The 48,350-nt window shown below is 66.5% G+C and carries 50 protein-coding genes, 1 tRNA gene and 2 pseudogenes; 26 read left to right on the forward strand and 27 right to left on the reverse strand.

Annotated features, from left to right (window positions below):
• Positions 1–329 precede the first annotated feature (329 nt).
• Both VEY12_11350 and VEY12_11355 read left to right on the forward strand, forming a co-directional pair.
• The gene (locus VEY12_11350; protein HYM40715.1) at positions 330–1,922 is read left to right on the forward strand and encodes an NAD(P)/FAD-dependent oxidoreductase; all 1,593 of its coding nucleotides are present in this window, start codon (positions 330–332) and stop codon (positions 1,920–1,922) included.
• Positions 1,919–3,499: an NAD(P)/FAD-dependent oxidoreductase gene (locus tag VEY12_11355; GenBank protein ID HYM40716.1), complete on the forward strand. Its 1,581-nt coding sequence runs from the start codon at positions 1,919–1,921 to the stop codon at positions 3,497–3,499. The genes VEY12_11350 and VEY12_11355 overlap by 4 nt, the downstream gene beginning before the upstream one ends.
• Before the next feature lie 5 nt (positions 3,500–3,504).
• Here VEY12_11355 and VEY12_11360 read toward each other — a convergent pair whose 3' ends face one another.
• Positions 3,505–4,017 (reverse strand): hypothetical protein, encoded by a 513-nt coding sequence (locus VEY12_11360; GenBank protein HYM40717.1) that lies wholly within the window; start codon positions 4,015–4,017, stop codon positions 3,505–3,507.
• Between the two features lie 61 nt (positions 4,018–4,078).
• Complete coding sequence (locus VEY12_11365) at positions 4,079–5,068, reverse strand: asparagine synthetase A (GenBank protein HYM40718.1); 990 nt, start codon at positions 5,066–5,068, stop codon at positions 4,079–4,081.
• Between the two features lie 174 nt (positions 5,069–5,242).
• Between VEY12_11365 and VEY12_11370 the strand changes: the two genes are divergently transcribed.
• The 7 genes and pseudogenes from VEY12_11370 (at position 5,243) to VEY12_11400 (ending at position 10,774) form a co-directional block, all read left to right on the forward strand.
• Positions 5,243–5,743: a peroxiredoxin gene (locus tag VEY12_11370; protein HYM40719.1), complete on the forward strand. Its 501-nt coding sequence runs from the start codon at positions 5,243–5,245 to the stop codon at positions 5,741–5,743.
• Position 5,744: 1 nt separating this feature from the next.
• On the forward strand, positions 5,745–6,233 hold the full coding sequence (locus VEY12_11375) for a hypothetical protein (GenBank protein ID HYM40720.1): 489 nt from the start codon (positions 5,745–5,747) through the stop codon (positions 6,231–6,233).
• Positions 6,234–6,286: 53 nt separating this feature from the next.
• Positions 6,287–6,895: a GNAT family protein gene (locus VEY12_11380; protein ID HYM40721.1), complete on the forward strand. Its 609-nt coding sequence runs from the start codon at positions 6,287–6,289 to the stop codon at positions 6,893–6,895.
• Entirely contained in the window at positions 6,861–8,099 is a 1,239-nt protein-coding gene (locus tag VEY12_11385) for a saccharopine dehydrogenase C-terminal domain-containing protein (GenBank protein ID HYM40722.1), read from the forward strand. Before VEY12_11380 ends, VEY12_11385 begins: the two co-directional genes overlap by 35 nt.
• Before the next feature lie 39 nt (positions 8,100–8,138).
• Positions 8,139–8,765, forward strand: a complete 627-nt coding sequence (locus VEY12_11390) for an isoprenylcysteine carboxylmethyltransferase family protein (GenBank protein HYM40723.1) — start codon at positions 8,139–8,141, stop codon at positions 8,763–8,765.
• Positions 8,713–9,441, forward strand: a pseudogene (locus tag VEY12_11395) (SDR family oxidoreductase). Before VEY12_11390 ends, VEY12_11395 begins: the two are co-directional and overlap by 53 nt.
• Positions 9,442–9,535: 94 nt before the next feature.
• Positions 9,536–10,774 (forward strand): PLP-dependent aminotransferase family protein, encoded by a 1,239-nt coding sequence (locus VEY12_11400; GenBank protein HYM40724.1) that lies wholly within the window; start codon positions 9,536–9,538, stop codon positions 10,772–10,774.
• Between the two features lie 9 nt (positions 10,775–10,783).
• On the opposite strand, the gene dinB is transcribed toward VEY12_11400, so the two are convergent.
• Both dinB and VEY12_11410 read right to left on the reverse strand, forming a co-directional pair.
• On the reverse strand, positions 10,784–12,427 hold the full coding sequence (gene dinB, locus VEY12_11405) for a DNA polymerase IV (GenBank protein ID HYM40725.1): 1,644 nt from the start codon (positions 12,425–12,427) through the stop codon (positions 10,784–10,786).
• A gap of 19 nt (positions 12,428–12,446) precedes the next feature.
• A complete protein-coding gene (locus VEY12_11410; protein HYM40726.1) occupies positions 12,447–13,262 on the reverse strand; it encodes a DUF72 domain-containing protein in 816 nt (271 codons plus the stop codon).
• A 360-nt stretch (positions 13,263–13,622) separates the two neighbouring features.
• On the opposite strand from VEY12_11410, the gene VEY12_11415 reads away from it, so the two are divergent.
• The 7 genes from VEY12_11415 to guaA all read left to right on the forward strand — a co-directional run bounded on the left by VEY12_11415 (position 13,623) and on the right by guaA (position 18,604).
• Positions 13,623–14,861: an adenosylhomocysteinase gene (locus VEY12_11415; GenBank protein ID HYM40727.1), complete on the forward strand. Its 1,239-nt coding sequence runs from the start codon at positions 13,623–13,625 to the stop codon at positions 14,859–14,861.
• 40 nt (positions 14,862–14,901) lie between these two features.
• Positions 14,902–15,525: an MtnX-like HAD-IB family phosphatase gene (locus VEY12_11420; GenBank protein HYM40728.1), complete on the forward strand. Its 624-nt coding sequence runs from the start codon at positions 14,902–14,904 to the stop codon at positions 15,523–15,525.
• The gene (locus VEY12_11425; GenBank protein ID HYM40729.1) at positions 15,516–16,439 is read left to right on the forward strand and encodes a carbohydrate kinase family protein; all 924 of its coding nucleotides are present in this window, start codon (positions 15,516–15,518) and stop codon (positions 16,437–16,439) included. Before VEY12_11420 ends, VEY12_11425 begins: the two co-directional genes overlap by 10 nt.
• 81 nt (positions 16,440–16,520) lie before the next feature.
• Positions 16,521–16,754 (forward strand): Lrp/AsnC ligand binding domain-containing protein, encoded by a 234-nt coding sequence (locus VEY12_11430; GenBank protein ID HYM40730.1) that lies wholly within the window; start codon positions 16,521–16,523, stop codon positions 16,752–16,754.
• Positions 16,755–16,764: 10 nt separating this feature from the next.
• A complete protein-coding gene (locus VEY12_11435) occupies positions 16,765–17,094 on the forward strand; it encodes a hypothetical protein (GenBank protein ID HYM40731.1) in 330 nt (109 codons plus the stop codon).
• Between the two features lie 92 nt (positions 17,095–17,186).
• Positions 17,187–17,660: a 5-(carboxyamino)imidazole ribonucleotide mutase gene (purE, locus tag VEY12_11440; protein HYM40732.1), complete on the forward strand. Its 474-nt coding sequence runs from the start codon at positions 17,187–17,189 to the stop codon at positions 17,658–17,660.
• On the forward strand, positions 17,660–18,604 hold the full coding sequence (guaA, locus tag VEY12_11445; protein HYM40733.1) for a glutamine-hydrolyzing GMP synthase: 945 nt from the start codon (positions 17,660–17,662) through the stop codon (positions 18,602–18,604). The genes purE and guaA overlap by 1 nt, the downstream gene beginning before the upstream one ends.
• Positions 18,605–18,608: 4 nt before the next feature.
• Here guaA and VEY12_11450 read toward each other — a convergent pair whose 3' ends face one another.
• Complete coding sequence (locus VEY12_11450) at positions 18,609–19,361, reverse strand: hypothetical protein (protein HYM40734.1); 753 nt, start codon at positions 19,359–19,361, stop codon at positions 18,609–18,611.
• Positions 19,362–19,455: 94 nt separating this feature from the next.
• Between VEY12_11450 and VEY12_11455 the strand changes: the two genes are divergently transcribed.
• The gene (locus tag VEY12_11455; protein ID HYM40735.1) at positions 19,456–20,022 is read left to right on the forward strand and encodes a GMP synthase subunit A; all 567 of its coding nucleotides are present in this window, start codon (positions 19,456–19,458) and stop codon (positions 20,020–20,022) included.
• Between the two features lie 34 nt (positions 20,023–20,056).
• Positions 20,057–20,269, forward strand: coding sequence for a hypothetical protein (locus tag VEY12_11460; protein ID HYM40736.1), 213 nt, complete (start codon positions 20,057–20,059; stop codon positions 20,267–20,269).
• On the opposite strand, the gene VEY12_11465 is transcribed toward VEY12_11460, so the two are convergent.
• Genes VEY12_11465 through carA form a run of 4 tightly spaced genes read right to left on the reverse strand, consistent with a single transcriptional unit; the run spans position 20,260 to position 26,007 of the window.
• Positions 20,260–21,204: a hydroxyacid dehydrogenase gene (locus VEY12_11465; GenBank protein ID HYM40737.1), complete on the reverse strand. Its 945-nt coding sequence runs from the start codon at positions 21,202–21,204 to the stop codon at positions 20,260–20,262. The genes VEY12_11460 and VEY12_11465 overlap by 10 nt on opposite strands.
• Before the next feature lie 37 nt (positions 21,205–21,241).
• A complete protein-coding gene (locus tag VEY12_11470; protein HYM40738.1) occupies positions 21,242–21,667 on the reverse strand; it encodes a DUF131 domain-containing protein in 426 nt (141 codons plus the stop codon).
• A 12-nt stretch (positions 21,668–21,679) separates the two neighbouring features.
• The gene (carB, locus tag VEY12_11475) at positions 21,680–24,913 is read right to left on the reverse strand and encodes a carbamoyl-phosphate synthase large subunit (GenBank protein HYM40739.1); all 3,234 of its coding nucleotides are present in this window, start codon (positions 24,911–24,913) and stop codon (positions 21,680–21,682) included.
• Positions 24,914–24,924: 11 nt separating this feature from the next.
• Positions 24,925–26,007 (reverse strand): glutamine-hydrolyzing carbamoyl-phosphate synthase small subunit, encoded by a 1,083-nt coding sequence (gene carA, locus VEY12_11480; protein HYM40740.1) that lies wholly within the window; start codon positions 26,005–26,007, stop codon positions 24,925–24,927.
• Between the two features lie 128 nt (positions 26,008–26,135).
• Here carA and VEY12_11485 point away from each other — a divergent pair, with 128 nt between their 5' ends.
• On the forward strand, positions 26,136–26,363 hold the full coding sequence (locus tag VEY12_11485) for a hypothetical protein (GenBank protein ID HYM40741.1): 228 nt from the start codon (positions 26,136–26,138) through the stop codon (positions 26,361–26,363).
• A gap of 13 nt (positions 26,364–26,376) precedes the next feature.
• Here the strand turns inward: VEY12_11485 and VEY12_11490 are convergent, their stop codons facing one another.
• Both VEY12_11490 and VEY12_11495 read right to left on the reverse strand, forming a co-directional pair.
• On the reverse strand, positions 26,377–26,832 hold the full coding sequence (locus VEY12_11490) for a Mut7-C RNAse domain-containing protein (GenBank protein ID HYM40742.1): 456 nt from the start codon (positions 26,830–26,832) through the stop codon (positions 26,377–26,379).
• Entirely contained in the window at positions 26,829–27,464 is a 636-nt protein-coding gene (locus VEY12_11495) for a 2,5-diamino-6-(ribosylamino)-4(3H)-pyrimidinone 5'-phosphate reductase (protein HYM40743.1), read from the reverse strand. The genes VEY12_11490 and VEY12_11495 overlap by 4 nt, the downstream gene beginning before the upstream one ends.
• Positions 27,465–27,558: 94 nt before the next feature.
• Between VEY12_11495 and VEY12_11500 the strand changes: the two genes are divergently transcribed.
• Positions 27,559–27,978: an OsmC family protein gene (locus tag VEY12_11500; GenBank protein ID HYM40744.1), complete on the forward strand. Its 420-nt coding sequence runs from the start codon at positions 27,559–27,561 to the stop codon at positions 27,976–27,978.
• A 67-nt stretch (positions 27,979–28,045) separates the two neighbouring features.
• Positions 28,046–28,813, forward strand: coding sequence for a PAC2 family protein (locus VEY12_11505; protein ID HYM40745.1), 768 nt, complete (start codon positions 28,046–28,048; stop codon positions 28,811–28,813).
• Here VEY12_11505 and rtcA read toward each other — a convergent pair.
• Together rtcA and VEY12_11515 are read right to left on the reverse strand one after the other, a co-directional pair.
• Positions 28,810–29,847 carry an RNA 3'-terminal phosphate cyclase gene (rtcA, locus tag VEY12_11510; protein ID HYM40746.1) on the reverse strand — a complete coding sequence of 346 codons (1,038 nt, stop codon included), beginning with the start codon at positions 29,845–29,847 and terminating at the stop codon, positions 28,810–28,812. The two genes, VEY12_11505 and rtcA, sit on opposite strands and share 4 nt — an antisense overlap.
• Positions 29,844–32,669 carry a calcium-translocating P-type ATPase, SERCA-type gene (locus VEY12_11515; GenBank protein HYM40747.1) on the reverse strand — a complete coding sequence of 942 codons (2,826 nt, stop codon included), beginning with the start codon at positions 32,667–32,669 and terminating at the stop codon, positions 29,844–29,846. Before VEY12_11515 ends, rtcA begins: the two co-directional genes overlap by 4 nt.
• Positions 32,670–32,869: 200 nt before the next feature.
• On the opposite strand from VEY12_11515, the gene VEY12_11520 reads away from it, so the two are divergent.
• A complete protein-coding gene (locus VEY12_11520; GenBank protein HYM40748.1) occupies positions 32,870–34,642 on the forward strand; it encodes a cation:proton antiporter in 1,773 nt (590 codons plus the stop codon).
• Here VEY12_11520 and VEY12_11525 read toward each other — a convergent pair whose 3' ends face one another.
• Positions 34,643–35,275, reverse strand: a complete 633-nt coding sequence (locus VEY12_11525; protein ID HYM40749.1) for an MBL fold metallo-hydrolase — start codon at positions 35,273–35,275, stop codon at positions 34,643–34,645.
• Positions 35,276–35,388: 113 nt separating this feature from the next.
• On the opposite strand from VEY12_11525, the gene VEY12_11530 reads away from it, so the two are divergent.
• A complete protein-coding gene (locus VEY12_11530; GenBank protein ID HYM40750.1) occupies positions 35,389–35,547 on the forward strand; it encodes a hypothetical protein in 159 nt (52 codons plus the stop codon).
• Positions 35,502–36,185: pseudogene (locus VEY12_11535) on the forward strand (LON peptidase substrate-binding domain-containing protein). Before VEY12_11530 ends, VEY12_11535 begins: the two are co-directional and overlap by 46 nt.
• Here VEY12_11535 and pcp read toward each other — a convergent pair.
• From pcp to folP, 10 genes are all read right to left on the reverse strand, one after another.
• Positions 36,142–36,798, reverse strand: a complete 657-nt coding sequence (pcp, locus tag VEY12_11540; GenBank protein HYM40751.1) for a pyroglutamyl-peptidase I — start codon at positions 36,796–36,798, stop codon at positions 36,142–36,144. The pseudogene VEY12_11535 and the gene pcp sit on opposite strands and share 44 nt — an antisense overlap.
• Positions 36,799–36,856: 58 nt before the next feature.
• Positions 36,857–36,927, reverse strand: a tRNA-Gly gene (locus tag VEY12_11545).
• A gap of 49 nt (positions 36,928–36,976) precedes the next feature.
• The gene (locus VEY12_11550; protein HYM40752.1) at positions 36,977–37,672 is read right to left on the reverse strand and encodes a hypothetical protein; all 696 of its coding nucleotides are present in this window, start codon (positions 37,670–37,672) and stop codon (positions 36,977–36,979) included.
• Between the two features lie 22 nt (positions 37,673–37,694).
• The gene (locus tag VEY12_11555) at positions 37,695–37,955 is read right to left on the reverse strand and encodes a UPF0147 family protein (protein HYM40753.1); all 261 of its coding nucleotides are present in this window, start codon (positions 37,953–37,955) and stop codon (positions 37,695–37,697) included.
• Positions 37,956–37,985: 30 nt separating this feature from the next.
• Positions 37,986–38,306 carry an Lrp/AsnC ligand binding domain-containing protein gene (locus VEY12_11560; GenBank protein ID HYM40754.1) on the reverse strand — a complete coding sequence of 107 codons (321 nt, stop codon included), beginning with the start codon at positions 38,304–38,306 and terminating at the stop codon, positions 37,986–37,988.
• On the reverse strand, positions 38,273–38,716 hold the full coding sequence (locus VEY12_11565) for a hypothetical protein (GenBank protein ID HYM40755.1): 444 nt from the start codon (positions 38,714–38,716) through the stop codon (positions 38,273–38,275). Before VEY12_11565 ends, VEY12_11560 begins: the two co-directional genes overlap by 34 nt.
• A gap of 96 nt (positions 38,717–38,812) precedes the next feature.
• Complete coding sequence (locus tag VEY12_11570) at positions 38,813–39,688, reverse strand: zinc ribbon domain-containing protein (protein HYM40756.1); 876 nt, start codon at positions 39,686–39,688, stop codon at positions 38,813–38,815.
• Positions 39,689–39,786: 98 nt separating this feature from the next.
• A complete protein-coding gene (locus tag VEY12_11575; protein HYM40757.1) occupies positions 39,787–40,851 on the reverse strand; it encodes a formate--phosphoribosylaminoimidazolecarboxamide ligase in 1,065 nt (354 codons plus the stop codon).
• Between the two features lie 90 nt (positions 40,852–40,941).
• Complete coding sequence (locus VEY12_11580) at positions 40,942–42,411, reverse strand: MFS transporter (protein HYM40758.1); 1,470 nt, start codon at positions 42,409–42,411, stop codon at positions 40,942–40,944.
• Between the two features lie 28 nt (positions 42,412–42,439).
• Positions 42,440–43,315 (reverse strand): dihydropteroate synthase, encoded by an 876-nt coding sequence (gene folP / locus VEY12_11585; protein HYM40759.1) that lies wholly within the window; start codon positions 43,313–43,315, stop codon positions 42,440–42,442.
• 85 nt (positions 43,316–43,400) lie between these two features.
• On the opposite strand from folP, the gene VEY12_11590 reads away from it, so the two are divergent.
• Together VEY12_11590 and VEY12_11595 are read left to right on the forward strand one after the other, a co-directional pair.
• Positions 43,401–45,308: a threonine--tRNA ligase gene (locus VEY12_11590; GenBank protein HYM40760.1), complete on the forward strand. Its 1,908-nt coding sequence runs from the start codon at positions 43,401–43,403 to the stop codon at positions 45,306–45,308.
• Between the two features lie 74 nt (positions 45,309–45,382).
• Complete coding sequence (locus VEY12_11595) at positions 45,383–46,096, forward strand: PKD domain-containing protein (GenBank protein ID HYM40761.1); 714 nt, start codon at positions 45,383–45,385, stop codon at positions 46,094–46,096.
• A 69-nt stretch (positions 46,097–46,165) separates the two neighbouring features.
• On the opposite strand, the gene ftsZ is transcribed toward VEY12_11595, so the two are convergent.
• The 3 genes from ftsZ to VEY12_11610 form a co-directional block, all read right to left on the reverse strand.
• A complete protein-coding gene (ftsZ, locus tag VEY12_11600) occupies positions 46,166–47,251 on the reverse strand; it encodes a cell division protein FtsZ (GenBank protein ID HYM40762.1) in 1,086 nt (361 codons plus the stop codon).
• 70 nt (positions 47,252–47,321) lie between these two features.
• Positions 47,322–47,639: a CopG family transcriptional regulator gene (locus VEY12_11605; protein HYM40763.1), complete on the reverse strand. Its 318-nt coding sequence runs from the start codon at positions 47,637–47,639 to the stop codon at positions 47,322–47,324.
• Positions 47,640–47,820: 181 nt separating this feature from the next.
• A partial coding sequence (locus VEY12_11610) for a DDE-type integrase/transposase/recombinase (GenBank protein ID HYM40764.1) occupies positions 47,821–48,350 on the reverse strand: 530 nt, incomplete at its 5' end.

Here is a 48,350-nt window from a genome sequence, read left to right on the forward strand (position 1 = left end):
CGCGGTACTTGAACAAGGGGGACACGTCGATGAGGCCCGCGGCACCGCGGATCGCGTGGTACTCCATCTCGGGGACGAGCTGGTACGACGTGGCGCACACGTAGCCCGACCAGTTCCGCCATCCGAAGCTTTCGCAGAGCACGGACGTCCTCGCATGGAACGGCGTCCCCCGCGGCACGCGTCTCCTCCCGCCGAATCGACGAGGGCAAGCCTCGACTCGGGTTAAACCTTTAGGGGTGGCGAAATTCGAACGCCCCGGAAACGAATCGTTAAATGGAACACGTTCATTCCGAGCCCTCCGGGTCCGCGGGACGGGAGGAGACGGCGCGATGGCCACCGCCTACGATGCGATCGTCATCGGCGGGGGGCATAACGGCCTGGTCACCGCGGCGTACCTGGGACGCGCGGGAAAGAAGGTCCTGGTCCTCGAGCGCCGGCACCTCGTCGGCGGCGCGGCCGTCACCGAGGAGGTGGTCCCCGGGTTCAAGTTCACGGTCTGCGCCTACGTCTGCAGCCTCCTGCGGCCCGAGATCATCCGCGATCTGAGCCTGCCGATGAACGGCTACCAGATCATTCCGGTGGAATCGACGCTCACGCCGTTGGAGGACGGGCGCTATCTGTTCCGAGGCGCGGACCCGGACGAGAACCGGAGAGAGATCTCCAAGTTCTCCAGGCGGGACGCCGAGGCGTACCCCAAGTTCGGGCGGCTCATGGTCAAGATTGCGAGGTTCGTGAAGCCGCAGATCGGCATGACGCCGCCGGACCTCGGCTCCATGAGCCCCGCGAACCTACGGCGGATGTTCGAGCTGCGGGGTCAGTTCAAATCCGCGGACCAGGAGACGCTCTACACGTTCGCACGCCTCATGACCATGTCGAGCGCGGACTACCTGGACGAATGGTTTGAGACGGACGCCCTCAAGGGGACGATGTGCGCCAGCGGGATCATCGGCACGTTCCTCGGTCCGAGGTCTCCGGGTACCGCGTACGTGCTGATCCACCACTACACGGGCGAGGTCGACGGCGCCTTCCGGGCGTGGGGGTTCGTGAAGGGCGGGATGGGGATGGTCAGCGAATCCATCGCATCCGCCGCCCGTTCGTACGGGGTCGATATCCGCGTGAACGCGGACGTGCGGCAGATCCTCGTCCAGGACGGGCGGGCGATCGGCGTCGAGCTCGCGACCGGGGAGCGGATCTCCGCGAGGGTTGTCGCCTCGGGTGTGGACCCCAAGCGGACGTTCCTCCAGATGGTCGAGCGGGATGCGCTGCCGCCGGACTTCGTCCGCGGCATCGAGGCGTACAACATGGAGGGCTCAAGCGCGAAGGTGAACCTCGCCCTCAAGGACCCGCCGAACTTCACCTGCATGCCCGGCGAGGGCGCCCACCTCCAGGGAGCCATCTCGATCAGCCCCAGCGTGGAATACATGGAACGCGCGTACGACGACGCGAAGTACGGGGACTATTCGAGGCACCCGTACATGGACGTCATGGTGCCCTCCGCGATCGACCCGGGCATGGCACCTCCCGGGAAGCACATCATGTCCATCTTCGTCCAGTACGCGCCGTACCATCTCCGGAGCGGGACGTGGGACGAGAAGCGCGAGGCCTTGGGCGACACGGTCGTGCAGACCCTCGCCGAGTTCGCGCCGAACCTCCCCAGGGCGATCATAGGCCGCCAGGTCCTCACCCCGCTCGACCTCGAGCGGACCATCGGCCTGACGGGAGGCAACATCTTCCACGGCGAGCTCACGCCTAACCAGCTGTTCTTCCTCCGACCCGTGCCGGGCTGGGCGCAATACCGCAGTCCGATTCGCGGGCTCTACCTATGCGGCTCGGGGGCCCACCCGGGTGGCGGGGTCATGGGCGCGCCGGGATACAACGCGGCCCGAGAAATCCTGAACGACTGGCCCCCGTGGAGGTCGTGATTCTGGCGGATGCCTACGATGTGATCGTGATCGGGGCCGGACACAACGGCCTCGTGGCCGCGGCCTACCTCGCCCGCGCGGGACTCCACGTCCTCGTCCTGGAACGCCGGAGCGTCGTCGGCGGCGCGGCCACCACGGAGGAATTCCATCCCGGGTTTCGTGGCCTTCCGGGCGCCACCCTATGTGGGAACTTGCGCCCCGAGGTCGTCCGGGACCTCGGCCTAGGCGGGCACGGCCTTCAGCTCCTCCCGCTCGACCCCGAGGTCGTCAGCCTGGGCGATGGAAGGGTGTTACGCCTTTGGCGGGATTCCCACCACGCCGCTCAGGAGATCGCGGCGTTCTCGAAGCGGGATGCCGCGGCGTTCCCGGCGTTCCAGTCCCTCCTGGCCAGGGTCGCGGAAGCCGTGGATCCGCTCCTCATGAAGCCGCCACCCGAAATCTCGGAGTGGAAGTGGTCCGACCAGCTCCTCCTTGCGCGGCGAGCCCTCGCGTTGCGCCGCGGGGGCAAGGATGTCCTGAACCAGGCCGTCCGGATGATCCCGATGAGCCTCCGAGGGGTGCTCGACGAGTGGTTCGAGGATGACACGCTGAAGGGAACCCTCGCGGCGGACGCCCTCATCGGCACCTTCCGCGGACCTTACTCGCCCGAGACGGCGTTCGGCCTCCTCCACCACGCCCTCCCGGCGGTCCATGGACTCGCCTGGAGCATGGTCCGCGGCGGCATGGGGCAACTCACGCGTCTCCTCGCCCTGGCCGCCCAAGGGTCCGGTGCCTCGATCCGCACGGACGCCGAGGTCCGGCACATCCTCACGAAGGACGGGCACACGACGGGCGTGCAGCTCGCGTCGGGCGAGATCCTCCTGGCCCGCGTGGTCCTCTCCAACGCCGACCCGAAGCGGACCTTCCTTCATCTCGCGGACCCTGCCGAGCTGCCGCGCGATTTCCTCGATTCGATCCGCCACTTCCAGACGGAGGGCATCGTCGCCCGAGTGAACCTTGCCCTCGACGGGCCGCCGACGATCCCGGGAACCGAGGGCGCGGTGGCCCATCTCCGAGTCGCGCCTTCGATGGAGTACCTGGAGCGGGCCTACGATGACGCGAAGTACGGGGCCGTGTCCCGGAAGCCGTTCCTCGACGCCGTGATCCCCACGCTGCTCGACCCGAGCCTTGCGCCGACGGGCAAGCACGTCATGTCCGTCACGGTGCAGTACGCGCCGTACCACCGGAAGACGGGCAATTGGGATCGCGAGCGGGAGCGGCTGGGCGACACGGTGGTTGAGGTGCTCGACGAGCACCTGCCGGGTTTGGGCAAGCTCGTGCTCGAACACGAAGTCCTGACCCCGGTCGACCTCGAGCGGCGCTTCGGCCTCACGGACGGGCATATCTACCATGGGGAGATGACCCTGAACCAGCAGCTCGTGTTGCGTCCCGCGCCGGGCTGGAGCCGCTACCGCACGCCGATCGAAGGCCTGTACCTGTGCGGCGCCGGTGCCCACCCGGGAGGCGGCGTCACGGGAGCGCCGGGTCACAACGCCGCCCAAGCCGTCCTCACCGACCGTCGAACTCGAGGCGCGTGACCCGTTCAGAGCCGCAGCTTCCGGACGAGATCGCTCATCGCGCTGCCGAGGTCCTGGGACTGGAGGAATCTCGGCTCGACGAACTCGAGTCGCTGCCACCACGGTGGCAGGACCTTCGGCGAGGCTCCCCTCACCTCGTACACGAAGCAGAGGTCGAAGTGGCGGCGCCCCGGGTACCAGGAACTCGGATCGTAGAAGGAATGGATCTCCGGCGCCGCGAGACGTTTCGGGGACATCTGGAGTTGATCCTCCATGACGCGCCGGGCCGTGTCCGCGGGATGCTCGCCCTCATACAGGAAGGCCGCAGGGAGGCGCCACGAGCGGAACTCGGCCTCCTGGTCCGCACGCGTGTACGTGCTGATGTTCGGCTGCCACTGCGTCCTCCACTTCCGCTGATCCCGGGGGATGCCGGCGAGGACCTTCGAACCTTGACGGACGATCACGAAGGTGGAGGCGCAGAATCCGGCGTCGGGCATACCGTACCGAGGGGCAGGCCCGTACCGGACGAACTTGGCCACGGGAGGGCGAATCGTTCCTTCTACTTGAACCGTGAGGGGCCGGGGCTCGATTGAGGAGTACCTAAGGGGAGAAGACCCCCGCGACCTTGGGGTATGGCCTGGCTTCCCACACGGCCTGGAGGCCGCAGATGTACCGCGTGAGCCGCTCCACGCCGATTCCGAAGCCGGCGGACGGGGGGATGCCCTCCCGCAGCATGTCGAGATACCACCCGTACTTCGCGGGATCCGCTCCCGTCTCCCGCAACCGGCGGACTACCAAGTCGTACTCGAACTGCCTCTCCGCGCCGCTGATCGCCTCCCCGAACCCCTCCGGATAGAGGAGGTCGAAGTCCCGGAGTATCCCAGGTCGCTCCGGATCCTCACGGTCGTAGAATCCGCGCGACTCCCTCGGGTAGTCATACACGAAGAACGGCTCGGGAAACAGGGAGGAGAGGAACTCCTCCCGGTCCCAGGGCAACTCGACGCCGTAGGGGACCGATCGGCCGCGTTCTTCGAGGATCTTGAGCGCCTCGTCGTAGCGCAGTCGACGGAAGGGCACGTGAGCCCCGTTCAGGGAACGGCCCAGCGCCGCCAGCTCGCCCGCGTGACGGTCTTTCATGCGGTCGTGCACGTGACTCACGAGGTCCTCCGCCCGACGCATCGCGGCGAGATAGTCCGCACCCGCCTCCTCGATGTCGACTTGGACGAACTCGACGAGATGACGACGCGTCGCGGCGGTCTCGAGCGGTTCAAGCCGGACGTTCGGCGAGAAGAAGTACACCCGGCCCAGGGATGCGGCCATCATCTGTTTGTAGAGGATGGCGCTGGACATCACGGTGTACGGCCGCCCGTAGAAGTCGATGACCGCCTGCGTTGCCCCGCGAATCCCCGGATCCGAGGCGGGGCCAATGATCGGAGGGAGGAGTTCCGTGAATCCATGGTCGTTGAGATACTCTCGAATCGCGTCGCCCAGGGCCGCCTGGATTCGCAGAACGCGTTGCATCTTGGGCTCACGCACAGTCCGGTACGAGGTTCCGAGTTGGTCAAGGTGGATACCCGATCCATCTGGCATAGGAGGATGACAAGAGACGCTGGGCTAGTTAAGCGTTATCATCGATTTTATATCAATTTGTCATCCTAGTGTATGAATATGGACGTGTAAATAATCCGTTAGATAAAGCCCGTTCGGGGCTCCGAAATTAGGCAAGGCTTCATGAATGACCGGGGACTCGAATCGAGCGAGACGATGTCCGACATTCTCGAACCGGGATCCAAGGCGCCCGACTTTGCAGCGGTCGACCAGGACGGCAACGCGGTTCGCCTCCGCGATTTCTCCGGCCGGCCCGTGGTCCTCTACTTCTACCCCGCCGACATGACCACGGGGTGTACCATGGAGGCGTGTGCCTTCCGTGACGAACGGGACAAGTTTCAGTCCTTGGGCGCCGTCGTGCTCGGAGTCAGCGTCCAAGACGCGGCGTCCCACCGCGAGTTCCGAGCGAAGCACCATCTCAACTTCCCCTTGCTTGCAGATCCCGAGAAGTCCATCTGTAGGGCGTACAACGCCTTGGGGCTGCTGGGCATGGCCAAGCGCGTGACCTACGTGATCGGGCCCGACGGGACCATCGTGGACTCCTTCAAGTCCATCAACCCCAAACCCCATGTGGAACGGGCGCTTCGGGTGGTGGCCGAACAGGGGTCGAGCCATGCCGTCCAAGGTCCCGCTGCCTCCGGTCCGCATTCCGCGTAGCGTGCCCATCCACTACGAACGCTTCTCCGACCGGTTCCACGGGTTCGAGGATGTCGACGCGATCCGGTCCATCTTCGGACCGCGCACCCGTCGGGTCCTGCGGTCCCTGCGCGTCGAGTACTTTTCCGTGCCTTGGGGCTACATGGGAGTGAGCGACACGGACGGTCACCTGATCGTGTCCGCGCACTACCTGAAGACCGGCAAGCCCCGCGACATCTACCTCGACATCGTGCACGAGCTCGTGCACGTGCGCCAATTCGCGGAGGGGAAGAGCCTGTTTCCGGACGGCATCGGTTACGCGGACACGCCCACGGAAATCGAGGCGTACAAGCACTGCCTCGCGGAGGGTCGGCGGCTCGGGATGACGGAGCGCGAGCTCTTCGAGTACCTGAAGGTCGAGTGGATGAACGAGAAGGAAGTCCGGAAGCTCGCCCGCAACGTCGGCGTGAAGGCGCCGCCTCCGAAGCCTGCGAAGAAGACGAAGCCTTGACCGGGGCGCGGCCGCAAAGTACATGGCCGACCCGCCGTCATGGTTCTCCTTCCATGTCGCCCGAAGGGCCCGCGCGGCTCCTCGTACGGTATCCGTCCCGCATCCGCGTCGACGAGGAGATTGATCTGAGGCTCGTCCGAAAGCGGGACGCGACCGAGATCTTCGCCCTCACGGAACGGAACCGGGCTTACCTGCGGCGGTGGCTCCCGTGGGTGGACGGCACCCGCAGCGTGGAGGACACGAGGGCCTTCATCCAGCGGTCTCAGGAGCAAGTACGCGTGGGCCAGGGGTTCCAGTCCGGCATCGTGTTCCGCGGTGAGCTCGTGGGCGTCATGGGGTTCGTCTACGTGGACGGTGCGAACCGGCGGGCCGAGATCGGCTATTGGATCAGCGAGGACCATCAGGGGCGCGGGATCATGACGCGCGCCTGTCGCGCCCTCGTGGATTTCGCGTTCGGGTCGCTTCGATTGAATCGCGTGGAAATCCGCGCCGACATGGAGAACCGAAGGAGCCGCGCGATCCCGGAGCGCCTGGGGTTCCGCCAGGAGGCGGTCTTCCGAGGTGCGGGTTGGATGTACGACCACCACATCGACCTCGTCATGTACTCCATGCTTCGAGACGAGTGGGATGCCGCCCGGGCGACGGGGGCCGCGAAGCCTTAAGAGGGAACTCCCGCGGTCCCGGTCTCGAAGGAGTGACAGCATTCGTGTCGTCTTGTTCGGCGCGGGCGCCATGGGGACCGTGGCGGCTCGCCATCTCGTGCGCTTGAAGGAGATTAACGACCTCGTGATTGCGGACCTCGTGCCGGTGCGCGCCCGTGCCTTGGCCGCCGCGCTTCGGAGTCTGAAGGCCCGCGCAGTGCCCCTCAGAGACCCCGCGCCGGGCGGTCTCGCCCAGGTCCTCCGGGACGCCGACCTGGCGATCAACGCGGCCCACGCGGACCTCGACCTCCCGCTCATGGACGCGTGCCTCGAGGCGGGGTCGAACTACATGGACCTCTCCTCGGAGCCGTCCAAGCAGCTCCCGTATGACACCCGGTTCCGCAACGCAGGGCTCACGGCCCTGATGGGCGGGGGCGAGGACCCCGGCATCGGCAACGTGTTCGCGCGGCGCGGGGTCGACGCGCTGGACACCGTGGATGCCATCCGGATCCGCGACGGGGACACGGCGTCGGCCTCCGACACGCCTCTGCCCGTGGTCTGGTCCCCGGAGACGTTCCTCGTCGAGGTCTTCAGCCCGGGCCTGGTCTTCGAGGACGGCAAGCTCATCCGTCCTCCGCCCTGGAGCGGCCGGGAGACCTATCCGTTCCCGGAGCCGGTCGGACCCCAACCCGTCTACCTCATGGACCACGAGGAGCCCGAGACCCTGGGCCGGTTCATCGGCAAGGGCCTCCGGTACGCGGACCTGAAACTCGCGATCGACGATGCGACGTACCACGTCCTCCGCACAATCCACGACCTCGGCCTCCTCCGGGACGAGCCGCTCAACGTAGAAGGGACGCGCGTCTCACCCCGGAAGCTGCTCATGAGCCTAGTGCGCCGGCCCGCGGATCTTGTCGGCCGGGTCACGGGCACCGCGATGATCGTGGTCGAAGTGGACGGCAGCAAGGATGGGGAGCGGGTCTCGCAGCGCCTCTACACGGGTATGCGGCACGAGGACGCCGCCCGGCGGCACAACGCTACGGCGACGGGGTATCTGGTCGGGACGGGAGCGGCCGTGTTCGCGACCCAGTTCGTCCGGGGGCAGATTGCCGAGAAGGGAGTCATCTCCGCGGAATGCCTCGACCCGGCGGAGAGCCTGCGCCTCATGGGCCGAATGGGGTTGAGGGTGGCGCACGAGACTCAGACGGCGACGCCCCTGAACTGACCCGCAAGGCCATGAGCGGCCGGCGCTTCGACCTGCCGGATGCTGGACACCGCCACCGCCCAGGAACTCGGCGCATTCCTCTTCGTCGCGCCGATCGCGGGAGCCGCGGCGTTCGGCCGCTCGCTCCTCGGTCCTAGGGGGCGAACCGTCGCGGCGCGGGCACCCGCCCGCGGCACGGAAGCGCTCTGGCTCGGCACCATCGGGGTCGCCCAGCTCTGGACTCTAGCCGTCGCGCTCGCGCCGGGCTGGTTCTACGCGGACTTGGCCGTCGGTGGGATCCCGCTGTCGACGGGCGTGCAGGTCACCGGTCTCGTCCTCTGGGGCGTGGCCGCGGGACTGGCCGCGTGGTCCTTCCAGAGCCTGGGCCGGTTCATGACGGTCTCCATCCGGGTCACCGAGGGCCATGAACTCGTCCAGAAAGGACCCTACGCGCACGTCCGCCATCCTACGTACACGGCCGTCGTCATCCTCGTCGTCGGGCTGGCGCTCGTGTTCCTGAGTGTTCCCTTGCTGATCGCCGCGTGCGTGGCTGCCCTCCTCGCCCGGCACCGCGCGAACCTCGAGGAGGACCTCCTGCGCTCGCCCGAGGGTTTCGGCGCGGCGTACGACGCGTATAGGGCCTGCACGGGGCGGTTCCTGCCTCGACTCCGGAGGTCGGGGCCGTGAGGCTCGGGGGAAGACCGCGGTCGTCACGGGGGCGGGCCGAGGCATCGGCCGGGCGGTGGCGGAGCGCCTGGCCGCAGAGGGCGCCGCGATGGCGCTCCTGGCCCGGACGCGGAAGGAGCTGGACGAGGCGGCCGGTGCGATTCGCCGGAAGGGGGGCAAGGCGACGGAAGTCCCTTGCGACCTTGCGGTTCCGGAAGAAATCGCGAATGCGGCACGCACGTGCGTGGACGCGCTCGGGACCCTCGACGTCCTGGTGAACAACGCCGGAGTGTACGAGGGACTGGGCCGGGCCGCGTAGGTCGATCGGGACAACTACGATCGCACGATGGCGGTGAACGTCCGCGCGCCATGGCTCCTCGCGAAGGCGCTGGTGCCGCACATGCAACGCGACGGGAGCATCATCAACGTGACCTCGGGCCTCGCGGACGGCCCCGCAGCGGGATGCTTCCCGTACTCCCTGAGCAAGTGGGCCTTGGAGGGGTTGTCGAGACAACTCGCGGCAGAGCTCACGCAGCGGGTCAACGTCGTGGACCCCGGGCTCGTCGTGACCAGGATGTCTGGATTCGCCGGGAAGCAGCCGAATCGAGTCACGGAGGTTTTTGTGTATCTCGCCTCGGACGAATCGCGAGGCGTCACGGGCCAGGTGCTCGCAGCGTCGGCGTACGGGACGAGCTAAGCGCCATCACCGCACGTCGTGTCATGTTTTCTCAACGTTACAGCATATGCGATTGGTTGAGAGGTCCGGGACGACGTACGCTGGAACGATAGCCATGGCGCCCAACCTCGAACCGTTGTTCTCGGAGCGGGCAAAGCTGTTGAAGGCGTCCGATGTCCGTGAGCTCCTGAAGTACACCCAGGATCCCTCGATCATCAGCTTCGGCGGTGGCCTGCCGAGCCCCGACGCGTTTCCGGTGGAGGACCTCAAGATCATCTTCGAGGAGCTCCTCCACGAGGACAACACCCCGGCCTTGCAGTACGGCCCGACGCCGGGCGATCCCCTCCTGAAGAGCGCCCTCGCGACGATGATGGCCTCTCGGGGAATCGCCGCCAAGGCGGACCAGATCATCGTCACCCACGGGGCCCAGCAGGCGCTCGAACTCTTCGGCCGCGTGTTCCTCGACCCCGGCGACATCGCCATGGTCACCCAGCCTACGTACCTCGGCATCTTCACAGCGATCAGCGTGTACCAGCCCGCGTACCACGGCATCCCGACGGACGAGGAGGGTATCCTGCCCGACGTGCTCGAGGAGAACCTGCAGGCGCTGGCCATGGACCGCATCCGGCCCAAGTTCGTCTACGTGGTCCCGACGTTCCACAACCCCACGGGCGTGACGATGTCCCTGCGCCGTCGCCAGGCCCTCGTGGACCTAGCCGCGGAGTATGAGGTCCCGATCATCGAGGACGACCCGTACTACGACGTGCGCTTCGAGGGAGACCCCGTGCCGCCGATCGCCTCGCTGGACAAGGAGGGCTGGGTGATCTACCTGGGCAGCTTCAGCAAGGTTCTGGCGCCGGGCTTCCGCGTGGGCTTCGCGCACGGCCCCCCGGACCTGATCGCCAAGATGGCCCTCGCGAAACAGGGAGTCGACCTGTTCACGAACGGCTGGGGACAGCGCGTCGCGGAGCGGTACCTGAGCCTTGGCCTGATGAAGAAACACCTCCCCAAGATCCGCAGGCTGTACCGCCACAAGCGGGACGTCATGCTGGAGGCCCTGAAGGAGACCTGGCCCGAGAATGCAACCTGGACGAGACCCCAGGGCGGGTTGTTCCTCTGGACCACGGTCGACCCGAACGTCGACACGAAGGAGCTCCTGCCGCGGGCCGCCGAGAAGGGCGTCATCTACGTCGCGGGCCACGGCTTCTACGCCGGGAGCCCGGAGATCAACCACATGCGGCTCAACTTCAGCTTCCCGAGCGATGCGAACATCCGCAAGGGGATCGGTATCCTGGGCGAGGTCCTCCGCGAAGAGAAGGGCACGCCCCAGTTGCTCGCTCCCATCGCCAAGTGAGCCGCTGGATCAGGACTCGGACCCGTCGAACGCCGTGAGCGTGGGCTGCCGCGTCTTGGGCCGGACCAGGTCTGTGACTCGAACGCCCAGGAGCCTCACCTTCCGCCCGCGAGATTCGAACTCCTTGACCAGGTCGCGGGCCACGGCCCTGAGCGCAGCCTCGTCGAGGATGTGGCTCGGTAGTTTCCTCTCCCGCAGGTGCGTCTGGAAGCCCTCGAACCGGATCTTGATGCCTGCGTTCCCGAATGACGCGCCCTGTCCCTTGGCCCGCAGGTACACGTTGTGAGCGATGCTGTCCAGGGTCTCCAGGACGACGGACCAGTCGGCCACGTCCCGGTCGAACGTCCGCTCGACGCTGATGCTCTTCGGATCGGGCCGTTCTTCCACGGGCATCTGCTCGATGCCCTTCGCAATCCCCCAGAGCCAGACCGAGTTCTTCCCCAAAAGCTTCTTGAGCTCCCCGCCGGGGAACGCCGCGAGCTGGCCAATCGTTGTGACGCCCGCGTGCTCGAGGATCTGGGCGGTTTTCGTGCCGACGCCACTGATCCGTGTCACCGGGAGCGGCTCGAGGAAGATCGGCACCTCTTCGGGTCGGATGACGAGGAGGCCGTCCGGCTTCGCGAGGTCGGACGCGATCTTCGCGGTCGACTTGTTCGGCGCCGCGCCGATTGTGCATGCGAGGCCCTCCCGGTCTTGGACCGCGGTCTTCACCCGCCGCCCATAGTCGGCCGCCGCGTCGAAGCCCGTAACCTTCGGCGTGACCTCGAGGAACGCCTCGTCGATGCTCGAGTGTTCAAGGATGTCCGCGTGCTCCCGGAGCACGCCCATCACGCTCTCGGACACGGAGCCGTAGAGGTCGTAGTTCGGCGGCAGGTAGACGGCATCGGGAAGCTTCTTCCACGCTAGGCTGATCGGCATGCCACTGCGGATGCCGAGTCCACGGGCTTCGTAGCTACAGGCCATCACCACGCCGCGGCCTTTCCCGCCCTTCGGGTCCGCCCCGACGATCACGGGTTTGCCAACGAGCTCGGGCTGCTCCCGCCGCTCCACGCTGACGTAGAAGGCATCCATGTCCACGTGGAAGATCACACGCCAAGGCCCCGCCCCGGCGGACTCCCTGCGGGCCTCCGCGAGCACGGCCTCGATGAACGGCCCCTTGGCATCCGTGTAGCCTACCCGATCCGACGTGTACCGAGCGGCGAACTCCTGCTTCAGGGACGCGTACGCAGCGGCGCGATCCGGATGGGCTCGGAGGAAGTTGCGGAAGAGAACATGCCCCATCCAGAAGGGACTCGCAAATTCGACCATGTGGATGTGGAAGGTACGGCTGCCCGGCGGCCCTTTGTGGAAGTAGCGCCGCTCCGGGATCGTGGCCTCGCCGTCGGGACGGTACACGTAGCCGAACGATTCGAGGGCGGCGATGCACGGCGGGGCCTCGCTCAGCCGACGGATCCCGACCATGATGTCGATCGTGGGCTTCGACCGGAGGCCGGGCACTGCGGTGCTGCCGACGTGCTCGATCGCGAGGACGCGGTCCCCGAGGGCCGTGGCGACCGCCTCTTTCTCCTCCGCGAAGCGCTGAGGCCACGAGGGATCGTAGGGCACGAGGACGACCGGATAGCCTTGGCTCGATTCCGGGGTGGGGGAGGACATCGCGATCCTCACCGGGAGCTCATCCGAAGTCCACCAGGCTCTTCTGGCCCGCTGCGCCGCCCTGGGCGGGGAACTCGTATTCCATGAGGCCGGCGAGCCGCCGGAACTCGTTCACGCTCCCGGGGCCGAAGCCGGCGTAATGGTTGTTGAAGAAGACCATGGCTCCCTTGACCGAGTCCGCGGCGTCCTCGAGCTCCTTGTACCACGCGCGCATCTCCGCGGACTTGTCCTTCTGGACCTCGTGGAACTCCGTGATCTCGCGGTCCCCGACCATTCGGAGGTAGACCGAGTCCGACGTCACCGCGGACGGACTCTTGAGGTACTGGTTCTCCGTCCAGACCATGGTCACGTTGCGGTCTCGCAGGAGGCTGTACACATCCTCGCGGAACCAGGACGCGTGCCGGAACTCGACCGCGTGGCTGTACTTCGGGTCTAGGGACTTCACGAAGTCTTGCATCACGGTCCAGTCGCGGTCGTACTTAATCGATGGCGGGAGCTGGGCGACGAGGAAGCTCGCCTTCTCCTTGAGCTCCTTCGCGGACGCATAGAACCAGCCGAGCGGCTCCGCGACCTGCCGGAGCTTCTTCTCGTGCGTGATCCGCTTGGGCATCTTCATCGTGAACAGGAACCCTGGCGGCGTCGCCTTGTACCAGGCCTTCGTCGTAGCGGGGCCCGGGTTGCGGTAGAACGAGGAGTCGACCTCAACGGCATCGAAGACCCTGGAATACAGCGGGAGGTACTCCGACTTCGGCGTGTCCTTCGGGTAGAAGCTCCCGAGCCAGTCGTCGTATCCCCAGCCGCTGCATCCGACGCGGAGCTTCTCCTTGAGGTCCATCGGAGGCGAGAGGATGGCGGCCGCGGCAGATTAAGGCTTGCCGAATGCAGGCGCGCGGGTCTGCGCCGCCTCAGTCGCGGGCGTGAGGCAGGACGCGCGCGAGGATCGCTTCCAGGCGCGTGAGCCTGTATGAGGCATCGGTCGTGATGACGCTGATGACCACGCTCGCGGCACCGCCGATCACGAAGCGCCTCCCCCGGAATTCCGCGTCGCGGACGTGCTCCCGGCAGCCGCCGTCCCCTGGGTACCGCAGCCCTCCGAGAATCTCCGGAGGCGGGCCTGACGATGAACGCCGACGCCGTGGAGCGCGGCCGGGAGACACCGGAAGGCTGAAATCGGCTCCGGCGCTTTGGCGCGGCGATGTCCGAGCTCGCCGAACGCGGCGCCCGGCGCCTCGAGTGGGCGCGGGACCACATGCCCGTCCTCGCCGCCATTCGGACGGAGCTCCAGAGGTCCAAAATCCTCAAGGGGCTCCGGATCGGCATGGCGCTCCACACGGAGGCCAAGACCGGCGTGCTCGCGCTCACGCTCCGGGAGGCCGGGGCGGACGTCCGCCTAGCCTCCTGCAACCCCCTGTCCACGGACGACAGCGTCGCGGCCGCCCTCAAGGAGGTCCACGGCCTCGACGTGTACGCGAAGAAGTGGCAGACCGCGGAGGAGTACTACGAGAACCTGCACAAGGTCCTCGACCTGAAGCCCGACCTCGTGATCGACGATGGCGCCGACCTTATCTTCCTCTTGCACACGAAACGCCGCGAACTCCTCGACCGCGTACGCGGCGGCAACGAGGAGACGACCACGGGCATCATCCGCCTGCGGGCCATGGAGAAAGACGGCGAACTCAAGTTTCCCGTCATCGACGTGAACGACGCGAAGATGAAGCATCTCTTCGACAACCGATACGGCACGGGCCAGAGCACCTTCGACGGGATCATGAACGCGACGAATCTCCTGGTCGCCGGCAAGGCGTTCGTCGTCGCGGGCTACGGATGGTGCGGGCGCGGAATCGCCATGCGGGCCAAGGGGATGGGCGCCCGCGTGATCGTCACGGAGGTCGACCCCGTGCGGGCCATCGAGGCCACGATGGACGGGTACGAGGTCCTTCCCATGTCCCAAGCCGCGAAGGTCGCGGACTTCATCGTGACCGCCACCGGCGACAAGGACATCGTGACCGCGAAGCACTTCCCTGCGCTCAAGGACGGCGTCGTACTCGCGAACGCGGGACATTTCAACAACGAAATCTCCATCAAGGATCTCGAACAGGCGGCGAAGACGAAACGCCGCGTGCGGGAGTTCGTTGACGAGTATACCTTGACCGGGGGCAAGCGCATCGACGTCCTCGCGGAGGGACGCCTCGTGAACCTGGCCGCAGGCCAGGGCCATCCCGTGGAGATCATGGACATGAGCTTCGCCATCCAGGCGGTCAGCGCGGCCCACCTGGCCAAGCATGCAGGCGAGCTCGAGCATCGTGTCTACGCGGTGCCCGAAACGCTGGACAACCAGGTGGCCCAGCTCAAGCTCAAGACCATGGGGATCCGCATCGACTCCCTCTCCCGCGCCCAGAAGACGTACTTGGAGTCGTGGCACGAGGGCACCTGATCCCGTCCGGATCCCGACAGGGTCCGCGAAGCGAGCGGTCCTGACCGACTTCGACGGGACCGTGACCCGCACCGACGTCGCGGAGGATATCCTGGAGGAGTTCGCACCGCCCGAGTGGTGGGAGATCGAGGAGGAACACCGGGCCCGGAAGATCGGGACGCGGGAGACCATGGTTCGCCAGTTCGCCCTCGTCCACGCGAGCGAGGCGGACATGCTTCGGTTCGTCGATGCGCACGTGCGTCTGGATGGGACCTTCCCCCCGTTCGTGGCCTATTGCGAGAGCCGAGGGATCCTCCTCGAGATCGTGAGCGAGGGGCTCGACTTCTACCTCCGCCACCTGTTGGAGAAGTGGCGGATCGCGGTGCCCGTACGCACGAACCGGACGACGTTCGAGGGCGGTCGGGTGACGATCGCTTATCCGTATGCGGATCCGACGTGCAACCTCTGCGGCACGTGCAAGCTCCGCCGGCTCTTTGAGCTGCGAGTCCAGGGGCACCAGGTCGTCTACGTCGGGGACGGGCACTCGGACCTCTGCCCCGCGATCGAGGCCGACGTGGTCTTCGCGAAGAAAGAACTCGCGGAGCTGTGCCGCGAGGAAGAGATCGTATTCATCCCCTTCGACAGCTTTGCGGACGTCCAGCGGGAGATGGACCGGTGGCCGTGAGGAGCTTCGTCGGGGCCTTCGGGCACGTCGTCCTCGACCACATCGTTTCCGTCCCCCGTCTGCCGAAACCGGACACGTCCATCGAGATCCTCGACCGCAGCCGGTACTTCGGTGGGACGGCGGGAAACCTGGCCCGGGCCACGGCTCGGCTCGGGACGCGGGTGTCCCTGGCCTCGTTCGTGGGAGCGGACTTTCCAAAGGACTACCGATCCGCGCTGGCCAAGGATGGCGTGGACCTCCGCGATCTCCGGGAAGTGCCGGGGTACCCGACGCCCACGGCCTGGGTCTTCTCCGACCCGAGAGGCCAGCAGATGACCGTCATCGATCAAGGGCCCTGGAGGATCGCGCCGCGGATGCCCGTCCTCCGCCACAGCGTCCGAGACGTGGACCTCGTACACGTCGGCACGGGTCGGCCGGAGTACTATGCGAAGGTCATGCGCGCCGCGCAAGAGGCCGACCGCCCCATCGCCTTCGATCCGGCCCAGGAACTCCGATATGTCTACGACCGGCGCCGGTTCCGTGCGCTCTTCCGCATGGCCACCTACTTCTTCGGGAACGAAGCGGAGGTCGCCCAGGCAATGCGGTTCGTCGGCGCGACGTCGGTCGTCGATCTCCTCCGGACCGCCGAGGCCGTCGTGGTCACGCGCGGCGCCAAGGGAAGCGCGGTGATTACGCGGGACGGGAGATTCCGGATCCCCGCGGTCCGGCCCCGCCGAATCGTCGACGTGACCGGCGCGGGGGACGCGTATCGCGCGGGCTTCTACGCGGGCCTCGCTCGGGGTTACGATCTGCGGCACTGCGGCATCCTGGGTTCTGCGGTCGCGAGCTTCACCCTCGAAGAGAAGGGTACGCAGACGAATCTCCCGACCTGGAAGCAGGCCGTCGCGCGCGCACGACATCACGCGACGTTCTGACGATGCTCCAGAGAAGAATTCGGAGGAGATTATGGAAAGGGTTATATCGTCACCGGAGGTTCGCCCCCTCGGTGACCAGGGATGGCTATCGGGTTCGTGCTCATTAGCACGGCTCCTGCAAAGGAGCACGAGGTGTACAACGAGCTCCTCAAGGTCAAGGAGATCGTAGAACTACATCCGCTGTTCGGAGAGTACGACCTGATCGCGAAGATTGAGGCGGAGGACTTCAACGTCCTCGGCCAGGTGGTCGTGGACAAAATTCGGAGCATCCCCGGCGTCATCGACACGAAGACCCTGACCGGGATCAAGTTCTGAGGCGAAACGCATGGCGGCGCTCGATGCATGGCAACTCTGGTCGTTCGTGACGATTCTGATTCTGACGTTCGCCCTGTTCCTCCTGATTACAGGGGCGTTCACCGCGTACTTCGGGAGCGGGAAGAGCCGGAAGATTGGGGCCGGCCTGCTTGTGGGTGGTTTGGTCGTCGGGATTCTCTGGGCGTACTACGTCTACACGGCGCACCCCATCGCGGGAGTCCTCGCGGGGCCCGTGGGTTTGGGCACCGTGGTGATTCAGGCGATCGGCGTAATCCTCGCCGCCGTGATTGGCGCCGGAATCGCGATTGGGCTGTTCCTCCTCGCAATCATGAAGAGCTGAGGACGCAGCCCCTCTTTCTCTCGTCGCGAATGTGAGTCCACGGGCCGGAGGGTGGGAAGCCTTAATTGCCCACCCTTGCTTCTGCCCAACCGATGCCCGTCGATGTGCTCATCGTCCTGGGGAGCAAGAGCGACGCGGAGGTCGGCAAGGCCGCCGGGAAGATCCTCGACGAGTTCGGGGTCGAATACGAGATCGTCGTGGCCTCGGCCCACCGCACGCCGGACCTCCTGAGAGACTTGGTCCGGAACACCCCCGCCAAGGTCTTCATTGCGGTCGCGGGTCTCTCCGCCGCGCTGCCGGGTACCATTGCCGCACACACCCTGAAGCCCGTCGTGGGCGTGCCTGTGAGCGGCAAGGTGAACCTTGACTCGATTCTCAGCGTGACCCAGATGCCGCCGGGAGTGCCCGTAGCGGCCGTCGGGCTCGATCGTGGCGAGAACGCCGCGATCCTCGCATCCCAGATCCTCGCGCTGGGCGACGAGCGGCTCGCGGGCAAACTCAAGGAGCATCGCGAGGCCTTGAAGAAGTGGGTCCTCGAGGACTCGCGCACGCTGAAGGATGAGTGATGTTCGACCCGAAGGCCTTCGTGGAGGAGCAGGTCACCGCCCTCCGGGAGGCCGTGAAGGGGAAGGCCATCATCGCGGTGTCCGGCGGGGTCGACAGCACAACCGCCGCGGTCATTGCATCCCGCGCCCTCGGGAATCGCCTCCTCGCGGTCTACGTGGACACGGGGCTCATGCGGAAGGGCGAGACGGCCGACGTCGCGACCACCCTCGAAGGCCTTCGCGTCCATCACCGGATCATCGATGCGGCGGACGAGTATTTCGCCGCCCTGAACGGCGTCACGGATCCGGAGAAGAAGCGGCACATCATCGGAAACAAGTTCATCGAGATCTTCGAGCGGGAGGCGTCCGCATTCGGCGCGTCCTACCTGGTCCAGGGGACGATCGCCCCGGACTGGATCGAGAGCGGTGGCCAACTGCGGGATCGGATCAAGTCCCACCACAACGTCGCAGGGCTCCCGGAGAACATGAAGCTGAAACTCGTCGAGCCGCTGAGGGACCTCTACAAGGACGAGGTCCGCAAGGTCGCTCGCGAGCTCGGCGTGCGCGTCGCGGAACGCCAGCCCTTCCCTGGACCTGCCCTCGCGGTCCGGGTGATCGGCGAAGTGACGCCCGAGCGCGTTGCCTTGGCCCGAGAGGCTTCCGCGATTGTTGAAGAGGAGCTGGAGCTCGCGGCGAAGAAGGGGCTCATCTCCCTCCCGTGGCAGTACTTCGCCGCCCTCCTGCCCGTACAGACGGTCGGCGTCCACGGAGACCTCCGCGTGTACGGAAGCACGGTCGCGGTGCGGTCCGTGGAATCCATCGACGGGATGAGCGGGACCTACTCGAAGATCCCCCACGAGGTCCTCGATCGAATCAGCATCCGAATCACGAACGAGGTCAAGGGCATCAACCGCGTCGTGTACGACATCACGAACAAACCGCCGGCCACGATCGAGTGGGAGTAGCCCTTCAGGCGCTCGGTGTCCTCTCGGCCGCGAGACCGCTCCGGATCTCCCGGTATATGAGGATGAACAGGCCAATCGAAATGGCGCTCGTGCCCAGGCCCGCAACGATGCCGGCAAGGAAGGGCAGCAGAGACGCAATGGTCAGGAGGCCGCTCCCCGCGGCGAATGCCGCGAGCCCGGACCACACGATGGCTCCGGCGGCACCGAGGCTCATCGCCACCAGGAGGCGAACGCGCGCATCTTCCTGGGCAAGCCCCTGGACCGCGTAGTAGAGAGTGAGCCCCGCGAAGATCGCGCGCATCCCCGCCAAGACGACGCTCAGGCTCGTGGCCCAGTCCGGCGGAGCCGATCCGATCCCCGGGAAGGTGAGGAACGGCCCCGTGAGGGAGGGCACGACAATCCCGGTGGCCAGGAGGACCATCGTGACCGCCAGCCAGGGCAGCGTCCGCTCCACGGAAACCGCGTGCTCCCGTCCTAACTCCCGACGGCTCCCCCAAAGGCCCGCGAGGCCGACGCAGTAGGCGAGTCCCGCACCCACGCCGAGAATCAGCAGGAACCAGGAGAGGACGAGCAGGGCGTTCCCGAGCATCACCCGCTGGTCGATCGTGGGGGACGGGAGACCGTACGCCGGGATGAGGGCGATCAGGCCGACCGCGGTGAGGACCGCCAGAGCCAGGAATCCCTCCAGGCCTCGGATCGCCCAGGTCAAGCCCCGAGCCGCCCGGTCTCTCACCGGACGCCGCGGTCCCTCGGGCATGGAGCCCCGGATACCGCCGCCGCGTACATAAAGAGCCGGCCACCGCCGCCGTGGTCGGAGAAAGCTTTTTCCCCGGCCCTCGCTTGCGACCTCCATGCGTGTCTACGTCGTCGACAACGGAGGGCAGTGGACCCACCGTGAGTGGCGGGTGCTCAAGTACCTAGGCGCGGACACGAAGATCGTACCGAACGACACGCCGGTGGCCCAGCTCCAAGATGTGGACGGCCTCGTGCTGTCCGGGGGCGCGCCGCGGGTCGGGATCGACCCCGGCAAGATGGGCCGGAACGGCGAGTACCTCGATGGGATCGAGGCACCCATCCTGGGCATCTGCGCCGGACACCAGTTCATGGCGAAGCATTTCGGGGGCGACGCGGCCCCGTCCGCGGTGCCCGAGTTCGGGAAGGCGGTACTCACCGTGAAGCAGGCGGACGTCCTCTTCGACGGCCTGCCGTCCTCCTTCGAAGTCTGGGAATCGCACAACGACGAGGTCAGCGCCCTCCCCAAGGGGTTCACGGCCCTTGCGAGTTCCCCCAATTGCGCGGTCCAGGCCATGCGGAGCCAAAACCGGGCCCTGTTCGGCCTCCAGTTCCACCCGGAGGTCGAGAACACCCAGCACGGCTACGAGATCCTCCGGAACTTCCTCAAGGTGTGTGAGGGCTGAACAGCGTTTTATCGCGACACGTCCTTTCCGTCGCGTGGCCCTCAAGGTCCCCGTCTCGCAAGTCTTGAAGGAGGCCCTCGTGGTCCGGGACCAGGACTCGTTCGAGCGGTGCCTCGGTGAGTCGGTTCGGCGGCAAGGCGGCAGCTACCAGGACTACATCGACCTCGTGTCCCGCGTGCGCGAAACCGCGAACCGGCGGAAGGTCACCTTGCGCGAAGCGGCGCGGTTCCTGGCGGATCAGCCATAGACGTTCGGGTTGACGAGGAAGTCGGGCTTCTTCCCGTCGAGGGCCTTCAGCACCTGATCCGCGATGATCGCGCCGGCGCGGGTCTGCGCCTCGTGGGTCGACGCGCCTAGATGCGGCGTGAAGGTCACGTGGGGCGCGGTGAGGAGCGGGCTCCCCACGGGCGGCTCCTTCTCGAACACGTCGAGGGCGGCACCCGCGATCACGCCGTTCCTCAGCGCCTCAGCGAGGGCGGACTCCTGGACGATCTCCCCGCGAGCGCAGTTCACGAGGACCACGGTCTTCTTCATGCTCGCGAGGTCCTTCGGGCCGATCATCCCCCGGGTTTCCGGCGTGAGCGCGGCATGGACGCTGATGAAGTCCGAATCCCGCAGCACGCGTTCCTTGTCCACCAAGGCGACGTTGATCTTCTGGGCAATCTCCGCCGGAAGGTACGGATCGAAGGCGATGACCTTCATGCCGAATGCCTGGGCCCGTTTCGCGACCTCGGCGCCGATGCGGCCCGAGCCGATCAAACCGAGGGTCTTCCCGTACATCTCGTGGCCCTCGAACTGCTTCTTCTCCCACTTCCCCTCCTTGATGCTCTTGTCCGCCTGGGGCAGGAAGCGGCACCAGGAAATCATGTGGCCGATCGCGAGCTCCGCGACGCTGACCGTGCTCGCGGTGGGCGCGTTCACGACCAAGATCTTGCGGGCGGTCGCCACGTCCACGTCGATGTTGTCCACCCCCACGCCGGCCCGGCCCACGACCTTGAGGTTCGCGGCCTTCCCCAGGACCTCCTTGGTGACCTTCGTGCGGCCTCGCACGATGAGCGCATGGTAGGCGGGAATCTGGTCGAGGAGCTGTTTCGCGTCGAGCTCGGCAACATCGACCTGGTGGGCCTTCTTCAGCGAGGCGACCGCGTCCGCCTCGAGTCCGTCCGTGATCAGGATCTTCATGGTCTCGCGGGGCCCAAAGACGGCCCCGGATAAAAACTCAGATGCCCCGTAGTGCAATGACTGTAAGGACCAGGAGCGCGACAAACAAGAGCACGCCGAGGACCAGCATCCATCGCGCGATCCTCTCGTCGGAGCCGAAGACCACGGGGATGGGGCCTAAGAAGACCACGCCGCCCCATCGGCGCTGCGGTGCCGCGGGTGGGGTCCCCGCCGGCGGAGGGACGGGACCGGGAGCGACGGGAGACGTGTCCGGGATGCTCCCGGTCAGGAAGAAGACGAACACACCGGCGACCATGAAGACGATGCCGAGGATCGACCACACCCCCGTGGCGGTGACCACGGGAAAGACCACGAACAGGCTCAGGGTGGCCTCACCCTGCAGGAAGCCTACGGCCAGCGCGGCCAGGCCGCCCAAGAACAGTGCGGGTCCTGCGAGCCGGACGAGGCGCACGGCGCAGCCCATCCGTGGACCTCGCTAAAGCTTTGCCTGCCCCGGAATCACGCCGGATCTGTAGGACTGGAGCGAACGGACGCCGAGGTCACCGCGACGCAGTTCCTCGATGGCCTGCGCGGCGGCGATCGCCGCCTGCACGGTCGGGATGAACGGGATGTTGAGGTCCACGGCCAGCCGACGCATCATGTAGCCGTCCCGCCGTGCGCCACTCGAGTTCGTCGGCGTGTTGATCACGAGCTGGATCTGCCCGCGGCGCATGAGCCCGAGGGCGTCCGGGGATTGGTTCTCGCTGATCCGGTAGACCGTCGTGACCTCGACCCCGTGCTCCCGGAGGAACTGCGCCGTGCCGCGCGTCGCGTACAGGATCAGCCCCTGCTTCGCGAGCCGCGCCGCCACGGGCAGGAACGCGGGCTTGTCCTCGTCCCGGACCGTGAGGTAGACGCCCCCCGCACTCGGCAGGACGTTGCCCGCCGCAATCATCGCCTTCGCGTACGCGCGGCCCAGGGTGCGATCGATCCCCATGACCTCCCCGGTGCTCTTCATCTCAGGCCCCAGGACCGCGTCCACGCCGGGCAGGCGCTGGAAGGGGAAGACGGGCGCCTTGACCGCGACGTGGTCGATGCGGGGTTCCTTCCCGAGGCCGAGACGCTTCAAGGATGTGCCGAGCATGACCTGGGTGGCCACCTTGGCGAGGCTCACGCCGATCGCCTTGGAGACGTAGGGGACCGTGCGGCTGGCACGCGGGTTCGCCTCGAGCACGTAGACGGTGCCGTCCTTGACCGCGAGCTGGAGGTTCGCGAGACCCACGATGTGCAAGGCCCTGCAGATCTTGCGCGTGGTCGTCCGAATCTGCTTGAGGACTTCGTCCGAGAGGGTCTGGCTCGGCAGGACGCACGCCGCGTCGCCCGAGTGGATCCCGGCCTCCTCGATGTGCTCCTGGATTCCGCCGATGAACAGGTCCCGGCCATCCGCGACGACGTCCACGTCGATCTCCGTCGCGTGGGAGAGGTACTTGTCCACGAGGACGGGGTGGTCCTTCGAAACGCGGGTCGCCGCCTCCATGAAGTCCCGGAGCTCGTCTTCGCCATGTACGATCTCCATGCCCCGCCCGCCGAGCACGTAGGAGGGGCGGACGAGGACGGGATAGCCGACGCGGGCCGCAGCCTCGCGGATCTCCTCGAAGCTGTAGCCCGAGGCCCCGGGAGGCTGGGGGATTCGCAATCGGGTCATGAGCGCGGCGAACCGACGCCGATCCTCCGCGAGGTCGATGAAATCCGCGGGGGTCCCAAGGATCCTCGTCTTCGACCGGCGTCGGGTGAGCTCCCGTTGGAGGGGGACCGCCAGATTGATTGAGGTCTGACCGCCGAACTGGACGATCACGCCGTCGGGTCGCTCGACGTCAATCAGATTGAGGACGTCCTCCAAGAGGAGCGGCTCGAAGTAAAGGCGGTCCGAGATGTCGAAGTCCGTGGACACGGTCTCGGGGTTGTTGTTCGCGATGATCGCGGTCCGGCCGGCCTCCCGCAACGCGAAGATCCCCTGGACGCAGCAGTAGTCGAACTCGACGCCCTGGCCGATGCGGATCGGGCCCGCGCCGACGATCAGAACCTTCCGGCGGCCCCCCCGCCGCGCCTCCGAGGAGGGCTCGAAGGTGGAGTAGAAGTAAGGAGTCTCGGCCTCGAACTCGCCTCCGCATGTGTCGACCATCTTGTACGCGACCCGCGGGCGGGATCGGCGCACCCTATCCTCCCGCCAGCCGAGGATCCGCGCCAAGTCCGCATCCGAGAATCCGAGCCGCTTGGCGCTCGCGAGGAGCGTCTTCGACGGCGATGCCGCCTTCAGGCGCGTCTCGAAGTCGACGATGCCCCGGACCTTGCGGAGGAAGAAGGGATCCCACGCCGTGAGTTCGGCCACCTTCTCGACGCCCCACCCCCGGCGCAAGGCTTCCGCGATCGCGAAGAGCCGGCGGTCCGTCGGATGCTCGAGGTCTTCTCGGAGCTCGGGGTCGGTCCGGGAGTCCGCCTCGAGCCCGATGCGACCCACCTCCAGGGACCGCACCGCCTTGAGGAGGGATTCCTCGAACGTGCGCCCGATCGCCATGACCTCCCCCGTGCTCTTCATCGAGGTCCCGAGGCGGCGATCGACGGTCCGGAACTTGTCGAAGGGCCACCGAGGAATCTTCGTGACCACGTAGTCCAGGGTGGGCTCGAAGGAGGCGAGGGTCCTGCCCGTGACCGGATTCGGGATCTCGTCGAGGGTCATGCCCACCGCGATCTTCGCCGCGATGCGCGCGATCGGGTAACCCGTGGCCTTCGAGGCGAGCGCGGAGGATCGCGAGACGCGGGGGTTGACCTCGATCACGCGGTACTCGCCCGTTTTCGGATGGACCGCGAACTGGATGTTGCAGCCGCCCTCGATGCCCAGTGCGCGAATGATCCGCAGGGCCGCGGACCGCAGGGTCTGGTGGTCCTCGTCGCTCAGGGTCTGGGCCGGGGCCACCACGATGGACTCGCCAGTGTGGACGCCCATCGGGTCCAGGTTCTCCATGTTGCAGATCGTGATGCAGTTGTCCGCGGCGTCCCGCATGACCTCGTACTCGAACTCCTTCCAGCCCAGGACGCTCTCCTCGACGAGGACCTGCTTGATCCGCGAGTACGCCACGCCCAGGGAGACGATGTGCTCGAGTTCGGCGGGATCATGGGCCACGCCGCTCCCGCTCCCGCCGAGCGTGTAGGCCGCACGCACGATTACGGGGAAGCCGAACTCGTCCGCGAAGGACCGCGCCGCCTCCGCATCGGAGACGGCCCGGCTCCGCGGAATGGGTTCGCCGATGGACCGCATGAGGGACGCGAACTTCTCGCGGTCCTCGCCCGCCTGGATCGCTTCGAGCCGTGTGCCGAGGAGTTCCACGCCGTACTTCGCGAGGACGCCCCGGTCCGCGAGCTCGCTGGAGAGGTTGAGCCCCGTCTGCCCGCCCATGCCGCTCAGGATCCCTTGAGGCCGTTCCGCGGCGATGATCTTCTCCAGGAATTCGACGGTCAGGGGCTCGACGTAGACGGCGTCCGCCATGTCCGGGTCCGTCTGAATCGTCGCGGGATTGCTGTTCACGAGGACGACGCGCAATCCCTCGGCCCGCAGGGAGCGGCAGGCCTGGGATCCCGAGTAATCGAACTCCGCGGCCTGTCCGATCACGATGGGTCCGGACCCGATGACCATGACGGTCTTCAGATCACGGCGCCTCGGAACGGCGGTCACCTCCCGGCATGCTACGACTCCCGCAGGGTCGCGACGAAGTCGCGGAAGATGTGCTCGTTGTCCCAAGGCCCGGGTCGGGCCTCCGGGTGGTACTGGACGGAGAACATGGGCAGGGACCGGTGGACGAGACCCTCGACCGTGTTGTCGTTCAGGTTGCGGTGCGTCACCGCAAACTCGGAGGCGTCCAGCGAGTCCGCGTCGACCGCGAAGCCGTGGTTCTGCGACGTGATGTGCACCCGACCCGTCCGCAGGTCCTTTACGGGCTGGTTCCCGCCGCGGTGCCCGAACTTGAGCTTGAACGTCTTCCCGCCGAAGGCGAGGGCGAGGATCTGGTGGCCGAGGCAGATGCCCAGGAGGGGAACCTGTCCGGCGAGTTCGCGCGCTGCGCGCACCGTGGTCGAACGGAGATCGGGATGGGAGGGGTCGCCCGGACCGTTTGAGAGGATGACCCCGTCCGGCTTCTGCGCGAGGACGTCGTCCGAGGTCGCGTTCCAGGGAACCCGCACCACGTCAGCGTAGCGCTGGGCTTCGCGGAGGATGTTCCGCTTCACACCGCAGTCCACGACGACGATCGTGCGCTTCCCCGCGCCAGGATAGCGGATGGGCTCGCGGCAGCTCACCTCCGCGACCAGGTTCCGGCGGTCCGGATAGGGCATGCGGCGCACCTCCTTCGCCGCGGCCTCCAAGTCACCGCCCTCGGGGACCAGGGCGGCCTTCATGGTCCCGTGGCTGCGGATGCGGATCGTCAGGGCGCGCGTGTCCGCGCCCTGGAGGCCGGGAATCCGGAAATCCCGGAGGAACGCGTCCACGGTCTGCTGGCTCCGCGCGTGGCTGGGCGCCGCGCACGCCTCCCTGACCACGAAGCCTGTGACCTGGATCGCGTCGGACTCCATCCACGCGGGGTCGACGCCGTAGTTGCCGATGAGCGGATAGGTCATCAGGAGGATTTGCCCGCGGTAGGAGGGGTCCGTCAAGGCCTCCGTGTAGCCCGTCATGTTCGTGTTGAAGACGAGCTCCCCGAAGACCTCCGTGCGGGCACCAAAAGACGCTCCCCGGACGACGGTCCCGTCTTCCAGGATCAGGGAGCCTTCCATTCGCTGGACCCTAACCCCATTTTCGAACGCCCTAATTATGGTTTTGCGTCCCGCCTGACGAGGACCGGGGGCGCCCGCCGAACGGCACATACCGCGGATTCATGCTTCGGCACGATTCTGGTTGCACGATGAGGGATGCCAAGATCCCCGACTCCGTGAAGAGTCCGTTCTCATTGCAAGCGGACTACGCGAATCCGCAACTGTACGGAGGCGCGGGCATGGTTGCAGGAATCCTCGCGCTCGCGTTCGCGGCTGTGGCTGCATTTCTGATAGGCCCGGTCTCCGGCCTCGCATTCGCGGGCTTCGGGGCCGTGCTCTTCGCCGCAGGCCTCTGGATGTACCGTCGCGCCGACTAGCCACGCAGGCGCCTCAGCGCTCATGCCGCAGGGGCAGACGGTTCAACCTCTCGACCATGCGATCCCAGTGGCTGCCCTGCCAGTAGACCTTGCCGCAGGAGGGGCAGCGCCAGAACTTGTCGTGCCGCGCGCGGACGCCATCCGGCACCCGGTCGCCGACCTCGTCCGCTCGGGCCTCGACAAGGACGGTGTTGCACAGGGAGCAACGGGAAAGGGGATCGACCAGGCCTAGGCCAAGGCGAGTGGCCACCTCACGGATTTGCTCCTCGAGGTCGTCGCTCCGAACGCGGATGGCGTCCGGCGAGCGGGAGGCGAGCTCCTTGTCCCGGGTCAGGAGAATGCGGTCCTCACGCTCCGCAAGGACGAGGAGCTCCGTGTCGTTCAGCGGGCCCGGGTACGCGGTGTCGTATCCCATGAACCGCAGCCACTTCGCCAGCGTGCCGAGCATGTGGTCGCAGAGGAGCCTCACGGGACCACCGAGTACTCCAGGAGGAGACCGTCCCCCAGGCGCTCCGCCCTTTCCAGCTTGAGGCGGAACGCCTCATTGATGGAGGACACGCCGGGCCCGCCCGTGAGCGTCGGGGCGGCATGGCCTCCGAGCACCGCGCTGGCGACGAACACCTTGAGTTCGTCGGCGAGCCGCTGTCGGAGGAAGGACCAGATCACCGTGCTGCCTCCCTCCACGAGGAGTCGCTTCACGCCGCGCTGGGAGAGATGGTCGAGGAACGCGACGAGGTCCACCTCGTCCTTCCCCGCCCGGAAGACCTTCGCCTGGCGGAACTCCCGTGTGCAACTCGCGGTCGTGGCGATGAGCGTCTCCGCACTCCCGTCGAGGACGTGGGCGTGGTCGGGCGTCTTGCCATCCGAATCCAGGACAATCCGCAAGGGGTTGCGCCCCTGGGCGTGCTCCGGCTTCACGGTGAGCTTGGGGTCGTCCTTGAGGACCGTGCCGACGCCCACGAGCACCGCGTCCACCTCGGCCCGAAGACGGTGCACGCGCGCGGTGTCCTCCGCGTTGCTCAGTTTGGCGGGGCGGGCGTCCGCGAACGCGATCTTTCCGTCCACGCTCATCGCAGCGTTGATGACGACGTGGGGCCGCACGGCGGCGCCAACGGGCGCGGCGAATAACAACCTTGTGGTCCGTATGCACGGAACGTTCTAGTAGCGCGGCCTCCTCGGAATCGAGAGGCGTTTCATGAAGGCGCAGCTCACCCAAATTGAAGGGATGAAGTTCCGGGTGCAGGTCGAAGGCAAGCCCGCCATCGTGCTCGATGCGGAGCAGAAGGAAGAGCCCATCGCGGGACCCTCGCCCATGCAGGCCGCGCTCCTCGCGGTCATGGGCTGCACGGCCTCGGACATCGTCTGGATCCTGAACAAGCAACGAGTCCCGTTCACGAGCCTCGAAATCGCGGGAGATGCGGATCGCGCCAAGGAAGATCCGAAGGTCTTCACGAGGATCCATCTCCACTATCGCGTGTACGGCGAGGGCATCAAGGAGACCGCGGTCAAGCGGGCCATCGAGCTCTCCACGGAGAAGTACTGCTCGGTCGGAATCATGCTGCGGCGCGGCGGCGTCGCATGGGAGAACACGTGGGAAATCCTGCCTCCGAAATGATTTGTTCTCAGACCTGAGACACGAATCGCGTATCTTTAAGTAACCCGCGCCCGATGGGCCGCCGCCTATGGAAGGCATCCAGATCTACGAGCTGAAGAGAATGGACCTTCGGGGGGCCACCGTAATCGATGGCTTCCCATCCGTGGGCCTCGTCAGCTCCATCGTGGCGAACTACCTAATCAATGCGCTGAACCTGACGCAGATCGGCATCATGGACTCGAGCTACTTCCCGACCGTCGCCCTGGTCCGCGACGGCCAGCCCATGAATCCTGTCCGGATCTACGCGGGACCCAAGCGGGAGGGCTCCGACCAGGTCGTCGTGTTCATCAGCGAGTTCCAGCCGCCGCCGAACCTGATCAAGGCGATCGCGTCCACGGTCCTCGACTGGGCTCAGGACGCGCGGTGCAACCTCCTCGTGTGCCCGGAGGGTCTCATCGTGGACTCCAAGGAGGACGACACGGAGGACCGGCAGGTCGAGGTGTACGGCATCGGGTCCACGGACAAGGCCATGGACATGCTCCGGAAGCACAAGGTCACCGTGTTCGAGGAAGGCGTCATCACGGGCGTCGCGGGCGTCCTCCTGAACGAAGGCCGCAAGCGCGACTTCGACGTGATCACGCTCCTCAGCGAGGCCCATCCCGACTACCCGGACGCCCGCGCAGCCGCCCGCGCCATCGAGGTCATCGACGCCCTGCTCCTGCACACGGAACTCGACGCGAAGCCGCTCTACGAGGAGGCAGAGCGGATCGAGATGCAGCTCAAGTCCATCCACCACCAGGCCGATGCGGCCAAGAAGCCCGGAACGGAACCCGCCCGGCCGAGCATGTACGGCTAGGCGCCCGGCACGGCGACCTTGACGCGGGTCAGCTCGCCAATCGTCTGGAACTCGATCGTCCGCTTCAGGAACTGAGGGACAAGCCACGCCATGGTCCGGAGATGGTTGGTGACCTCCCGCACGAGGAACGAGGACGGACGGTCCGCGAGCGCGAGGTACACGACGATCTGGTCCGCGGCGTGCACGTCGACGGTCGCCCCGGAGACGATCTCCGCCTCTAGGTTCTCCGCCGCCTCTTCCCCGACCCGTTCCGCGGACTTGCCGCGCTCGGCGAGACAGTCGGCGCCGACCAGGGTGTGCTCCTGCTCCGCCCACAGGACGATCGCACCCCCTTGGCCGACGGCGTCCTCGCCGGGGTAGACCCGCTCCTCGACTTTGGAATCCGGGATCCCATGGAGGCGCCGCAGCGCGGCGTTCTTCATCCGCTTGGGGATGTCCTCCGGGAGGTTCGCAACGTGGGCAATCCCGCGGACCCGCTCCACGGCGCCGGCGTCGGAAAGGACCAAGGGGGACCACCCAGCCGTGGGCTGCACGGCGACCTCCACCTCGCCGCCACCGCGGGGATAGTAGCCCCGGCGATGGGAGAGGAGGTCGGCCTGGCCGCCCATGCGGCGCACCCAGGGCAGGAACACCCGGGCGAAGGAGTCCAGGGGCGGAGACCACTTGACGTCCGTGCCGCCGATGATCCGCAGGTGGGTCGAGTCATTCGCGGCGAAGGCCACGGGCAGGCAGGCCTGGAGGACCAAGGTCACGCTCCCGGCGGTGCCGACGTCGAACGCGTGGTCGCCGCCCACGAGGTCGCCCGGAGTAAAGGTCATCTCCGCGGACCCGACCTCGAGCCCGCGGACCTCCGCGGACGCGAGCTCGGCGACCGCCCGGAGTGCGGTCACGTGCTGGGCCGCAAGTCCGGGGTTCGGCCGCCCGGCCCGGATCCGGTTCACGGTCACCGGGGTGCAGGTGAGCGCGGAAAGGGCCACGGCCATCCGGAGGAGCTGCCCTCCGCCCTCGCCGTGGGAGCCGTCGATCTCGATCATGCGGGGGCCGCCTCCGTGGGGCTCGAGGCCTTCGCCCGACGCTGCCGTACGAGTTTGAGGGCCTCGACGACGAGGAACGCGGACAGGGAGACCAGGATCGTCCGAGCCCAGTCCAGGGCGGTGAGGGGCTCCGTGTGGAACGCGACCTGGAAGACCGGGACGTAGATGACCATGACCTGCAACGCCATGGACAGGAGGACGGCGTAGATGAGCTTCTTGTTCGTGAACGGTCCAACCCGCCACAACGTCTGCCGGGGGGACCGGAGCGCGAAGACCAGGAACAGCTCGAAGAAGACGATCGTCGTGAAGGCGACCGTCTGCGTGCGGACGGGCTCGGATCCGTCGAGTCGCTCCCAGGCAAAGATCCCCAGCGTGCCCACGGTCAGGATGGCGGCCACGATGAGGATCAGGAAGGCGATGTCCTTGGACAGGACGCCCTCCCTCGGATTGCGGGGACGGCGGGTCATGATATCCGGCGGATAGGGATCGAGACCGAGGGCGAGCGCGGGCATCCCGTCCGTGACCAGGTTGATCCACAGGAGCTGGACGGGCGTGAAGAAGGGGAGGAATGCCGGGTCCAGGACGAGCAGGGTCGCGAGGAGCATGATGAGGACCTCCCCCGCATTGGCCGACAGCAGGTACGCGACGAACTTGCGGATGTTCTCGTAGATCCCGCGGCCCTCCTCGACCGCGGCCACGATCGAGGCGAAGTTGTCGTCGGTCAGGACCATGTCCGCGCTCTCCTTGGCCACGTCGGTTCCCGTGATGCCCATCGCCACGCCCAAGTCGGCCCGCTTCAAGGCCGGGGCATCGTTGACTCCGTCCCCGGTCATCGCCACCACATGGCCTTTCCGCTTCCAGGCGTCCACGATCCGCATCTTGTGCTCGGGACTCACCCGCGCGTACACCTTGACACGTTCGACGTCCCGGACAAGGTCGTCCTCGGACACCTTGTCGAGTTCCTCTCCCGTCAGGGCACGGTCGCCGGCGGCCAGAATCCCCATCTCTCGCGCGACCGCCATGGCCGTGAGCTTGTGGTCCCCCGTGATCATGACGACGTCGATGCCGGCCTGCTTGCATCGGCCGACCGCGGCTATGGCGTCTTGCCGCGGCGCGTCCATCATGCCCACAAGGCCGAGGAACGTGAGGTCCGACTCCAGGCCCCCCTCCCGGAGGGGCGGGACTTCCCCCGGGAACGAACGGCTCGCGAGGCCGAGCACCCGAAGCGCGCGCGTCGCCATCTCCTGGTTCTCGAAGGCGTACTGCTTGCGGTCGTAGTCCGTGAGGGGTTTCCGTTCCCCTCCGACTAAATGGTGGCTGCACGCCGCGAGGATGCGCTCGGGCGCGCCCTTCACGTAGAGCATCTTCGCGCCGATCTCCGCGAGGGAGAGGTGCCGCCGATCCTCGGAGACCGCGAGGATCTCGTGGAGCGCCTGGGCGGACAGAGGTGCGTGAAGGGTGGACATCCTCTTACGCTCCGAGGAGAACGCGAGCTCCGCGACCCGGGGCTGCTCGGACCGGAGGACGTCGGCGTCGAGACCCGCGCGCATCGCCGCGACGACGAGCGCTCCCTCGGTCGGGTCGCCGTCGCACATCCAGCGGTCGGCCTCCTTCCGGATCATCGCATCGTTGCAGAGCACCCCACAGACGAGCGCCTCGCGCAGGTCGGATTGCTGTCCCACGAGCACAGGCTGGCCGTTGACGACAATCTCACCCGCGGGATCGAATCCCTCGCCGCGGACCTCGTACGCGCGTCCGCCGGCGAAGACCGCGCGCACGTTCATCTCGCCCTTGGTCAGGGTGCCGGTCTTGTCGGCGCAAATGACCGTCGCGGCACCTAACGCCTCCACGGCGGGGAGTTTGCGGACGAGGGCGTGCCGTCGGATCATCCGCTGGAGACCCAAGGCCAGGCTGATCGTGACGACCGCGGGCAAGCCCTCGGGGATCGCCGCCACGGCCAAGCCGACCGCGGTGAGGAAGAGGAGTTCGATATTGCCGAGAGGGTCCGCTTCCCGCAGGAACATGAGGACGAAGACGACCGCCGCAATCCCGAGGATTGCGAGACCGATCTGGCGACCGAGCCGGTCGAGCTGGCGCTGGAGAGGCGTCTCCTCCTTCGTCTCTTGTTGGACGAGACCCGCGATCTTCCCGAGCTCCGTCCGCATTCCCGTGCCGACGACGAGGCCCCGACCACGCCCGCCCTCCACGGTGGTCCCCACGAACGCCAGGTTCCTGCGGTCGCCGAGGAACGCATCCACGGGCAGGGGAGCGACGGCCTTGGTCACGGGCGTCGACTCTCCCGTCAGGGAGGCCTCGTCGATCCGGAGGCTCGCGACCTCGACGAGCCGGAGGTCCGCGGGAACCTGGTCACCTGTGGCCAGGAGCACGACATCGCCGGGAACGAGATCGCGCGAGGGGAGAGCAATCACCTCACCCTGCCGGACCGCATGGGCCTTCGGCGCCGCCAGGGCCTTGAGTGCCTGGAGGGATTTCTCGGCCCGGTACTCCTGGACGAACCCCAGGCCCGCGTTCAGGACGACGATGACCGCGATTAGCACGGCGTCCCACACTTCGGTGGAGTCACGGCGGGAGATGCCCAGGTACCCCGAGATCGCCGCGGCGACGATCAGGATGACCACGAGGACGTCGGTGAACTGCTCGAGGAAGATCCGGAGCGGGCTGACGCGGCTCGTCTGCGCGAGCTCGTTAGGCCCCTCCTTGGTAAGGCGTTCCGCGGCCTCGCCCTTGGACAAACCCGCCGGGGACGATGCCAGGCGCGCGAAGGATGCCTCGACATCCAGGGAGTGCCAGGGTTCGGCCATGGAGTCGCGGATGGGACGGACCATAATGAATGAACCGGGGCTCGTACCGCCGTGCGCAGCCGCTGCGGCAGCCTTCTGCGTTGACAGTATCCTTTTGTAGGATGAGCCTCGATGCGACGCGCGGGATGGGATCGGCGATTCCTCGCGAGACGAGCGAGTCGGCACGCACTGCGCTCTCCCCCACTCGGGAGGGTGGGTGAGTGGTCGACGCGAACTCCATAATGTTCGAGGTCGGCGTCATCGCCGCGGTGGGGTTCCTCGGCGCTGCGGTCGCGAGCCGCGCCCGCATCTCGGTGGTGATCGGCTACATCGTCGCGGGGATGCTCATCGGTCCGAACATCCATCTGAACCTCTTCGGCGTCGCCTACAACGGTCTGCTCCTGGACACGGAGTTCGTCCAGTCCATCTCCCAGCTGGGCTTGGTGCTCCTTCTGTTCTTCGTCGGCCTGGAGTTCAGCATCGCGAAGCTCCGTCGAACGAAGGAGGCCGCCGCCATCCTAGCCGTCACGAACCTCGCCGTGGACATGTTCGCAGGCTTCGTCATCGGGACCTGGCTCGGGTGGCCCCTCATCGACACGATCTTCATGGCGGGGGTCATCAGCATGTCCAGCTCCGCCATCGCGGCCAAGGCGCTCATCGATCTGAAGCGCCTGGGGAACGCGGAGACGGAGTTCATCCTGGGGATGGTGATCCTCGAGTCCTTCCTCGCGATGATCATCCTGACCCTGGTCAACGGCGTGGTCATCTCTTCGGACGGGGCGCCCCTCAACCCGTTGGCGCTCTTCGCCGGGATTGGGATCTTCCTCGGGTTCTTCACGTTCCTCGCGGCGGTCGTCATCCCGCACACGGTGAAGACGTTCGAGCGGATCAAGAGCGACGAGCTGTTCATCCTGTTCGCCTTGGCCGTCGTCTTCCTGTCCGCGGCTCTCGCCCAAGCCTTCCGCGTCCCCGCCATCATCGGTGCGTTCTTCATCGGCATGGTCTTCGCGGACACGAAGCTCGCACAACGCCTGAAGACGAAGATGGAGTCCCTCCGGGACGCGTTCGTGGCCATGTTCTTCCTGAGCTTCGGGATGCTCATCGACCCGAGTTCGCTCCCCGCGGTCCTCCCCATGCTCCTGATCGCGGTCCCTCTGATCCTCATGAGCGACCTGTTCCTGACCGCGTCCCTGGCCTACATGATCGGCTTCTCGGCCCGGGCCGCGACCGCCATCGGCACGAGCTTCGTCGCCCGGAACGAGGAAGCGGTTCTGTACGCGACGGTGGGCACGCGGGCCATTAGCAACAACCCGAACCTCTCGAACAACTACGCCGGGACCTACCTCACGCCGTTCACGGGGATCCTCTGCATCGTGATGAGTTCCCTGGCGCCTTTGCTCATGGTCCGGTCGGACCGACTCGCGCGGTTCTTCTCGAGGCACCTGCCCAAGTCGATCACGTTCGGCGCCGAGCTGGTCAAGCGCACCCTCCGGACCGTGGTCATGCCCAGCATGCTGCCGATCTACCGCAAGCGGAAGCTGCTCCAGGCCACGCTCATCCTCTACTCCGCATGGATCATCGACCTCACGATCACCCACGATCTCGCGCATGCGGTGCTCGCCGTGATGGCGCCTCTCGTAATCTACGCGGTGTACGGCGCGGCGCGCCGGACCTTCCAGGAGCCCGTGCGCCATACGAACTATGGCGTCAACGGTGGCCCGTTCAGCCGGTCCACGATCGAGTCGTTCGTCCTGCGCATCGTCGTCGGCACACTCGTCACGATCGCGCTGGTCGCCATCCTCTGGCAGTACTACTGGCCAGCGACCCTCGCCATCCTGTACACGTACTTCCTGGCGGTCGTCTTCAGCATGAAGGTCGTGTACCGCCGCCTGGGCCTCGGGATGGGACGGCGCCGCCGACCCCTCCGCATCCTTCGCGGCGTGCCCACGACGCGACGGGGACGCCCCTCAACGAACGGCTTCGGCCGCCGCTGATCAGATGACCGGGTACGCCAGGTCCGCGATCCACGTCTCCGCGCCGATCGTCGTGGCGGGGCCGTGACCCGGGAGGACCTTCGTCTCCGGGGGGAGTTGGGCGAGACGTCGGAGACTCGCCTTCATCTTGGCCGGGCTCCCGCCAAGCGTGTCCGTGCGGCCGCACGAGCCCGCGAACAGGGTGTCCCCGGAGAACAGGACGCCGTCCCCCTCGTCGTAGAAGCAACAGCTCCCCTCCGTGTGGCCGGGCGTGTGGAGCGTCTCGAGCGTGACTCCGCCCAGGGTGACCGTGCTCCCCTCCTTGAGGAGTACGTCCGGGGTGACCACTGGGGGCGGAGCGGGAAGAAACCACTTCGCTTCGTTCGCGTTCCGCGCGAGGCGGTAGGCGTCCACCTCGAAGATGGCCAGCTTGGCGCCCGTCGCCGCCTTCAAGGGTGCGTCGTCGGCCGTGTGGTCGGGATGCCCGTGGGTGTTCAGCACGTAGAGGATCTTGACGCCGAGTTCCTGGGCCTTGGCCAGGATCTCCCGTGCGCCCAAGCCGACGTCGATCACGGCCGCCTGGTGGCTCGCCTCGTCGACGACCAGGTACACGTTGTTGTCGAGGGGTGGCACGACCAGGGTCTCGACGTGCATGCGGCCTCGGCAGGCGAGAGCGTGCCATAAAGTTGCTGCAGTCGGGAAGGCCCAGCGGGCTCGACGGCCTCGGGGCGCAAGCTTAAGGCGGCCCCGGGCATCGAGAAGACCCCATGACCGTCGGTGGCATCAACTTCAACTGCCCGCGGTGCAACAACCCGCTGTTCTTCACGTTCAAGCTCGCGGACGAGGGCGATTCCCTGAAGCGGACCGTGGCGTGCCCGGGATGCGCGACCGCCTGGTCCGTGGGCGTGGACATCCGGCCCCAGTGAAGCCTTATCTCCGCGCGCGGGTTCGCACTCGCGTGCGCATCCCTCTGTTCCCACTGCGGGCCGTCCTGTTCCCGGGAGCGACCACGTCCCTGCACGTGTTCGAGCCGCGGTACCGGGAGATGGTGGGCCGATGCCTGGAGCACGAGGAACCGTTCGGGGTGTGCCTCATCCTCGATGGGGAAGAGGTCGGCGGGCCGGCGACTCCGCACCGCGTCGGAACCTAGGCGGGGATCATCGCCTGCCAGCGCTACCCGGACGGCCGCTACGACATCGTCGCGGAGGGCCGGCGGCGTTTCGAAATCCTGAATCTCGACCGCACGCGACCCGTCCTCCGCGCGGACGTGCACTTCCTCGACGAACCCGAGGGCGTCATGGACGAAGGGCTCGCGGACAGCGTCGCAATCCTGTTCCAGAGCACCTTAGCACCGTTCGACCTTGTTGGCCGAGCGACCCCCGACGCGGCCCCGAATGGACTCGACCCGCGCTCCCTGTCCTACAGGACCGCGTCCGCGCTCCCCGTTAGCGAGGAGGCGAAGCAAGAACTGCTCGAGGTTCGAGACACCGCCGCACGCCTGCGTCGAATCGCCGAAGCCCTCATGGCGCTGAGCCGGATTGGGGCCGCCGCCGGCGCGGCGTAGCTTTCTCGATCTCGCGCAAGGCGACGAGGATTCCGCGGCGAATCGTCGCGAAGTCCATGGAGGGCTGCCCGGGCTTATCGAGGCTCGCCTCGGGGACCTGGGGCACGTGGATGAACCCTGCGGGCCCTTTCTTCCCTTCGGCGGCGAAGGCGTCGAGCAGGGTGAACATCGCGAAGTTGCACAGGTAGGTCCCCGCCGTGTTCGACAGTTCGGCGGGAACGCCTTCCGTGCGGAGTGCGGCGAGGATCCGACGAACAGGGAGCGTGGAGAGGTAGGCGGCGGGACCGCCCGCGCGGATGGGGCGGTCGCGGTACCGGCGGCCGCGGTTGTCCGGCACGGTGAAGTCGAGCAGGTTCAGCGCCACGCGTTCCACACTCAGCACGGGACGTCCGGGGGCCACGCCCATCGCGAGGGCCGCATCCGGGTTCGCCCGGTCGATGAGCCGCCGCAGGGCGCGTCCGGCGGCCTCGACAGCCACAGGGATCTGCGCGCCCACGATCCGCGCACCGCCGATTCGGCGGCCGTCCAGCTCGCGGGCCAAGACGCCCGTCGGGTTGAACTCGGGCGCGTTGGTGTAGGGGTTGTAACCCGTCAACAGGATCGTGCGGGCCACGCCGCTGCGATTGGGATTCCGCGACATGAGGTTGGCGGTTCCCCGCTCAACGGACCGATGCGAGGCGCGGGAGTTGAACCCGCGTTAGAAGCTTGGGAAGCTTCTGTCCTACCGTTAGACTAGCCTCGCGCGCCGCACCCCACATCCGCGCTGGTATTTTTCCGTTCGCTCGGACAGGCTACAGTCCGCCGATGGCAAGGAAACCCAGCACGAGCCCGAGAATGACCGGGAGCTCCCCGAGATCAGCAATCATCAATGCGCGCACGAACCCGCGGGCACTGAGGTCCCGCCCTCTATTGGAGACCGCGGCGGACACAGGGATGGCCACGCTGGCCACTGCGTACGCCTGAAACGCGGAAACGGCTGAGCCGACGGCTGCCGCCCCGGCCGGAATGCCGCCCTGGGCGACTCCATGGACATACCGGAATGCGAACACCGCGAGAACCAGGACGAAGACCATGTCCGTGAACGGAATCACGGAAATAGGCAGGACGCGGCCGAAGTCGGATCCTAGGTAGCTCGAAAGGCGTCCACGCACCACGATGGTCTGTCCGGCGACCGTGCAACACGCTGCGACCGCGGTCGTCACCGATACCCACTGAAGCAACTGCTCGGCATCCGCCGCGGCGGAGGAGGTCATGCTGTTCAGGGTGTCCACAAAGGGGAGCGACAGGAACCAGAGGGACAGGCCGAAGAGAACGGGCACGGCGCCGTAGACACTCGCTACGACGATCCGGGAAAACGGCGGAGTCCGACCCCCGGCCAACCAGTCTCGCTGGATCTCTTGGTAGGCCCCGTGGAGGACGAGGAGCGAGGCAACCCACGCCACCACCGGGACCACGACGAGCAGGAGGAGGGTCTGGGTGGAGTCCACGGACCCGTATAGGGAGTGGCGGTTAAGGTTTCGTCACGGTCTCCAGCTGGGAGATCACGTTCCAGATCAACGTCCGACCGTGCAGGGGGATGTTCGGGTCGTTCGCGAGGTCATCCATGATCATGATGGCGCTCGTGACCCTGAGGTCGAGGGCTTCACCTTTCTTCGAGAGTCGGGCCTTCGCGTCGGCAGCCCCGCGGCGAATGTTCCGCGGGACGGAGGTGTCCTCGGAGATCGAGTCGAGGACGTCCATCACTTGTTTGAGCTTCGTTTCGCTGTCCATGCCACCACCTCCAGGCCCTGACCCTTGCCCTCAACTTTGCGACCTCGTCTTCCCGGCTTCCTTGTAGGTGGTCACCACCATGAGGGTCTTCGTGTCCTTAATCCCCGGAATCGGTGCGAGGTTCGCGAGGACGAAGTCCTTCAGGCCCTTGTAGTTCTTGAACCGGGCCTTCGCGACGATGTCCGTGTCACCGGTGACCAGGAACACGTCCTGGATCACCTCGAACTTCGCGATCTCCGTGGCGATCCGGTCCGCCTCCTTGGTGTCCACCTTCAGGGTAATGACCGCGGCGACCTGATCCTCGCCGTAGAGGGCCGTCAGGGCCTGTTCCATGTCGTTACCCGCCGCCATTGGAGAAGGGATGGAGGGGGCCGGGTATTAAGGTTTATCTGCTGGGCGTTGCGCCGAATACGTCCTGCTTCGCCGCACGACGAGTCCCTGGGTTCTCCGGAACAATTTCGCGGGAGAACGCGTCCCACCATTCCCTGGGCTTTCCCGTAGATCGCCGCAAAGGCGATGGCGAGTCCCGTGCCGAACATGAGCAGACCGAGCAGGACGAGGAAGAACCCCATCGTGTACGTGAACCCGCCCGACGTCGTGATGGCCTCGGCGGCGCCAGTGACGATCCCGATGGCAATGTAGGCCGCTGCGACCACGAACCCTGCCAGGCCGAGGACGAAGGTCGGGATCGTGCGCAGGGCGGGCGGCTCCGGTTTGTTCCGTTCCGGCATGGGCAACTCCTCCACGAGCTGGAGGGGCATGGCGGTCAGCGTAGAACAGGAAGGGGCGCCCGCGAAACCCACTCACGACGAATTCAAGACTTCGTGCGGAGTCGCGCTGCGGGCGAGAATCCGGCCTCATGAGTGCGGAATCCGTGTCCCGCATTTCCGGCAGAACGCATCGTCGCCGAGAAGGGGAGCCCCGCAGGACGGGCAGTTCGTCAGGACGGAACGCGTCCCACACTTCCGGCAGAAGGCATCATCGGGTTTCAAGGGCGCGGCGCAACTCGGGCACGCGCGCCCGGCCGAGGCGGCGGGCTTCGGCGGGCTCGGAGAGGCGAGCGAGGGCGCGGATGGACGGGGCGCGGTGGAGGAAAGGCTGGATGCGGAAACCGTCTCGCCCTTCGCGCTCTTTTCCGCCTGGCGCGCCACGCTCAGCGCGCCCGAGTAGTCCTCGAGGTCGTATCGCGCCCTCGCGGTGACGAGCAGCGCACGCGCCTGGACAACGTCGCGACCCGCGGCCGCCCCGGTCTCGATGGAGGCTTCGGCGAGCGAGATCGCGAACTTCGACTGGGCGAGGTTGGGCGGATATTCCTTCTGGAGGCGCTCCTTCGTCGTGGGCTCCTCGGACTCGGAGGCCGCGGGTGCGGCATTCAGCCGCGCGAGGTCCCCCTGGGTCGACTGCTGAGCGCGGAGCGACACGAGGCGGTCCTTCACGTTCTTGGTCAGGTCCAGGGCCACCCTGTAGTTGCGTCGGTTGTACGCCATCTGGGCCTCGCGAAGCAGGGAATCCACATCCTCGCTTCGGATCCCGCCGCGGTCCGCCAAGCTTGCGGCGATCGCTCGGGTCGTGATGAGCGCATTATGGGCCTCGTCCTGGAGTTCCTCGGGCCGGGACGCGATGTGTTCCCTGCGGGATTTCGAGCGGCGTCGCATGACCCGGAGCTCGAACCACGTGACGACGATCATCACGATCAGGAGGATGACGATGATGGCGGTGGTCGTGTCGTCCATGGGCGACTTCGCCAGCCGGGCAACGCCATAAAAGCATTTTCCTCCGATAATCTGCGCCCGAAATCAGGCGTGAGAGGGACGGCGGGGTCGGCTGGGGTTCAACTCAGGATCTCGCTGAGCGATCCGCGTTTCTGGGCGATTCGGATCTCTCGGGCAATCCGTCGGCCCGTGGACATCCCCGGCTCGACCAGGTCGGAGTACGGGGAGCCGGAGATGAAGATGTTCGTGCCCGCGACGATGCGGGAGGAGATTTCGAAAACCTTGAACTCGAGCCGATCCGTGACGATCGTCTCGAGGCAGAACGGTCCGATCATCCCGCCGAAGAGCTCCAGGGACTTCTCCACAGTCCGCTCGCCCATCTCGAACGCCTTGGGGAGCAGCGACTCCCGCAACACGACGGGCATGTTCCCCGTGACCACGAAGGTGGGGTAGATCTCCAGTTCCCGGAGGCGTTCTTGGGCTCCCAGCTTGTACATCTCGTCGATGTTCGCCTCATCCCGCCGGTCGATGCCGAGCATCTCCAAGGATCCCTTGGAGAGCCGGTACCCGCCGTCCGCGATCGGCGAGTAGAAGAACTGCAGGTAGTACCGAGTGCCCACGACGTACTCCTGGATCGCGTACTTCATCCCGGGCTTGATCGCGGCCACGAACTCGTCGTGGTTCTTCGCGATGAACGACCCGCGGCCGCCCTTGGCCCCGTAGTACTTCACGAACACGGGGCTGTCGATGTCCTCGGGCCGGGCGATCTTCTTGGGCATGGTCACGCCCGCGGAGGTCAGCCACTCCCGTTGCTTCTCCCGGTCCGACTCCCAGGAGAGGACGTTCCGATTGCCGAACGAGGGGACGGGGAGTCGCGCGAACGTGTCGGCCCCCATGTACTCCACGAAGGAGCCGTGCGGCACGGTCACCACCTGTTGGGCGACGAGGTCGCCCGCGTGGTCTGCGATCTCCCGGTAGGAATCCACGATCAAGAATTCGTCGGGCTTCGCGAGCGGGAAGGCGTCATAGAACCGCGGCTGTTTTCCGATCGCGATGCCGAGGGTCTTGAATCCCTCCTGGCGCGCGCCGTGAAAGATCTGCAGCGAGGAGTGGGAGCAGACGGTCGCGATGACGATGTCCCGGTAGTCATCGGCCAGGGACGCGAACGTCTTCCGTGCTACCATTATCGAGCCAATGTCTTCGCGGGATTAAAGGTTTCCCGCGGTCGCGTCCGTCCGCGCTGTCCTCGGGTCGAACGCGAAGGAACGGGACCCTCACAGCTTCTCTCCGCCGTTCGCTGCCGCAGGTGAGGCGGGCATGGGCGTCGGGGATGGCAGCCGCCCGCGGACGAGGGAAACGACCGCGGCAACCGCGAGGAGCGCGATGGACACCTCGAAAGCGAAGCTCTGCCCCGTGAGGTAAGCCGCCGCCAGGTTCGTCGGGAGGCCACCTGAGAGGTTGCCAATGAACAGCTGGTACACGTAGCGCGCCGGGATCACGCTCGTCGCCGCGACGAGGGACAGCGCGAAGCTCAGCACCATGCCCGTGTTCCGGAACGTGTTCATGACGCCCGAGGCGACGCCGTACTGCCGCGGGGGCGCCGAGGACATGATCGTGCTCGTGTTCGCCGGCCAGAACAGTCCTCCGCCGATGCCGTAAATCGCCTCGGCGATCCCGATGTCCACGAGGGGCGTAGTGGTCGTGAGGTAGAAGCTGAAGAAGATGAGGACGAGGGCCTGCACGGCGAGGCCCAGCGTGGCCACGATCCGCGCCCCGATGCGGTCCGAGAGCATGCCCCCGAACGGGCCCGTGATGGCGACCATGGCCGCCATGGGAACGATCAGGTACGAGGCGGTGAGGATGTCGAGGCCCTTCAACCCCTCCAGGTAGAAGACGAGGAGGAAGTCGACGCTGAAGAGGGCCAGCGACTGGATGGAAGCCGTCGTGATGGAAAGGGTGAACACCCGATTCCGGAACATGGAGAAGTCGACGATCGGGTCCTTGCTGAACTTAACTTCCCAGATCACGAAGGCGGCCAGGGCCAGGGGTGCCGCGACGAAGAACGCGTAGACCAACGGATCGGTCCACGAGTAGAGGAGGCCCCAGGTAACCGCAAGCAGGAGGAAGAGGAGGCCCAAGGTGAAGAAGACCGCGGCGGGAAGATCGAATGTCTCGTTCTTGGCCGCGCGCGCCGAGGCATGCAGGGTACGATACGCCCAGTACGTCCCGAAGATGCCCACGGGCAGGTTAATCCAGAAGATGAGGCGCCAGGAGGTGAACGTGATCACGAACCCGCCGATCACGATCCCCAGGATGGAGCCGACGCCCCAGACGATCGCATTCACCCCGAAGGCGCGCCCCCGCTCCCGGGCCGGGAAGGCCTCGGTCAGGATCGCGAAGGAGTTCGCGGTGAGCAGCGCCGCGCCGAAGCCCTGGACTGCGCGGAAGCCGACCAACATGAGCGCGTTCGCGGAGATGCCGCAGAGCACGGACCCCACGGTGAAGACGGCGAACCCGAGGTTGTACATCCGCTTGCGTCCGTACATGTCGCCGATCCGCCCGAGGCTCAGGACGAAGGACGTGTTCACGAGGATGTAGGCGATGACCACCCAGACCATGGAGACGAAGTCGGAACGGAGCTCCTCCGCGATGGGAAGGAGGGCCAGCAAGACGACCGTACTGTCCACGGCCGCCATGAGCGCCCCGACGGAGGTGACCGAGAGGGCCTTCCACTTGTACTCCATGAAGGTGGGGCCCAACAAGACGGGGTTATTAATATCTGGCCCTTGCCGGGCCGGGCCCCGCCGAGGTCCTGAGCACCGCGTCTGCGACGCTCAGCGCGCGGACGGTCTCCAGGACATCGTGCGCGCGGACCACGTTCGCCCCCCGCGAGACGGCGAGGACCGCGGCGGCAAGGCTGCCGGGCAGACGCTCGCCCGGCTCGCCCGCGCCGAGCTTGCCGATGAACGACTTGCGGGAGACGCCGACCACGACCGGATGGCCGAGACCCGCCAGCTGGTCCAGCTCGCGGAGGAGCGCGAGGTTGTGGTCGAGGGACTTGCCGAACCCGACGCCCGGGTCGATCGCGATGGCCTCCGACGGCAGGCCCGCCGCCTCGAGGCTGGAGATGCGCGTGGCGAGGAAGGCTTTCACCTCGCCCACGACGTCCGCGTACTGGGGATGCTCCTGCATGGTCTTCGGGTTGCCCCGCATGTGCATCGCGACGGCCCCCACCCGGGCCGTGGCCAGGAGGCGGATCATCGCAGGGTCCTGCAGCCCCGAGACGTCGTTCACGATCGAGGCCCCCATGTGGATGGCCTTCTCCGCGACCTCGGGTTTCATCGTGTCGATGGATAGGGGCACGTCGACCTTTCGGCCCAGCGTTTCGAACACGGGGCGCACGCGCCGCCACTCCTCCGCGGCAGGCACGGGATCGGACCGGGGGCGGGTCGACTCGCCCCCGATGTCAATGAGGTCGGCGCCCTCCTCGATCATGGCCTCGCCTCGGCGGATCGCGGCGTCGGGTTCGAAGTAGAGACCTCCATCCGAGAAGGAATCCGGGGTCACGTTGAGGACGCCCATGACCCGCGTGCGGTCGAGCACGAGCTCGCCCGTGCGGTGCTTCCAGATCTTCGCGGGTCTCGCCATGCGAGGACCATCGGCGGTGGCGTATTTCAGGGTGAGCCGGGACCGCGCAGGAACTTTATACCGCCAAAGGTTTGGGCGGGAGGCCATGCGCGTCCTGTTCCTCCACGTGGACTACCTCGAGTACGAGGTCACGGGAAAGGCGTTGAAGTCCATCGGCGAGATCCCCAAAGAGCGGAAGCACGGCCGGGTCGAGGAGGCGCTCGTCTGCTTCATCAGCGCGGAGAAGCGGGACGAGGGGGATACCAAGGCGGCCGCCCTGGCCGCCGCGAGGAACATCGAGGACGTCGCGGGCCAGGTTCGCACGAGACGCATCGCCCTCTACCCCTACGCCCATCTCAGCTCGGACCTGGCGGGTCCGGAACCCGCCCAGGCCGTCCTCGCGGCGCTGGAAGCCGAGCTTACGAAGCGCGGGTACGAGGTCCACGCCTCGCCGTTCGGGTACTACAAGTCCTTCCGGGTGAGCGTCAAGGGGCACCCGCTCAGCGAACTCTCCCGCGAGATCGTCGCGGAAGCCGCGGCGACTCCGGCCGAGTCCAAGGAGATGGCGAACGAGGCTCTGAAGGCGGAGCAGAGGCTCGTCTCGCGCTGGTACATCCTCGAGCCGACCGGGGGATTCCACCCGCTCTCCATCCAAGACGGCAAGGTCGCGGGGTTCGAGTTCGCGACCCACGACCGGTTGCGACGGTTCGCCCAGTATGAGATGGCGAAGTCCCGCGAGGTCAAGGAGGAGCCGCCCCACGTTCGTCTCATGCAGGAGCTCGAGCTTGTGGACTACGAACCGGGCTCGGACCCGGGCAACCTGCGGTTCTACCCGCGGGGTCGACTGATCAAGGCCCTCGTCGAGGAGTTCGTCTCCCGCCGCATCCGCGAGTATGGCGCCATGGAGGTGGAGTGCCCGGTCATGTACGACTTCGAGCACCCGGCCCTGAAATCCTACTTGAACCGCTTCCCCGCCCGACAGTACGTCGTCCAGACGCCGAACAAGAAAGCCTTCCTCCGCTTCAGCGCCTGCTTCGGCCAGTTCCTGATCATGAAGGACATGGTCCTGTCGTACAAGCAGCTCCCCCTCCCGCTTTACGAACTCACTCGCTACTCGTTCCGCGCGGAGCAGCGGGGCGAACTGGCCGGCCTCCGGCGGCTCCGAGCCTTCACCATGCCCGACTGCCACGCCCTGGTCGCGGACGTCGCCAAGGCGAAGGAGCACATGATGGTCCGCTTCGAGGTCGCGTGGAAGCTCATGGAAGACATGGGCTTCTCCATGCCCGACGACTTCGAGGTCGGCCTTCGCGTCACGGAGCCCTTCTGGAAGGAGCACGGGGAGTTCGTGAAGGCGTACGCAAAGCGCTGGGGCAAGCCTATCCTCGTCGAGATGTGGTCCGACCAGTTCTTCTACTTCATCCTGAAGTACGAGTGGAACTTCGTCGACGCAAACGACAAGGCCGCGGCGCTGACCACGGACCAGATCGACACGGAGAACGCGGAGCGCTTCGGGATCACGTACGTGGACGAGACGGGGCGGAAGCGGTACCCCTACATCCTGCACTTGTCCCCGAGCGGCGCCGTCGAGCGCGTGCTCTACGCGCTCCTCGAGAAGGCCGCCGCGGACATCAAGGCGGGCAAGCCGCCCATGCTTCCCCTGTGGCTATCGCCCACCCAGGTCCGAATCATCCCCGTCAGCGAGGACCAGCTCGAACACGCGCGGAAGCTCTTGGCCGCGTTCGATGGGGTGCGGGCGGACCTCGACGACACGAGCGACACCCTGGGCAAGAAGATCCGCCGCGCGGAGAAGGAGTGGGTCCCGTACATCGTCGTCGTGGGCAAGAAGGAGATCGAGTCCGGCAAGTTGAACGTCCGCGTGCGGGCCACCAAGGAGCAGAAGGAGATGACCGCGACCGAGCTCCGCGGACTGGTGCTCGATCGCATCGCGGGCCGACCCTTCCGGCCCCTCGCGGAGCACGGGCTCATCAGCGCCCGGCCCACGTTCCGGGGATAGCCTGCGTCCCACGTTCTCACAGTTGAGAATCGCACCCGCTGCTTTAAGCGCCGCCTTCGTGGCTCGGGGAGCCGGTGGCCCTCGTGAAGCGGGACACGGTCGACCTGCTCCTGGGAATCGGTGTGCTGGCCGTCGGCATCGGGATCCTCCTGTTCACGTTCTCCCTGGCCCTCGGGGTCGCGCAGAACCCGGGCGACTTCTTCCGGAACCAGATGGCCCAGACGAACGCCCAGGTCAAGGGGCCCACGGCGGACTTCACCTATTCCGGATCCGACCTGAACGTCACGTTCACGGACAAGAGCGTGGCCGGCTCGGCCTCGCTGACCTCCTGGCAATGGAATTTCGGGGACAACGCGACGAGTAGTCGCCAGAATCCCTCCCATCGCTTCTATTCATACGGCTCCTGGCAAGTCAGCCTCACGGTCGTCGACGGGAACGCGCAGCAGAGCCGGACCTTCGCCCAGGTGACCATCCAGCCCCGCGTCCCCACCTCAGGCAACGCGGTCGGGAACCCCTTCGGCGGTGCCGGCGGGCTCAACGTGAACCTCGACCTGGGCGTCTTCCTGATCCCCATCGGCGTCGGGCTCCTGACCACAGGGATGTTCCTGGTCATGGCGTTGATCGGGGGCCTGATCACCAAGGCAGGCTGGAACCTGATCAAACCCAAGCCCGAGACGGTCCGCGTGCGGTTGAAGCCCCGGGACCTCACCCAAGCGTTCGAGGAAGACACCACGCCCGTTGGGGTCCGGCCCCAGGCGCTTGCGCCGCCTCCGCCCCCTCCCGGCTGAGTCGGCGCAGAGGCACGCCGCCTCGAAGCCACACGCTGGCCCGGCCCCGGATCGCGTCCATACGGGCCATCAGTGCTTCCTAGGAAACGAGGCCGACGCGATCGGGGGGTCCTCGGTCACGAGCGCCAAGCTCGGATCCTCCGCGAACGCGACCGCAGGGTCCACGGATTCCAGGATGGCCGAGCGGACGCCCGTCATGACCGCGAGCACCCGGACGATGCCTTCGTACTTGCGGTCCACCCGGACGCCGAAGATCACGTTGGCGTCGGGACGCATCTGGGCCGTGAGACCTTCCACGATTTCGTGGGCCGTGCGAAGGCGCATCCCGGGCCCCGCGCTGATATGGATCAGGGCGCCTCGGGCGCCCCGATAGTCCACGTCGAACAGGGGATTCTCCAGGGTCTCGGACACGAGCTTCGCGGGATCCTCCTCCGCGTTCTCCCCGTAGAAGATCGTCGAGGTCCCGCCGCCCTGGAGGATCGTGCGCACGTCGTTGAAGTCGAGATTGATCAAGGACGGGAGCGTGATCGATTCGGTCACGCCTTTGATCACCTCGCTGATCAGGTGGTCCATCACGGCGAACGCCTGTTCGACCGGGAGGTTCGGCACGAGCTCGAGGAGGCGGTTGTTGTCCAGGACGATCAGGCTGTCGGACACGGGCTTCAGCCGCTGGATGCCGGCGAGCGCGTTCGCCATCCGGCCGCGTTCCGCCTTGAAGGGCGTCGTGGCCATCGTGATGACCACGCTGCCCGCGGCCTGGGCGAGTTCGCAAATATAGGGGGCGACGCCGGTCCCTGTCCCTCCGCCTAAGCCCACGGTTACGAAGGTGAGATCCGCGTCGCCAATGATGTTGCGGAGCTCTTGCTCCGCGATCTCCGCGCAGCGCTCCCCGATTTCGGGCTTCCCGCCCGCGCCCATGCCGCGCGTCACGCCGGCACCGATGAGGAGTTTGCGGTCGCACACGATGGAATCGAGGTGGACCGCGTCCGTGTTCACGACTACGGTCCGCGCACCATGGATCCCGAGGCGGTGCAGCCGCGCCACGGAGTTGCCGCCGCCTCCCCCGCATCCGATGACGAGGACCTTGGGCTTGCCGAAGTCGAAGGAGTCGAGGAACGCCTGGTTCCCTGTCCGCTGGACCGTCTCGATGCCCATCCCTGGTTCCCATCCCGGACCGGTGGCGGCCGGCCATGCGTTGCACCCGCGTGCGGGTGCGCCATCTCCCCTAGCGGTCGGCTCCCTCGATGGCCTTGTGGAGGCGCCGTCGGACGTACTCCCGGACCGCGTTGCGGACCGCGTCCTCCACGGACACGGAGTCGCCCGACTTCACGAGCTGCTGGAGGTCCACCACGTTGCCTTTGGGCAGCTCGATCATGAGCTTGCGAATGTAATCGGGTGCGAACTGAACGTCGATGAAGCGGTCGATCGCCGCGCGGATGGCATCGGAGATCGTGGGGTAGGTCCCGCTCTTGACCAGGGATTGGAGGGCTTGAATCTTATCGGGCGGAATGCGGATCGTGACGCGCTCGGATTCCTGGGGCATGAGGGTCCCTGGCCTACGTCCGACAGACTCTATAGTTTTGTCTGACAATCGTATGGCAATCACGCTATTTAACTGTATGTAAAGCAGGTTCCGTTAAGGAAAGCTTGACGCGTTTCTTGGTGGGTGTCATGAATGTCCCAACGGGGGCTTTCTCAGGCGTCTCTCAGGCCGACTTTTGTGGCTAATTGTCGGACGTTTCGTCCGTCTCCACGGGAGGCCACTTTCGGCGGGTTTGGTGGATCGTCGCCCAATCAATCAGGTTGGCCCAGCCATCTTCGAAAGGAAGCTTTATCCCGGAAGCCTCAGCGGGAGTCAAATCATCGAGGGCCTCATGCGGCCTGAGGTAATTGTACTGGATGATGAATCCTTTCAGGAGGACATGGCCGGTCTCCGGGTTCTTCAGACCGCGCATCCCGTTGTAGCGCCCCTTCAGCGTGCTGTGGAACCGCTCGATCCGATTCTTGTTCCCGGCTTTGAGTCCCGGCGACCTGTCATGCGCGACGCGCCGATCCAGTCGGTTGCTCCAGTAGACCTTCTTGATCGCGCCGTTGTACGATTGGAGTCCGTCCGTGACGATGATGTGAGGACGTTCGTTGCGTCTCTTGGTTTCCAGCATGAACTTGACGGCCTGCCCAACGTCCCTGCCCGTCGAGATGTGGGTCGCGACCACATACCGCGTCTTCTTGTCGATGGCGTCCCAGAGCCACTTCC

This window comes from Thermoplasmata archaeon, from assembly GCA_035632695.1.
Taxonomy (GTDB): Archaea; Thermoplasmatota; Thermoplasmata; order RBG-16-68-12; family RBG-16-68-12; genus RBG-16-68-12.

Bases quoted from the DNA above. Each gene is read 5' to 3' on its own strand.
- VEY12_11350 (HYM40715.1), top strand. From the start codon at position 330: ATGGCCACCGCCTACGATGCGATCGTCATCGGCGGGGGGCATAACGGC.
- VEY12_11365 (HYM40718.1), bottom strand. From the start codon at position 5,068: ATGCCAGATGGATCGGGTATCCACCTTGACCAACTCGGAACCTCGTAC.
- VEY12_11370 (HYM40719.1), top strand. From the start codon at position 5,243: ATGTCCGACATTCTCGAACCGGGATCCAAGGCGCCCGACTTTGCAGCG.
- VEY12_11380 (HYM40721.1), top strand. From the start codon at position 6,287: ATGTCGCCCGAAGGGCCCGCGCGGCTCCTCGTACGGTATCCGTCCCGC.
- VEY12_11385 (HYM40722.1), top strand. From the start codon at position 6,861: ATGCCGCCCGGGCGACGGGGGCCGCGAAGCCTTAAGAGGGAACTCCCG.
- VEY12_11390 (HYM40723.1), top strand. From the start codon at position 8,139: ATGCTGGACACCGCCACCGCCCAGGAACTCGGCGCATTCCTCTTCGTC.
- VEY12_11400 (HYM40724.1), top strand. From the start codon at position 9,536: ATGGCGCCCAACCTCGAACCGTTGTTCTCGGAGCGGGCAAAGCTGTTG.
- dinB (HYM40725.1), bottom strand. From the start codon at position 12,427: ATGTCCTCCCCCACCCCGGAATCGAGCCAAGGCTATCCGGTCGTCCTC.
- VEY12_11410 (HYM40726.1), bottom strand. From the start codon at position 13,262: ATGGACCTCAAGGAGAAGCTCCGCGTCGGATGCAGCGGCTGGGGATAC.
- VEY12_11415 (HYM40727.1), top strand. From the start codon at position 13,623: ATGTCCGAGCTCGCCGAACGCGGCGCCCGGCGCCTCGAGTGGGCGCGG.
- VEY12_11430 (HYM40730.1), top strand. From the start codon at position 16,521: ATGGCTATCGGGTTCGTGCTCATTAGCACGGCTCCTGCAAAGGAGCAC.
- VEY12_11435 (HYM40731.1), top strand. From the start codon at position 16,765: ATGGCGGCGCTCGATGCATGGCAACTCTGGTCGTTCGTGACGATTCTG.
- purE (HYM40732.1), top strand. From the start codon at position 17,187: ATGCCCGTCGATGTGCTCATCGTCCTGGGGAGCAAGAGCGACGCGGAG.
- guaA (HYM40733.1), top strand. From the start codon at position 17,660: ATGTTCGACCCGAAGGCCTTCGTGGAGGAGCAGGTCACCGCCCTCCGG.
- VEY12_11450 (HYM40734.1), bottom strand. From the start codon at position 19,361: ATGCCCGAGGGACCGCGGCGTCCGGTGAGAGACCGGGCGGCTCGGGGC.
- VEY12_11455 (HYM40735.1), top strand. From the start codon at position 19,456: ATGCGTGTCTACGTCGTCGACAACGGAGGGCAGTGGACCCACCGTGAG.
- VEY12_11465 (HYM40737.1), bottom strand. From the start codon at position 21,204: ATGAAGATCCTGATCACGGACGGACTCGAGGCGGACGCGGTCGCCTCG.
- VEY12_11470 (HYM40738.1), bottom strand. From the start codon at position 21,667: ATGGGCTGCGCCGTGCGCCTCGTCCGGCTCGCAGGACCCGCACTGTTC.
- carA (HYM40740.1), bottom strand. From the start codon at position 26,007: ATGGAAGGCTCCCTGATCCTGGAAGACGGGACCGTCGTCCGGGGAGCG.
- VEY12_11485 (HYM40741.1), top strand. From the start codon at position 26,136: ATGAGGGATGCCAAGATCCCCGACTCCGTGAAGAGTCCGTTCTCATTG.
- VEY12_11500 (HYM40744.1), top strand. From the start codon at position 27,559: ATGAAGGCGCAGCTCACCCAAATTGAAGGGATGAAGTTCCGGGTGCAG.
- VEY12_11505 (HYM40745.1), top strand. From the start codon at position 28,046: ATGGAAGGCATCCAGATCTACGAGCTGAAGAGAATGGACCTTCGGGGG.
- rtcA (HYM40746.1), bottom strand. From the start codon at position 29,847: ATGATCGAGATCGACGGCTCCCACGGCGAGGGCGGAGGGCAGCTCCTC.
- VEY12_11515 (HYM40747.1), bottom strand. From the start codon at position 32,669: ATGGCCGAACCCTGGCACTCCCTGGATGTCGAGGCATCCTTCGCGCGC.
- VEY12_11525 (HYM40749.1), bottom strand. From the start codon at position 35,275: ATGCACGTCGAGACCCTGGTCGTGCCACCCCTCGACAACAACGTGTAC.
- VEY12_11530 (HYM40750.1), top strand. From the start codon at position 35,389: ATGACCGTCGGTGGCATCAACTTCAACTGCCCGCGGTGCAACAACCCG.
- VEY12_11555 (HYM40753.1), bottom strand. From the start codon at position 37,955: ATGGACAGCGAAACGAAGCTCAAACAAGTGATGGACGTCCTCGACTCG.
- VEY12_11560 (HYM40754.1), bottom strand. From the start codon at position 38,306: ATGGCGGCGGGTAACGACATGGAACAGGCCCTGACGGCCCTCTACGGC.
- VEY12_11565 (HYM40755.1), bottom strand. From the start codon at position 38,716: ATGCCCCTCCAGCTCGTGGAGGAGTTGCCCATGCCGGAACGGAACAAA.
- VEY12_11570 (HYM40756.1), bottom strand. From the start codon at position 39,688: ATGGACGACACGACCACCGCCATCATCGTCATCCTCCTGATCGTGATG.
- VEY12_11575 (HYM40757.1), bottom strand. From the start codon at position 40,851: ATGGTAGCACGGAAGACGTTCGCGTCCCTGGCCGATGACTACCGGGAC.
- VEY12_11580 (HYM40758.1), bottom strand. From the start codon at position 42,411: ATGGAGTACAAGTGGAAGGCCCTCTCGGTCACCTCCGTCGGGGCGCTC.
- folP (HYM40759.1), bottom strand. From the start codon at position 43,315: ATGGCGAGACCCGCGAAGATCTGGAAGCACCGCACGGGCGAGCTCGTG.
- VEY12_11590 (HYM40760.1), top strand. From the start codon at position 43,401: ATGCGCGTCCTGTTCCTCCACGTGGACTACCTCGAGTACGAGGTCACG.
- ftsZ (HYM40762.1), bottom strand. From the start codon at position 47,251: ATGGGCATCGAGACGGTCCAGCGGACAGGGAACCAGGCGTTCCTCGAC.
- VEY12_11605 (HYM40763.1), bottom strand. From the start codon at position 47,639: ATGCCCCAGGAATCCGAGCGCGTCACGATCCGCATTCCGCCCGATAAG.